Here is a 57,671-nt window from a genome sequence, read left to right on the forward strand (position 1 = left end):
ATTTTATCGATCATTATTATTTTCTTTCAAAGACGAAATCCGACAGCGGTCTGGACATGGCTTTTAGTCCTTTACTTTATTCCGATTGTCGGTTTTATCCTGTACCTTGTGGTGGGACAGGACTATAGAAAAAGTAAAATGTTCAAGATGAAAGAGATTGAAGATGAGATCAAGTACGCGGTGAGGCGCCAGGAGGAATCGATCTACCGGAGGAAGCTGAGACTGAAAACCCCGGAGATGGAGCGGTTCCAGAGCCTGATTCTTTATAACCTCAATGCGGCCGAAGCAGTGCTGACAGATAACAATGACATTCGGATTTACACGGACGGCAGGGAGAAATTCGATGCCCTGATCGCAGAAATGAATGGGGCGAAAAATTACATTCATCTGCAGTATTATATTATCCGGAATGACGAACTATGGCAGGAAATTGAAGAAGTACTGACAAGAAAAGTACAGGAAGGTGTTGAAGTCCGGGTGCTTTTTGACAGTATGGGCTGCCGGAAAATGAGGGAACGTTCCTGGAGACGTCTCGAAAAGGCCGGCGTCCAGGTGGCAGAGTTTTTCCCGGCATTTCTGGGTCAGCTGCAGCTGCGCGTCAATTACCGGAACCACAGAAAGATTGCGGTCATTGACGGCAGAGTCGGATTTGTAGGGGGATTTAATATCGGAAGAGAATATCTGGGGCTTGATACGAAGAAATTCGGATACTGGAGAGACACCCATCTTTGTATCGAAGGATCCGCAGTGACATCCCTTGCTGTCCGCTTTGTACTGGACTGGAACTACGCGGCCAAGGAAAATCTTTTCCTTCAGGACCGGCTTTTTGAAATTCCGGAATATGAGAGAGACGGAAGGTCTCTCGTACAGATTGTATCCAGCGGACCGGACTCCAAATACGACAGCGTCCGGGATAACTACTTAAAGATGATTCAGATGGCCGAAAAGTACATCTACATCCAGACCCCGTATTTCATACCGGACCAGCCGATTCTGGACTCCTTAAAAATCGCGGCTAAATCCGGAGTTGATGTAAGGATTATGATCCCGTGTAAACCGGATCACCCGTTTGTCTACTGGGCAACTTACTCCTATCTGGGCGAAATGGCCGCCGCAGGAGCAAGATGCTACACATACCAGAACGGATTTCTCCACGCAAAGACCATGACTGTTGACGGCCTGGTCAGCTGCGTCGGGACCGCCAACATGGACATCCGCAGCTTTCAGCTCAACTTCGAAGTCAACGCCACCATCTACAGCGAAGGAACAGCAAAAAAACTGGAAGACGCATTCGAAAACGACCTCCTCGTCTGCAAAGAGGTGACAGAAGAAACCTACAGACAACGCGGCCTGTCCATCCGCATCCGGGAACAGATCTCCAGACTGTTCTCACCACTTCTGTAGAACTTACGTATTTTTGGGGACGTGTTCCGATGCACAGGTACACGACGTAAATGACAAAAAAATCCCCGAAACCCGCATAAAATAAGGCAAAACTTGAATTATCAGATTTTTTTCATCGGGGACGGGTTCCGGTGCACAGGTACACGTCCCCGATGATGCGAAAGGAGTGGAGGATATTGAAGGAGTTTCTTGAGAATGTGAGAGGTTTGATGCCGCTTGTGCATAATATTACGAACTATGTGACGGTGAATGATGTGGCGAATGTGCTGCTGGCGTGTGGTGGAAGTCCGATCATGTCGGATGAGCCGGAGGATGTGGAGGATATTACTTCAATCTGCGGTGGTCTGAATATTAATATTGGTACGCTGCACAAGACGAGTATTGACGGGATGGTCCGTGCGGGGAAGCGGGCGAATGCGTTATCCCACCCGGTGCTTCTGGATCCGGTGGGGGCGGGAGCGAGTGTGTTCAGGACGAATACGGCGTTGAAGCTGATGGAGGAACTGAAGCTCACTGTGATTCGTGGAAACATCTCGGAGATCAAGACGCTTTATCTTGGGAGCGGAACGACAAAGGGGGTAGACGCGGATATTGCGGATGCCGTGACGGAGGAGAATCTGGAGGAGAGTATCGTTTTTGTCAAATCGTTTGCGAAGAAAGAGGGATGTATCATAGCTGTGACCGGAGCGATTGATCTGGTCACCGATGGAGACAGGTGTTACGTGATTCGCAATGGTCGTCCGGAAATGGGCAAAATCACCGGAACCGGATGCCAGCTTTCGGGTATGATGACGGCATATCTGACAGCGAATCCGGAGCATCCGCTTGATGCGGCGGCAGCGGCAGTCTGTGTGATGGGACTTGCCGGAGAGACGGCGTGGAAGCGGATGGAGGAGGGGGATGGAAATGCCACCTACCGGAACCGGATTATCGATGCTATCTACAATATGACCGGGGAGGACCTGGAGAAAGGAGCTGTTTATGAAGTGCGATAGAAAAGATTTTGTTCTTTATGCGGTGACAGACCGGAGCTGGCTGAATGGTAAGACGCTGACAGAGCAGGTGAGAGAAGCGCTGGAAGGGGGAGCAACCTTTATCCAGTTAAGAGAGAAAAATCTGGATGAGGAGACATTTCTTGAGGAAGCAAAAGAAATTCAGAAATTGTGCCGGGAATATCAGGTGCCGTTTGTCATCAATGATAATGTGAAGATTGCAGAGGAGATTGGTGCGGACGGGGTTCATGTCGGTCAAAAAGACATGGAAGCGGAAGATGTGAGAAAGCGGCTTGGGCCGGACAAGATTATTGGTGTTTCTGCCCAGACTGTGGAGCAGGCAAAAAAAGCGGAGCAGCACGGCGCGGATTACCTTGGAGTGGGAGCCGTGTTCCCGACGGGCTCCAAGGCGGATGCCACGGAGGTAAGCCATGAAGTATTAAAGGAAATCTGCAGGGCGGTCCGGATTCCGGTCATTGCCATCGGAGGTATCAGCAGAAAAAATGTGATGGAGCTGAAAGGCAGCGGTATCTGCGGTGTGGCTGTGATCAGCGCGATTTTTGCAAGCAGGGATATCAGGACAGCGGCGGCAGCATTAAAAGAGAGTGTGGAAGAGATGATTAAAGAATGATCAAGGGAGTTATTTTTGATGTGGACGGAGTCCTGCTTGATTCGATGCCGGTCTGGGAAGAGATCGGCGAACTTTATCTGAAAAGCCAGGGACGGGAAGGGAAACCGGGGCTTCGGGAAATTTTGTTTCCGATGAGTCTTGAGCAGGCAGCAGACTATCTGATCCGGGAGTATGATCTTCCGAAGACGGCCGTCCGGGTGGTAGAGGAAGTCAACGGGATGATCCGGACATTTTATGCGGAGAAGGCAGAATTAAAGCCGGGAGTCCGGCGGTATCTGGAACAATTCCGGAAAGCGGGGATTCCGATGGCTGTTGCAACTTCGAGCGGAAGAGAAAATGTGGAAGCTGCATTTCGAAGACTTTCGGTGCTGGATCTGTTTCGGGATATTTTGACTTGTTCGGAAGTGGGACAGGGGAAAAATCATCCGAAGATCTATCTGGAGGCAGCAGAAAAAATTGGTACAAGACCGGAAGAAACGTGGGTATTTGAGGATACCTGCCATGCACTTCTGACCGCGAAGAGGGCAGGCTTCCGGACGGTGGCGGTTTATGACCGGGCAAGCAGAAAAGATCTGGACACCTTAAAATCCGAGGCGGATATATTTCTGACGGAGTACGGGGATGTGGAATTGTTTTTGCAGCAGGCATCTGCTCGGTAATCAGGCGGGAATGAGGCGAAAAAAGAAAGGACGTGTGGAAGATGAGAACAGCATTGACAATTGCGGGAAGTGACTCCAGTGGAGGTGCGGGGATTCAGGCGGATATCAAAACCATGACTGCAAACGGTGTATTCGCCATGAGTGCGGTGACTGCGTTGACTGCACAGAATACGACCGGGGTGAAAGATATCATGGAGGTTTCTCCTGCGTTTTTAAAGGAGCAGCTGGACTGTGTTTTTACTGATATCCGGCCGGACGCGGTAAAGATCGGCATGATTTCGTCTTCGGAACTGATCCGGGCTATTGCAGACAAACTAAAGGAATACAGGGCTGAAAATATTGTGGTGGATCCGGTGATGGTAGCGACAAGCGGGGCAAGACTGATCAGCGAAGATGCAGTAGAAACCTTAAAGGAATGTCTTCTCCCGGAGGCGGACATCTTGACACCAAACATTCCGGAGGCGGAGGTTCTTTCCGGGATGCGGATCTGCACAGAAGAGGATATGATCTGTGCCGGACAGAAGATCAGTGAAACGTACCATCTGGCTGTACTGGTCAAGGGAGGCCATCAGTTAAATGATGCCAATGACCTGCTATGTCAGGGCGGTGTCTGTCGCTGGTTTTACGGAAAGCGGATCGACAACCCGAACACCCATGGAACCGGGTGCACATTGTCAAGCGCTATTGCCTCCAATCTGGCAAAGGGCTTTTCCATGGAGGAATCGGTGGAACGGGCAAAAACTTACATATCCGGAGCGCTGGGAGCCATGCTGGATCTGGGAAAGGGCAGCGGACCGATGAACCATGCCTTTGACATTCACGGAATGTTTGTCCGGGAAGCAGGAAAAGAGGCTGAATAGAAGCGGGAAAAGGACGGCTTGTCAAGAGAACAGAAGTATGATATAACTGGAAAGAGATGATAATAAAGGAGACAGGAGTATGAATAATAAAAGGAAACAGGCTCTGGCTGCAGGAGTATGTATGATTGCGGCTGTATCCCTGCTGGCCGGATGCGGACCGAAGGAAATCGAAAATGATTATGTCAAAATTAATGGATATACAGACCTGGAAGTCAGCGAGATCACAGAGACGGAAGTGACCGACGAAACCGTGGATTCCCAGATCGAACAGATCCGGCAGAATTATGCGACCTATACGGAGATTACAGACCGGGCTGCTCAGGAGGGAGATATGGTTACGATCGATTATTCCGGAGCGATTGACGGAGTTGCCTTTGACGGAGGCACGGCATCCGGACAGCAGCTCGAACTTGGAGCGGGCGGATATATTGATGGATTTGAGGATGGAATTGTAGGTCATACAACAGGGGAAACCTTTGATGTCAATACGACATTCCCGGACCCGTACGAGAATAACCCTGATCTGGCCGGAAAAGATGCGGTATTTACAATCACACTGACAAAGACCGAAGAAGTTTCCCTTCCGGAGTTGAATGATGAGTTTGTCACCATGGTGAAGGGCGAAGACACAACAGTGGATGATTATAAGAAAGAAATCAGGGATATCCTGGAAAGTCAGGCCGAGGTACAGGATCAGACACAGAGACAGACGGAGATTGTTGACGCTCTGATGGAGAATGTAGAGCTGAAAGAATATCCGGAGGATAAAGTAGAAGAATATACCAGCCTTATGAAAGAGCAGTACCAGCAGATCGCAACTTCTTTAAATATGGAGTATGCGGATTTTCTGGAACAGTACATGGGGATGGACGAGGAAGCATTTAATGAAGAGATAGATACACAGGTCAAAGAGTATGTCAAACAGCAGGAAGTGCTGGATCTGATTGCCGGGGAGGAGAACATTACCGTATCCGACGACGAGATTGATGAGTGGGTAGAACAGAATGCGCAGGCACAGCAGATGACAGCGGATGAGCTGAAAGAGCAGTATTCGGAAGATGAACTGAAAGAACAGGCATTAAATGAAAAAGTGATTTCCTGGCTTTGGGATGAAGCAAAAGTGACATCGGAAAGCTCTGATAATGAATAGGAATCCATAAACGCAGAGGCGTATCAGTTATTGGGAGACAGGACTGATACGCCGTTTATATTACGCAGAAAAGAACGAAAATCGAAAGAATCTGTTGCGTAAAGCGGGGAAACATAAGATAATATGAGATAAGGGGATATCTTTATATCTCTTGATTGGGGGATACAACATGAGACGCTGCTTTTATGACAGACAGACGGGAGCGGTCTTTTATGACCTGCAGAGAGGAAAGAGGGAAACAATTGAGGTGGCCATTCTTTCCGGAGGGAAAGTGCGGGTAAAAGCACCGTACCGGATGCCGGAAACAGCCATCCGCAGATTTTTAAAAGAAAAGGCTCCATGGGTCAAAGAGCAGCTGGAAAAGATCGAAAAGAGCCGTAGAGAATGGATGGAAAAACGGTTTCAGGACGGCAGCGTCTTTTATTATCTGGGAGAGCCGTTGAAGCTTTCGATAAAGAAATCAGAAGGTGAGACTGTATGGCAGAGAGACGGACAGCTGCTGATAGATCAGACAGCAGCAACACCTCAGAAGCGGAAAGAGCAGTTGGAAAAATGGTACCGGATCCGGGCAAAAGAAAATATTGAAAGCCGGGTGAAGGTGTTTGCCGCAAAGATCGGGGAGAGCCCGAATAAAGTGACTATCAAGGCACAGAAAACAAGATGGGGCAGCTGCAGCAGCCTTGGAAATTTGAATTTCAACTGGAGGTTGATCATGATGCCGCAGAAGATTATTGACTATGTGGTGGTTCATGAGCTGTGTCACTTGAAGGAGATGAACCATTCCTCGGCTTTCTGGAACCGGGTGGAGGAAATAATGCCGGATTACCGGAACCGCAGGAAATGGCTGAAAAACAATGCATGGAAAGTTGAGTGGGAGCAGATATGAAAGAAAGTTTGAAGTTGGCAGTGGAGAAGGCAAAGAGAGGCGAGAGCGAGGGATTCGGCACGATCTACAGAGAAACCTGTGCGGATGTCTATTTTCGTGCCAGACTGATGATGGGAAACCGCGGCGAAGCCAGAGAACTGGTCCGCCAGATCTACCTTGTCGTGTTCCGGACTATCAGCACGCTCCAGGATCCGGCGAAGATGGAAAAGTGGCTTTATACCGTTCTCTATAAACTCGGGGAGAGAGAATGCCAGAAAAAGAAAGGAATGATTCTGGAGAAAGAAAAGACAGCGCCTTCCTGGGAGGGACAGCGCGCTCCGGAGACGACAGCGGAGCGGCAGCAGATCGTCCGGATTCTGAAATCCAGCTACAAGAAAATAGGAACAGCCGGGAGGCTGGTCTGCCTGGCATACTACTATGAGGGATGGAGCATGGAAGAACTGTCCCGTCTGTGGAAGTGTCCGGCCGAGAAACTGGAGGGAATTCTGGAATATGCAAGGATTGAGCTGGGACTGATGTGTACCCAGGCAGGATATCTGCACGTGGACATTTCTTCGGATATGATGGTCCTGATGTTTGAACTTCTGCGGGAAGACGCGGAAGAAGAAATCCGCCAGGCAAGACTTGGGAAGCTTTATGAAGAGCTGGAAGGAGAGCTTGATATCGAAGATCAGGATGAGCCGGACGAAGAAAAGTCTTTTTTCAGGAAATGGTTCGCCATGATTATCCTTGCAGCAGCGGTGATTATCGGACTTGCCGCAGTTGGAGGGAACTATCTCGGGCAGCTTGTCACCCGCAATGAGACGGAGAAAAACGAAGAGACTGACCAGAACGAAGAAGAGGAAAAGAATACCTGGAGCCTGGCAGACTATAAAGGAAACTGGTGTGACGAGGCGAATGCGGGCTCTGAAGTGATGTCGACGGACGGAATCTGCGAGGTGGAAATCAAAAGTGCCGCAGACCAGAGAGTTGTATTTGATATCCGGAAAACTTACGGAAGCGACGAGGATTATGTATTCCGGGGAGCGAATGACGTGACCGGCGTTGTTTCTGATAAAACGGCCTCTTTTACCTTTTCGGACGAATATAACAACCGGATGGAAGGAACCATCGAATTCCAGGATGAGGCTCTGAAGGTTGTCGTAAAGAGGGCCTCGGGCGGACAGTCAGAAGGGCTGACAGCGGCAATGGACTGCACGATGAAGCGGGATCAGTACGCTGACAGCAGGACAAGACCTCAGGAAGAAGAGGAAGATGAGGATTATATTTTCCCGGAAAGTGACAGCCGGCTTCTGACAGAAGAAGACTTCGAGGGAAAGACAAAAGCAGAACTGCGTCTTGGACGAAACGAGATTTTTGCAAGACATGGAAGAATCTTCGAAACCGAAGATCTTGACGAATGGTTCTCATCCAAAGACTGGTATGAACCGCTCTACACAGCGGATGAATTTTCCCGGAATGTACGGTTGAATTCTTATGAAAGACAGAATGCGAACCTGATTCTGGCGGAAGAGAGAAGAGCCGTGGATTAGACGGGAACGTAGGACAGGACTCCTGCATATGTATGTAAAAAAAGACATATGCAGGAGCTTTTATGGCTGTTTCGATTATGCTGGATGCAGGGCACGGCGGAAGAGATCCGGGTGCTGTTTACAAGGGAAGACAGGAGAAAGATGACGCACTTCAGATGGTACTGGCGGTGGGAGAGATTCTGGAAAACCGGGGAATTGATGTTCAGTACACACGGACAACAGACATCTACGAGACACCGTATCAGAAGGCGATGAAAGCAAATGAGGCCGGAGTGGATTATTTTATTTCGATCCACCGGAATTCCTACCCGGTGGACAATGCGGTGTCCGGGGTGGAAAGTCTCGTATATGATCTTTCAGGAATCAAATATGAGATGGCCGAGGATATCAATGACCAGCTGGAGACAATCGGTTTCCGGAATCTGGGAGTGAAGGCAAGACCGAATCTGGTCGTCCTGAAACGGACGAAGATGCCGGCCGTTCTTGTGGAACTGGGATTTATCAATTCCGACACGGATAATCAGATTTTTGATGAGAATTTTGACGCTATTGCTCTGGCAATCGCTGAGGGAATTCTTGATACACTGATGCAGCGCCCGGATATGGACCTGGACAGTGAACCGGAGGAAATGCCGGGGGTGACGCCGGAAACAGAGACGGAGGAAACAGAAGAAGAGGCCCGCTACCACATTCAGGCCGGTGCATTCCGTAATCCGGACAATGCACAAAGGCTGAAGGACGAACTGATTGCAGATGAATTCCCGGCTTTTATCAGCCATGAGGGACCATATTATAAAGTGTTGACAGGAAATTTTGCTTCCGTCGACAAAGCAGCGGATACCGAGCAGGCACTGAAACGGGCCGGATATCAGACGGTGATTGTATCAGAATAAAGACAGATACCGGCACGAAAAAGAAAAGGAGAAATACAGATGGCAGACAGACTGGAATTTCAGGGAAAACTTGGATGGATTCTGGAAGAGGCAAAGCGGCAGGATAACAGGATCCGGAAAGAAGAAATCGAGAAATATTTTGAAGATGACCATTTAAGCGACGAACAGATGGAGCTGGTATACGACTACCTTTTGTCTCAGAAGGTAGCCGTATCAGGATACGAAAGAAAGCATGGGAGAATTCTGACAGAAGAGGAAAGGGAGAAATCCTATTCAGAGGAAGAAAAGCGCTATCTTCGCAATTATCAGATGGAGTTAAGAGAAGTGCAGGGAGAGCAAAAAGGACTTTCCGAATTTCTGGAAAAAGTACTGGGGATCGCGGAATCTGTCCATGACGGGAGCGTTTTTCTCGGGGATCTGGTACAGGAAGGAAATGTCAGCCTGATGCTGGCGCTTCAGGAGACAGAAGACGAAGAAAAGATTCTGGAAGCGGTACAGGAGGGGATCGAGGCATTTCAGGAAGAGCAGAAAGACGTCCATGTCAGAGACCGGAAGATGGTTGAGAAGGTGGACGAGCTGGAAAGACAGATCAAAAAGCTCAAAGAAGAGATGGGCAGAAAGATTACCCTGGAAGAACTTGCCCTTTATACGGACAGGAGCGAGGCGGAAATCCGCTCTGTTTTAAAGCTTGCGGGCGAGGAAGTGAAAGACGAAGAAGAAAACTGACAGATAAACAAAGCGCCGTGCCGGAGCAGATCCGGGAACGGCGCTTTGTTGTTTTCTGATTTATCAGTTTTCCTCTTTGTCCGGATGGATCCAGTGAGGAGGAAGATAGACATGGACACTCTCGATACGGTTTTTATCCAGCTTTTCCACTACCAGGCGGACGCCGTCCGCAGTCGTGACCTCGTCACCGGCAGCAGGAAGGCGGTCGAGATGCTCGATGATAAAGCCGCCAAGAGAATCGTAGTCATCAGATTCCAGATTCAGCCCAAGCTCATCGTTCAGGTCATCCAGGTTGGTAGAGCCCTCTACAATATACTCATGAGTTCCCAGTTCTTTTACGTCCTCTTCTTCATCCTCGTCATACTCGTCATGAATCTCCCCTACAATTTCCTCGAGGATATCTTCCAGTGTGATGAGGCCGGCCGTCTCGCCGTATTCGTCGAGAACGATCGCGATGTTGAATTTGGCCTCCCGCATTTCGACAAGGAGCTCGGAGATATTTTTATATTCATAAGTAAAGTATGCGTCCCGCAAAATATCACGGACATGAAATTCTTTTGTGTTGTCATATAAAAGAAGATCTTTCATATTAATAGTACCAACCACGTTGTCCGTTGTATTTTCGTAGATCGGAAGCCGTGTGAATTTATCCTCGCGGAAGATCTCGATCAGTTCATCGTAGGTGCTGTTGATATCGGCAAATGTCACATGGACTCTCGGGACCATGACATCTTTTGCCTTGGCGTCTCCAAGATCAAATACATTGTAGATCATTTCTTTTTCTTCGGATTCGATGACGCCGTCTTCGTGGCTGACATCTACGATGGTACGAAGTTCAGTCTCCGTCATGGTACGGCTCTGAGCATTCGCATCGATGTGAAGAAGAAAAAGTACTGCTTTGGAAAGCAGATTGATCAGGGCAACGAGCGGTGACATGATTCTGGTAAAAAATTTGACAATCGGTGCGTAAATCAAAGAGATCTTTTCAGGATACAGTGTCGCGGTCGTTTTTGGTGTAATCTCTCCGAAAAGCAGGATCAGGATGGTGATCGCTGCATTGGCGACGACAATTGCGGAGCCGCCGAATTGATAAGCAATACTCGTAGTAAGGGATGAGGCGGAAAGATTGACAACGTTGTTTCCGATCAGGATGGCAGTCAACATCTGAGGGGAATGCTCGGAAAGCCAGAGCACCATTTTTGCACGCTTGTTTCCCTCGTCTGCCAGAGAACGCATACGGATCTTGTTAGCCGTAGTAAGAGATGTCTCCGCGGAAGAAAAGAATGCGGAAAACGCCAGTAAACATATGAGAATTACAATTTGTATGACTGTACTCGAGTCCAAGAAAAGTTCACTCCTTTTGATAAATAATACTGATTTCTATACTATCGTATTTTTTCTGAATTTGCAAGAGTTCATTGAATTTGAACAGCCTTTGATGTATGATAAGACAATGAAATGGAAACAGACTATGATGGAAAGAACATTTTGGAGAATAGGCAGATGAATATGAACAGAGAATTTTATGAGAAACTGTGTGGATGTACGGCACCGGAACGGGTAAAAGAGCAGGAACCGATGGCAAGACATACGACTTTCAGGGTCGGCGGGCCGGCAGACTACTTTGTTTCACCATCAGACAGCGAAGAAATCAAAAAGCTGACAGAGCTTTGTAAAAAAGAGGGAGTACAGTATTATATCGTTGGAAACGGAAGTAATCTTCTGGTGAGCGATGACGGATACCGGGGTGTCATTATCGCGATCGGCAGGGAAATGTCGGGAATTGAAGTCCGGGGAGAGCAAATCCGGGCACAGGCAGGTGCCCTGATGAGCCAGATTGCGGCAGCGGCACTGGAGAATGAACTTGCCGGATTTGAGTTTGCATCCGGAATTCCCGGAACGATCGGAGGAGCTGCGGTCATGAACGCGGGAGCCTACGGCGGGGAGATGAAAGATGTTATTGTACAGGTGACGGCTCTTGACCGGGATGGAAATATGATTGTCCTTTCACAGGATGAACTGGAATTCGGATACCGGACAAGCGCCGTGATGAAGCGTGGCTGCATTGTGCTGGAGGCATGCATCCGTCTGGAAAAAGGAAGCAGGGAGGAGATCCTTATGAAAATGGAGGATTTCAAGCAGAGAAGGATCACCAAGCAGCCTCTGGAGTACCCGAGCGCAGGGAGCACATTTAAGCGCCCGGAAGGATATTTTGCCGGGAAACTGATTCAGGATGTGGGTCTTCGGGGATTTACGGTCGGAGGAGCGCAGGTATCGGAAAAGCACAGCGGTTTCGTGATCAATAAAGGCGGGGCTACGGCTGAGGATGTGAACCGTTTGATGCAGGAAGTATCGGACCGGGTATACCGGGCATTCGGTGTCAGGCTGGAGCCGGAAGTAAGAAGGATTGGGGAATTCAGGAACAGACGGGACGAAAGATAAGAGACACAAGAAAGAAAAGGCGGTATGAAATATGCGGATTGTAATTGTGACGGGCATTTCGGGAGCGGGCAAATCAACAGCGCTTAAGATGCTGGAAGATGTAGGATATTTCTGCGTGGATAATCTGCCGGTCCCGCTTCTGCCGAAATTTATGGAGATGCTGATCCTCCCGGGATCAGAATATACGAAGGTGGCGCTTGGAATTGATATCCGAAGCAGTCAGAAATTTGTACAGCTTCAGGAGACTTTGGAAAAGCTGAGAGAAAAGGGCGTAAAATTCGAAATCCTGTTTCTTGACGCTTCGGATCAGGCATTGATCAAACGGTATAAGGAGACGAGGCGGAGCCATCCGCTTGCCGGCGAGGGCAGGGTGGATAAAGGCATTGACGAAGAGAGAAGGCGGCTTGTGTTTCTGAAACAGCAGGCGGACTATATCATTGATACAAGCCAGATGCTTACAAGAGAGCTTCGCGCCGAAATCCATAAGATTTTTGTGGAGAACAAAAACTATAAAAATCTGTATGTGACGATCCTCTCCTTTGGATTCAAATATGGAATTCCCGGGGATGCGGATCTGGTGTTTGATGTACGGTTTCTTCCGAATCCGTACTATATTACGGAGCTGCGCCCGATGAGCGGAAATGATGCTCCGGTCAGGGACTATGTAATGAACAGCGAAACTGCAAGGATTTTTCTCGATAAACTGACGGACATGGTACAGTTTCTGATTCCGAACTATGTGGCGGAGGGAAAAAACCAGCTTGTCATTGCGATCGGGTGTACCGGAGGCAAACACAGGTCTGTTACGCTTGCCAACGCATTGTACTATGCCCTGGAACAGGAAGAAGGATACGGGCTGAAGATCGAGCACAGGGACATTGAAAAGGATGCCCGGGTGAAAGGAATATAAAGATGTCATTTTCAGGAAAGGTAAAGGAGGAACTGGCAGGACAGATAAGCAGCGCAAGACACTGCCAGATTGCAGAATGCGCGGCAATTCTGTGTTTTTCGGCCGGAGCATCTCTGGAAGAGGGGGAGCAGACATACTTAAGGCTCAGCACGGAAAATATTGCAGTTGCAAGAAAGTACTTTACATTATTGGAAAAAGCGTTTAATATAAAGGCTGAAATTTCTATCCGTAGAAATCAGGACAAAAAAAGTATTTTATATTTGATAACAGTAGGAGGCCGGAAACATACCGACAGAATCCAGCAGGCAGCAAAGCTTGTCAGGGAGCCAGAAAAACAGGCGGGATTTTCCGGAGTGAGCAGTCTCGTTTTCCAGAACGGGTGCTGCAAAAGGGCATTCCTTCGGGGAGCCTTTCTGACAGCGGGATCCATGAGTGACCCGCACAAATCTTATCATTTTGAAATTGTATGTGCGTCCGGGGAAAAGGCGACTCTTCTTCAGAAGATGATGCATGGCTTTGAGATGGACGCAAAAGTGGTGAAACGGAAGAAGTCGTTTGTCGTGTATTTAAAAGAAGGCACTCAGATCTCACTTGCACTGAATGTGATGGATGCGCCGGTTGCCCTCATGGAATTTGAGAACATCCGGATTCTGAAAGAGATGCGGAACTCGGTAAACCGTAAGGTGAACTGTGAAACCGCCAATATTCAGAAGACCGTGTCCGCTGCAGTCAAGCAGATGGAAGATATCGAATATATCAGAGATCATATGGGATTTGAAAAGCTTTCCGATGGATTGAGGGATATGGCCATGGCCCGTCTGCAGTATCCGGAAGCGACATTGAAAGAGCTTGGAGAGCTGATGCCGGAACCGGTTGGCAAGTCCGGAGTCAACCACAGGCTGCGCCGTCTAGGCGAAATTGCTGAGAAGTTAAGAAAAGCAAATGGAGTTCAAGGAGGTACAAAATGATTAAGAAACCATTGAAGATCAAATGTGACGACGGATTGGATGCAAGACCGATCGCTTTGCTTGTACAGGAGGCAAGTCAGTATGAAAGCCGTGTGTTCATTGAGATCGGCAGCAAGAAGATCAACGCGAAAAGCATTATGGGCATGATGAGCCTGAAATTAAGCGGGGGCGAAGATCTGACGGTGGTTGCAGAAGGCGTCGACGAAGAAGCAGCAGCAAATGGCATTGAGAAGTTCCTGGAACATGCAAGATAGTTCCGTGACATACATAGAAACAGGAGAGAATGAGAAGGGTGTTGCCGGTCAAGAAGGTTAACATCCTTTTCCTGTCGTTTCAGCAAACAGGCAAGAGGTTTTAGTAAAGGTGGCAGCAGGAGATGAAAAAGATTTTATTTATTTATAATCCCAATGCAGGAAAAGGGCTTTTGAAGCCGAAATTATCTGACATCGTGGATCTGTTCGTAAAAAGCGGATGTGAAGTTGTGATTTATCCGACACAGAGTTATCACGATGCATACAAAAAAGTCATGAAATTCAAAGAGGATTATGATATCGTCGTGTGCAGCGGCGGGGACGGAACACTGGATGAAGTTGTTACCGGAATGATGAAGCGGGGAAGCAGGATACCGGTCGGATACATTCCAACAGGTACGACCAACGATTTTGCGAACAGTCTTCATATTCCAAAAGATCTTTTGAGCGCGGCTGACGCAGCGGTCAACGGCAAGCCGTTTCATTGTGATATCGGCCAGTTCAACGATGATTATTTCGTGTATGTGGCGGCCTTCGGTCTGTTTACCGACGTCTCCTATCAGACGAAGCAGGAAATGAAGAACATGCTCGGACATCTGGCATACTTGTTGGAAGGTGCGAAACGGCTGTTTGATATTCCGTCCTATCATGTCAAGGTGACATACGATGAGACAGAGATCGAGGATGATTTTCTATTCTGTTCCGTGACAAATTCCAGATCCATGGGAGGGTTCCGCAATATGTTCGGCCACGAAGTGGAGTTTGACGACGGAGAATTTGAAGCAACCCTTATCAGATCACCGAAAAATCTTCTTGAGCTTCAGAGCATTGTCGCCGCTTTGATGAGCAAGGAGAAAAACTCCACCTATATTTATAATATCAAAGCAAAAACAATAACTTTTGAGTCCCTTGAAGAGATTCCATGGACGCTGGACGGAGAATTCGGAGGGGAATTTGACAGGGTACGGATCAAAAATAGACAGCAGGAACTGTGTATTATGGTTCCGGAAGAAAAGGCCGAGGAGCTGATTCATCATCCGTACGAAGAATTGTCTGAAAATAATGATGAAAATAACGAAAAAAAAGACTTGTATATTTCGGAAAAATAGTATACAATAAGCAAGTGAGGTAACACAGACGTGTTCTTCACTGGCACATGGCCCCCTGGTCAAGCGGTTAAGACGCCACCCTCTCACGGTGGAATCAGGGGTTCGATTCCCCTGGGGGTCATATCTTAGAGAAGTGGAGGAAAAATTATGTTGGTATCAGCAGCAGAAATGTTAAAAAAAGCAAAAGCAGGACATTATGCAGTAGGTCAGTTCAATATTAACAACCTGGAATGGACAAAAGCGATTCTGACAGCGGCAGAGGAGACAAAATCCCCGGTTATCCTGGGTGTGTCCGAAGGTGCCGGAAAATACATGACAGGCTTTAAAACAGTAGTTGGAATGGTTAACGGCATGCTGGAAGAGATGAAAATCACAGTTCCGGTTGCACTTCACTTAGACCACGGTACTTACGAAGGATGCCAGAAATGCATCGAAGCAGGTTTTTCTTCCATTATGTTTGACGGTTCTCACTACCCGATCGAGGAGAACGTAGCCAAGACAAAAGAACTTGCAGCCATCTGCAAGGAAAAAGGAATGTCTCTGGAAGCAGAGGTTGGTTCCATCGGCGGCGAAGAGGACGGTGTTGTCGGAGCCGGCGAATGTGCAGATCCGCAGGAATGCAAGATGATCGCTGATCTCGGCGTTGACATGCTTGCAGCCGGAATCGGAAACATTCACGGAGTATATCCGGAAAACTGGCAGGGACTGAGCTTTGAAACTCTTGATGCAATCCAGGAACTTACAGGCGATATGCCGCTGGTACTTCACGGAGGTACAGGTATTCCGGATGACATGATCAAAAAGGCAATCAGCCTTGGAGTGGCAAAGATCAATGTAAATACAGAATGCCAGCTTGTATTTGCAGAAGCTACACGCAAATACATCGAAGAAGGTAAAGACAAAGAAAAGAAAGGCTTTGACCCTCGTAAATTATTAAAACCGGGTACAGAAGCTATCGTTGAAAAAGTAAAAGAAAAAATGGAATTATTCGGCTCTGTTGGAAAAGCTGAATAATCGAAACAAGAGAATAAAAGGCATTCCACTTGTATGGAGTGCCTTTTTCTGTATAAAGAATATGGAGGAGAAAGCATGGAGGACAACAAAAAGGTGATCAATGTAGCAGAGATTTTCGGGGAAAATGTATTTAACGATACCGTAATGCAGGAGCGTCTGCCGAAGAAGATTTACAAAGAGCTGAGACGGACGATCGAAGAGGGAAAAGAACTGGATATTGCTACAGCGGATGTGATTGCCCATGAGATGAAAGAATGGGCAATAGAAAAAGGAGCCACACATTATACGCACTGGTTTCAGCCTCTTACCGGGGTCACGGCGGAAAAGCACGATTCCTTTATTTCTGCACCGATGGCGAATGGAAAGGTGCTGATGAGCTTTTCGGGAAAAGAACTGATCAAAGGGGAACCGGATGCATCTTCTTTCCCGTCAGGAGGACTTCGGGCTACATTTGAAGCCCGCGGATATACTGCATGGGATCCTACGTCTCCTGCGTTTGTGAAGAAAGACGAAAATGGATGCATTCTCTATGTTCCAACTGCGTTCTGCTCCTATACCGGAGAAGCGCTGGATCAGAAGACACCGCTTCTTAGATCGATGGAAGCGATTAATAAACAGGCACTGCGTTTTCTGCGTCTGTTCGGAAATACGACGTCGAAGCGCGTAAAACCGTCGGTCGGCATTGAGCAGGAATATTTCCTTGTAGACCGGCAAAAATATCTGAAAAGAAAAGATCTTGTATTTACAGGCCGTACACTTTTTGGAGCAATGCCTCCGAAAGGACAGGAGCTGGATGACCATTATTTCGGAAGCATCCGCGCCAGGATCGCGGCATTTATGAAAGAAGTCAATGAGGAGCTCTGGAGACTGGGCGTGACTGCAAAGACACAGCACAATGAAGTTGCTCCGGCCCAGCACGAGCTGGCTCCGATTTATGTAGAGTGCAACGTGGCGGTTGACCACAACCAGCTGATTATGGAGACGTTGAAAAAGGTAGCGGAACGGCAGGGACTTCACTGCCTGCTTCACGAGAAGCCGTTCGCAGGAGTGAATGGATCAGGAAAGCATGACAACTGGTCTCTGACAACCGATGACGGGAAAAATCTTCTGGATCCGGGAAAAACACCTCATGAGAATATTCAGTTCCTTCTGATGCTTCTCTGTGTGCTCAGAGCGGTAGACAGACATGCGGACCTTTTAAGAGAGTCTGCGGCAGATCCGGGAAATGACCACAGACTTGGATCCAGCGAGGCGCCGCCGGCAATCATCTCCGTCTTCCTTGGAGAACAGCTGGAGGATGTGCTGGAACAGCTTGTTATTTCTGGAAATGCGACACACAGTATTAAAGGCGGAAAGCTCCAGACAGGCGTTAAAGCGCTTCCGGGTCTGAATAAGGACGCGACAGACAGGAACAGAACTTCACCGTTTGCCTTTACAGGTAACAAGTTTGAATTTCGTATGCTCGGCTCCAGAGATTCTGCGGCTGCGCCGAATATCGTATTAAATACGATTGTGGCAGAGGCTCTCTGCGATGCCTGCGACATTCTGGAACAGTCGGAGGACTTTGAACAGGCTGTACATGATCTGATCAAGGAATATGCGACGGAGCATCAGAAGATTGTGTTCAACGGCAACGGTTATTCAGAAGAATGGGTAAAAGAGGCGGAAAGAAGAGGGCTTCCGAATCTTCCGTCCATGGTGGACGCGATTCCGGCGCTTGTAGCAGATAAAAACGTGGAAATGTTTGAAAAATTCCATGTATTTACAAGAGCGGAACTGGATTCCCGTGCGGAAATCAAATATGAAGCCTATGCAAAAGCGGTGAATATTGAAGCCCGTACGATGATTGATATTGCAAGCAAACACATTATTCCAGCGGTAATCCGCGGAACAAAGACGTTGGCTGAGACTGTCAACGCAGTGGTACAGGCAGGTGTAGACGCTGAGGTGCAAAGAGATCTTCTGGTTGAAACAAGCAGCCTCTTAAAAGAGGCAAAAGCAGCACTCACCACACTGGAGCAGGTGACACAGGAGGCATCCACCAAAGAAGAAGGGAAGGTACAGGCAGAATACTTCCACGAACAGGTAGTTCCGGCCATGGAAGCACTCAGAATTCCGGTTGACAGACTGGAAATGATTGTGGATAAGGAAATCTGGCCGATGCCGTCTTACGGGGATTTGATTTTTGAGGTATAAGAGATGAATCGAAGCGAATTTTTGAATAAACTGCGCGAAGCTCTCGAAAACGATCTGAATGCGCAGGCGGTTCAGGAGAATATCGAATACTATGATTCTTATATAAGAAGCGAGATAAAAAACGGCAGAACGGAGCAGGAGATACTGGATATGCTCGGCGATCCGTGGGTGATTGCCCGCACGATCATTAATTCCGCTGAAAATGAACGGGACTACTACGGCGGCACCTCCGGTGCCTACGGTTCCGGGCAGAGTATGTATACAGAAGAAGAGGAAGAAAAGGAGATCCGTCATCCGATTCTTCACCTGATGGGGATTGACACATGGTGGAAGCGACTCTTGTTTTTTGCCGGCCTCATCATTGTCTTTCTGATTATCGTATCGATTGTGACCGGCTTGATTGCTGCTGTGCTGCCATTTGCACTGCCGCTTTTGATTCTTATTCTCGTTCTCCGCATCATGGGAGGGCGATAACAAAAGAAAAGGAGGTACTGTCTGTGCGGCAGTACCTCCTTATTTCAGAAACTTAAAATAAAAGACCGATGGGGGAGCCACCGGTCTTTTGAGGGGAGTATAAATAATTAATAAGGGGTGTAGAAAGCCTGCTTTCTACAAAAGTTAGTATAATATAAGATAAAGAAAAAAGCAAGCAAAATGTTAAAAAATACTAAAGAATCGGAAGAAAATCTTATTTTTCCTGTCCACTTTTTGGAAAAACGCAAGTGTATAAACTAGTTTAAACCGAGCATACTAAAAGCGTACCATAATTCAATAAGGAGGACATGGAAATGGCAAAAAACTACAAAAACACAAATAATATGAACAAAAACAACAGCGAGAACAATTCTTACAGCTCTTCTTACGGAAATATGCACACTCAGAACAGCAAACAGACAGACCGTACGAAAAACGCTGCAAAAAACAAAAACACAAATAAGACAACAGACTGTCATACCAAGGACTACAGCGATTACAACAACAGCAACAGCAACTATTAGGAATATGGTCTCAGGAAACAGAATTTCCCCGCTTTCATCACTAAGAAAGCGGGGAGGTTTTTTTGTGGGGAGTCCGGAACGGCAGCATCTGGTAAAAAAAAGACTTTATTGACAAGCGGGCGGACAGCACGTAAGATATAGTAAGAAGAAAATCGGAAATGGAGAAGCAATATGCAGATAGAATACGTTGTACCGTGCCACTTCGGCCTGGAGGCGGTACTCAAAAGAGAGATCCGGGATCTCGGTTATGAGATTTCACAGGTGGAGGACGGAAGGGTGTCCTTTTACGGGGATGAGCTGGCATTGTGCCGGGCAAATCTGTTCCTGCGTTCCGCAGAGCGGGTCCTTCTGAAGGCGGGCGAATTTTCGGCGGGTACATTTGAAGAGCTCTTTCAGGGGACGAAGCAGATCCCGTGGGAGCAGTACATACCGGAGAACGGAAAATTCTGGGTCGCAAAGGCAGCATCGGTCAAAAGCCGGCTGTTCAGTCCGTCTGATATCCAATCTATCATGAAGAAAGCGATGGTGGAGCGGATGAAGGAACATTATCATAAGAACTGGTTCCCGGAAGATGGAAGTGAATATCCGGTGCGTGTCTTTATCAAGAAAGATGTTGTGACAGTGGGGATTGATACGACGGGAGAATCTCTGCACAAGAGGGGATATCGTCCGCAGAGCGGAAAGGCTCCGATTTCAGAGACACTGGCGGCGGCATTGATTCTGCTTACTCCCTGGAAGAGAGACCGGATTCTGGTAGATCCGTTCTGCGGAAGCGGGACTTTCGTGATTGAGGCAGCCATGATGGCGGCAGACATTGCGCCGGGAATGAACCGGGAGTTTACTGCGGAGAACTGGGGCAATCTGATCCCGAAAAAGCATTGGTATGAGGCGTCTACGGAGGCGCAGGACAGGATCAGACAGGATGTGACCGCAGACATCCAGGGATATGACATTGATGCGGAAGTCATCCGTACCGCCCGGAAAAACGCGGTAAACGCAGGGGTAGACCATCTGATCCACTTCCAGCAGAGGGCGGTCAGGGATTTGAGACATCCAAAGCCGTACGGATTTATTATTACCAATCCGCCTTATGGAGAACGTCTGGAGGAAAAGGAGACACTCCCGCAGATCTATCAGGATTTTGGAGAGAGCTTCCGCGGGCTGAAAGACTGGTCGGCCTATATGATCACAAGCTATGAGGACACAGAGCGGTGGTTTGGAAGAAAGGCGGATAAGAACCGCAAGATTTACAATGGAATGATCAAGACCTATTTTTACCAGTTTATGGGGCCGAAGCCGCCAAGAAGGAAAAAAGAGGAGCAGGGTGTATAAAAACAGGAGAAAGAAGGAAGAGTAAGATGAGCAGAATTGTATTTGCCACAGGCAATGCCGATAAGATGGTGGAGATCAGGGAGATTTTAAAAGACCTTGGCATGGAGATACTTTCCATGAAAGAGGCAGGGGTGAACCCGGAAATCGTTGAGGATGGATCTACATTTGAGGAGAACGCGCTGATTAAGGCGAGAGCAGTTCATGCGCTTCTGCCGGACGATATTGTGATGGCGGACGATTCAGGGCTTGAAATCGACTATCTGAACAAGGAGCCGGGCATCTATTCTGCCAGATACATGGGGGAAGATACTTCCTATGATATCAAGAATGGTGAACTCCTAAGACGTATGGAGGGTGTGCCGGATGAAAAGAGGACCGCACGGTTTGTATGTGCGATTGCAACAGTCTTTCCGGATGGAGAGGAGAAGACAACACTTGGTATAATCGAGGGCAGAGTCGGCTATGAAATCAAAGGTGAACACGGATTCGGCTATGATCCGATCTTTTACCTGCCTGAGTACGGATGCACTACGGCAGAGCTTCCGCCGGAAAAGAAAAATGAAATCAGCCACAGGGGAAGAGGGCTCCGGCAGATGAAGAAGATGATAGAGGAGAGATAGTGGATGAAAAAAAAGAAAATCCTGGTAGTAAGTGATACTCATAAAATACATACGAATTTCGAGAAGGTTCTGGAACAGGAGAAACCGGTAGACTTTCTCTTTCATGCAGGTGATGTTGAAGGAAGAGAGTGGGAAATTCAGTATGGAAGCGGATGCCCGGCCTACGTGGTAGCCGGAAACAATGACTTCTTTGGTGAGCTTCCGCCGGAAGTGGAAATACAGATGGAGACGCACAAGATTTTTATGACACATGGACATCATTATTTTGTATCCATGACTCTGGATCATCTCAGAAGAGAGGCAAGAGCAAGAGGAGCGGACATTGTTATTTTCGGCCATACACACAAGCCTTGTCTGAAGTTTGAAAAAGACATGATTATCATGAATCCGGGCAGCCTTACCTACCCTCGGCAGGAGAACCGGCTGCCGAGTTATATTGTTCTGGAGATGGCAGAAGACGGCACTGTGACGGGTGAAATCAGATATGTAGAAAAAAATGAAAAAAGTTGTTGACAAATATCAGGAGTTCATATATAATAATTTTTGTCGTCAGGAAAAAACAGATGAGACGAAAAAACGGGGTGTGGCTCAGCTTGGCTAGAGCGCCTGGTTTGGGACCAGGAGGCCGCAGGTTCGAATCCTGTCACCCCGATTCCTGGTAGAGACAGGAATCAATATTGCGATCTGCGGGTGTAGTTCAATGGTAGAACACCAGCCTTCCAAGCTGGATACGTGGGTTCGATTCCCATCACCCGCTTTCTTAAAGCAGGATATGCTTTAAGAACTATACAATGTGTCTGTAGCTCAGCTGGATAGAGCAACGGCCTTCTAAGCCGTAGGTCCTGGGTTCGAATCCCCGCAGGCACGTTTCATGGTGGATATAGCGCAGTTGGTTAGCGCGCCAGATTGTGGCTCTGGAGGCCCAGGGTTCGAATCCCTGTATCCACCCTAGTCCCAATATGGGCTGTTGGGCTATCGCCAAGCGGTAAGGCACAGGACTTTGACTCCTGCACTCGTTGGTTCGAATCCAACTAGCCCAGGTTTGAATTATATTATACGGGCGTGTAGCTCAGTCGGTAGAGCACTTGACTTTTAATCAAGTTGTCCGGGGTTCGAATCCCCGCACGCTCACTTTAGACAAGCAGTACTGCTTGTCTATTCTTTTATCTGAGGCCTTGCAAAATAAGGCCGGATTAATGTACGCGGATGTGGCGGAACTGGCAGACGCGCCAGACTTAGGATCTGGTGTCCATGACGTGCAGGTTCGATTCCTGTCATCCGCAGTCGCAAAAGCCCGAAATAGCGGGCTTTTTTATTTTGTGTTCTATAGTATTTCATATATTTTTCCCTTTGTTTAATTTAGTCATTTTCCAATTATTAGTGTGGTTCTTTTCTACCAGATTAGAATTCGTATGCGATGTGTCATAGAAGTTTTTTACTGTGTTTTCTGTTTTTCAGCTATTTCATTGCAGCTTTATGACAGGGTGATTAAAAACTAGTAAAGTATAGTAAAGATATAATCAAGTTTCAGCATTAATTGCTATTCAGAGGAAAGAATTTCTACATTTATTTCTTATGTATCATTTGAATAATAGCATCTTGTATAATTACATTAACGGTTAACCGGAAAATAAGCAGGAGGTAAGAGGAATATGGAAAACAGAGAATTTGTGACACAATGGGTAATTGATGCGGTAAAGAATGAATATCCGGAAGATATAGCACTGGTTGTTTCTCATACGACACTAAGAATAGATGATCAGGTAAAGGCAGTCAGCTATTTTGTCCCGATTACAGAAAGAGGATATCGTTTTGGGCGTACCTTTATTCTGGAAGGGGTAGGGTTTGATATCTGGGGAATTGACTGGGCGAGATTGGAAAAATTTGCTGAGTTGGAAGAATATAATATAACTTGTCTTGCAGATGGAGAAATTCTGTATGCCAGAACAGAAGAAGATGCTGAACGTTTTAGACAATTAAAAAGACGTCAGGCAGAAAATCTTTCAAATCCGGAGAAAATGAGGCAGTGTGCTTTGAGTTCTTATGAAAAAGCAAAGAATATTTTTGCGGAAATGATGTTTGCTGCGATAAGCGATGCGAAAATGTGCGCAGGTTATGTATTGGATTATCTGGCTCAGGCTATAGCTTTTTCTAATCATCAATATTTTAGAAAATCTCAGACCGATCAGATCGAAGAACTTACCGATATGAAAAAAGTCCCAAAGAGATTTCTTGAGTTATATCGCAATGTAATTGATGAGTCTGATGTGGAAGTTCAAAGAAAGTTGTGCCATGAGGCAGTGTGCGTTGTACGGGAGTTTCTGGAAAAGGAAAGTAATGTCGATAAAGATAGTTTAAATTACAATACGGACTTTCAGATGCTGGCTGACTGGTATGCGGAATTATCCTATACATGGCTGCGTATTCGATATTATTCCAGAAGGAATGATCCGGTTAAGACCTATATGTGGGGAATTTTGCTTCAGCAAGAGTTGAACATTGTATGTGATGATTTTGGAATAAAGAGAATGGGGCTTATGGAACATTATAATGTGAATCGATTAAATGAATTTGCTGACTATGCAGATCATCTGGAAGAGAAAATGCGAACTATTATTACAGAAGGGGGAGGAAAAATACACGAGTATAAGAGCATGGAGGAATTTCTTCATGAGATATAGAAATGCTCGGGATATTATTCCGGATCATTTACTTGAAGAACTGCAAAAATATGTGTCGGGAGAAACAGTGTATATTCCCCGTTCGCAGGAAAAGAAAAGATGGGGAGCGGTATCAGGGGCCCGTACCTATTATCAGGAACGGAATGAAAGAATCCGGGATAAATTTCATAATGGAGATAGTATAGATTCGCTTGCGGATGAATTTAAATTATCTACCGATTCCATCAGAAAAATCGTATACAAAAGATGTGATGATCATTCCGGGGTATAAAGGGGAAAAGTGACATTAAATCAGTGGATTATAAAACAGACGTAGGAGATACAGTAGTATGGCCACGTCTGTTTTTTTACATGGATTTTACGTTGGATTTACGCAAGAGAAGCACAGTTTTACATGAATTTAATGTAGATTTGACACGGATTACAGGGGCAATATGTTATTCTTTTTTTGTTGTAAAGTTTATATACTCAAACAGAAACTATAAATTGATTTTTCAGGAAAAGGGGTATATGATGAAAAGAGAAAAGCGCAGTAGAAAACAGATAAAAAACGATATGGTGGTTCGTTATTATTGCATGGAGACAAAAGTGGATGGGAATGCGAAGAAGGTATTTCACAGCGTTCCATACAGGAACTGCCGATAAGGAAAAGTGTACTGCAGAAAAGGAATGAAGGAGCGTATAGAATATATGGGAAGCGAATATATGAATCGAGAGCTTTCGTGGCTGAAATTTAATGAAAGGGTACTGGAAGAGGCGGAGGATAAGTCCGTACCGCTCTGTGAGCGTTTCACTTTCGTATCGATTTATCAGACGAATCTGGACGAGTTTTTTATGGTCCGGGTTGGTTCCCTGTACGACCAGACGCTGCTGCCTCAGGATATCAGGGACAATAAGACACAGATGTCTTCACAGGAGCAGATTGACGCGATACTTGAAGAGGTCAGAAAGCTGAATAAAAGGAAAGAAAAGGTATATCAGAAGCTGATTGAAAAAGTTGCAAAGGAAGGCGTTCGTCTGTACCGCATGGATCAGATTGAAGATGAGAAGAAGATGGAAAGATTCTTCCAGTCCGAGATTCTTCCGCTGATTTCCCCGACCGTGGTCGGCAGGAGACAGCCGTTCCCGTTTTTGAAAAATAATGAAATTTATGCGGTTGTTTCTCTGACGACAAAGAGCAGCAAGAAGGTCCGTCTTGGAATTGTACCGTGTGCAAGCAATATTTTCCAGAGGATGATTGAGATTCCGGGAGAAAAGGGATCTTATGTTCTTGGTGAAGATCTGATTCTTCACTTTGTATCCAAGGTATTTCCGGGATACAAGATTCAGGGTAAAGCGCTGATCCGTGTGACGAGAAATGCCGATATTGATGCGGATGCACTTTATGATGAGGATCTGGACTACCGGGAATTTATGGCGGATCTGATGAAGCAGAGAAGAAAGCTTGCTCCGATCCGGCTTGAGATGTCCGGAGATCTGGATATCGGAAGCATGCTGATGCTGGATAATTATCTGGGACTGGAGGAGAAGTATGTGTTCCATTCCGAAGTCCCGCTGGATTTCTCTTTTGTATTCCATATTCAGGATATGCTGAGAAAAAATGAAAGTCTGTTTTACGAAAAACGTACTCCGCAGAAGTCGCCGATGTTTCAGGATGGAAGAAGCATTATTGAGCAGATTAAAGAGGGAGATAAGCTCCTTTCCTATCCATATGAGTCAATCAGGCCGTTTTTGCGTCTCCTGACCGAGGCTGCGGAGGATGAGAACGTGGTTTCCATCAAGATGACACTGTACCGTCTTGCAAAGCAGAGTAAGGTGATTGAGGCGCTCATTGAGGCTGCGGAGAATGGAAAAGAAGTTGTTGTGCTTGTGGAGCTCCGCGCCCGCTTTGATGAGGAAAATAATATCGAGTGGTCCCGCCGTCTGGAGAATGCCGGATGCCAGGTTATTTACGGCCTGGACGGCTATAAGGTACATTCCAAGCTTTGCCTGATCACAAGAAAGACAGATAAGCAGTTTGAGTGCATTACACAGATCGGAACCGGAAACTATAATGAAAAGACGTCCAGACTGTATACAGACCTTTCCCTGATGACGGCAAATACCGATATCGGTATTGAGGCGGCAAAGGTATTCCGCGCCCTTGCAAAAGGGGAAGTGGTGGAAGACATGCAGCATCTGCTTGTGGCGCCGCACTGTCTGCAGAACCGGGTACTGGATATGATGGACGAGGAGATCGAACACGCAAAGAAGGGGGAACCGGCATACATCGGCATCAAGATGAACTCCCTGACAGACAAGAAGATCATCGACAAGCTGATTGAGGCTTCCTGCGCGGGCGTGAAGATCGAGATGATTATCCGTGGAATCTGCTGCCTGGTGGCAGGTGTGAAAGGAAAGACCGAGAACATTCGTATTATCAGCATTGTAGGACGTTTCCTGGAACATTCCCGGATTTATATGTTCGGTACGAAGGAACGGAGAAAATATTACATAGCATCTGCGGACTTTATGACAAGAAATACAGTCAAACGTGTGGAAGTCGCATCTCCGGTTTATGATCCGGCCATTCAGGAAAAGCTGGAATACATTTTTGACACGATGAATCGTGACAATCAGAAAGCGCGTGAGATGCATGAGGACGGTATGTACTATAGAGTGCATAATGACGAAGAGCCTTTGAATTCTCAGGAACGTCTGTACGAAGATGCATACAATAGATAGCAGTTTATGGAAGCTGTACGGACAAAGCCCGGAAAAGCCGGTGAAGCGTTTCTTTCTTCTTGACATGGACGGAAAAATTATGGATAATTTTATCGAAATGACAGGATGAGAAAGGAAGGGAGAGGCGTGATGCTGACAGAAGAGCTTCTGAAGGATGCCCTGCAATATGGGAAAGCATTTACCAAACTGGGCATGACAGCGCAGTATATTCCGCAGCTGCGGGATGTGAATAAATATTATCTTGGGGTCTGTACAATGGATCTGGACGGCAATGTGCTGGAAGCGGGAGATACGAGAATTCCGTTTACGATCCAGAGTATTTCCAAGCTGGTATCGCTGATTCTTGCGATCCGGGACTGTGGAGCGGATCATCTTTTCCATGAGAAGGTTGGTGTGGAGCCGACCGGAGACCCGTTCAATTCCATTGTAAAGCTGGAGACAAAGACCCGCCCGTTTAATCCGTTTATTAATGCGGGAGCCATTACTGTGGCAAGCTGTATCAAGGGAAAGGATGCAGATGAGAAATTTGAGCGTTTTCTGGAGTTTACGAGGAAACTCTGCAACAACGAGGAAATCAGCCTGAATCAGGCCGTTTACGAGTCTGAGAGAGAGACTGGAGACCGGAACCGGGCTCTGGCGTATTATCTGAAGGCATCCGGGATTCTGGAAGGTGATGTGGAGGAGTGTCTGGACTTTTATTTCCGGATGTGCTCGGTCAATGTGACCGCTCACGATATTGCGTACATGAGTCTGGTGCTTGCCAATCATGGTGTGGATCCGCTGGATCAGGAAGAGCTGATCGAGCCGCAGTATGCGAAGGCGATCCGCGCGCTGATGCTGACATGCGGGATGTATGACGGCTCCGGCGAATTTGCCATGACAGTCGGATTTCCGGCAAAGAGTGGTGTCGGTGGAGGAATTGCAGTTCCTCTTGTAGACCGGATGGGAATCGGCGTATTCGGCCCTGCCCTGGATGAAAAGGGAAACAGTGCCGGAGGCATTAAGATCCTGGAATACTTGTCCAACAAGATGGGGATCTCGCTGTTTTAGACAATCGAAGAAGTGAAAGAAAGAGTGAGAGCGTGATGTGTGAAAAGCATGACGCTCTTTTGTGTAAAACGCACAAAGATTCGCAAAACATGCAATAAGCAATAGGAAAAAATGAAAATATGATATAATTAAAACAATAGAAAGACTATTTTCTTTTGAAGGGAGGGAAAAGTATGAGGAGCAAAAGGAAATGGAGACTGATCTGGGCTCTCATGTTAATGATGGCAGTTCTTCTGGCTGGATGTCAGTCTGAGGATAAGACGACGAAAGAGAAAGAGCCGGATCCAAAGAAGACCGAAGTAAAGGAAGAGGAAGTCAGCGCGGAAGCAAAAGCAGTGATTGAGGCCATGATGACAGGCCCAAATGCAGATCTTCTGTTCACGCCGTCCGCAGTGGGAGAAGGAGTAGACATTACACAGGCGCAGGAGAATACGGGAGAAACAGCAGGAGAGAATGCCTCTGTCATGGAAAACTGGGAAGACAAGATCGGGGACTATTTTACGGAAAACGGCATGCAGGATTTTCTCACTTCAGGCCCGGCTATGAAATTCCTTCTGATGGCAGAGGAAGAGGGAACCAAGCTCCAGGTAAAGGAGATAACGCTGGAAGACAGAAGTGAATATACAGAGACTGTCCATGTCCAGTATATGCAGGGCGGCAGAGAGGAAGAAGCGGGATTTACATTTACCCGCGATTCAGACGGGAAAATCACTCAGGTGACGGAAGATGAAAAGTTGGCGGCAACGCAGATGCGGATTTATGAACCAAGAGAAATCAGCCGGGAAGACTTTCTTTCTGCCTATGCAAAGCAGGAGAGTATTCCTGTGGAAGAAGCACCGGCCGAGGTAGAAAACCAGCGTAAGTTTTTACTGGCATACTACGGAATAAAGGCAGAAGACTGTAATATTGTATATGAAGAACGGACGAAAGATAAGAATGTCGGAGATGACCTGATTCTGACAGCTACGATTTACACAGAAATGCTGGTGGATAAAGAGAGCGGCGAGTATGTATCGTATGGTATGCCGGCATCCACAGAAACACAGCTTCGAGGTGATATTGAAATATTAGGAGGAGAAGATAATTTGACATCATCGGCATGGATGATACAAAATGGGGCAGTTGAAGTTAATGTCAATGATACTGTATATTTCCAGACAGATGGAACAAGAGAATTTACGAAGAAGGATATAGAAAAGACAGCAGAGAACAGTTATCGGTACACCATTAACGATACAATTGTATTCACCTATCCTTTATAATTAAGAAATAAAAAAACGGGGATGCATGAAGCATCCCCGAAATTTTTGTAATTAGATGGTATCACCACGTTTGATATAACCAGGGTTCTCAGGTGTTCCAATCAGATTGGAAACGTGGCGGATACTGGAATTTTTGTCTACGACATAATTTTCTACCGTAATATCCTTACCGATGGATGCGCCAGGAAGGATCACGCTGTTTCTTACAACGGCGCCTTTCTTCACTACGCAGCCACGTCCGATTACGGAATTCTCAACGGTTCCTTCGATCAGACAGCCGTTTGAAACAACAGAATTTTTCACAGAAGCTGTCTCGAAGTACTGTGTCGGGCAGGAATCGTTTGTTCTTGTATAAATCGGCCAGTTCTTTTCAAAGAGATTCTGTGCCGCTTTGAAATCGATCAGATTGATATTTGCATTGTAGTAACTCTTGAAGTCTGTAATAGAAGCAAAAAATCCATGATGGGAAACTCCGCGTACATCCAGTTCGCCGCACTCAAAATTAACGATCTGAGACAAGGTGTAAATGGAGGAGAGCTTTTTCGCTTTTGCAATCAGTTCAAGGAAAAGCTCTTTCTTCATAACATAGGTATCCATGAAGATGTTGCGGTTTTTTGCGTTTCCGTTGTTCGGCTCGATAGAGAGCACACCTTTTTGTTTGTTCAGATTCAGAATATCGCATTTTAAAAACTCGTCTTTTGCGGTATCTACTGTGTGATAGAGCAATGTAATATCGGCTCCGGAATCAATGTGATTCTGAAGCAGAGTGTCGAAATTCTGGGAATAAACCATGTAGCTTGGCGCAAGGATCACATATGGATACGGAGCGTTTTCGATACATTCCAGATTTTCACGATATGCTGCGATATCTGTGTTGTAAACATCATTTTCACCGTTGTATTCAGAGAACAGTGTGAGAAGTTTGCCTCTCTTGGAGTTCAGGTTGTAGTGACGGCCTGTTCCAAGATGTTCTACCAGTGAACGAGGTTTTCTTCTGATATATACATGAATGTGGTCAATTCCGCTGTTTGTCATGTTTGAAATCGGAAAATCAATGACGCGGTATCTTCCAAGGAAGGAGAATGCTCCGATCGGACGGTATACAGTCATTCCGTCAACCCCGATATGATTTCCGGCAAAATTTACAATTCCAAATGCTCTGCTCATATTATTCAGCCCCCTTTACGTTTTTCGCCACTAATTCGATGTGTTCGCTGTCAGCACTTCCGACAACAGCATCTTTTCCGATTTTAACACCGTCTGCTACAAGAGAGCGGACAACAGTCGCACCTTCTGCGACTTCTGCATCCGGCATGAGAACACTGTCGATCACTTTGGCACCGGCACCGATACGTGCACCTGTAAACAGAACAGAGTTTTTAACTGTTCCGTCGATTATACAACCCTGTGTAATGAATGCACGCTGAATATCTGCATCAGGACCTACATAATGAGGGAGAGTGGTTGCGTCTTCGGTATAGATCTTCCAGGAAGAATCGTTCAGATCAAGTTCATTGTGAGCGTCAAGAAGATCCATATTTGCTTCCCAAAGAGAATCGATAGTTCCGACATCTTTCCAGTAGCCCTTGAATTTATAAGCGTACAGACGCTTCTCGTCAGCAAGAAGCTGAGGAATAATATCCTTTCCGAAATCGTGGTTGGAATCCGGATCTTTCGCATCGGCGATCAGCATTTTGCGTAGAAGCTTCCAGTTAAAGATATAGATTCCCATGGAAGCAAGCGTGCTCTTCGGATGCTCCGGTTTCTCTTCAAATTCGTAGATACGTCCGGTCTCGTCTGTATTCATAATACCGAAACGGCTGGCTTCTTTTAATGGAACTTCGATTACGGCGATGGTCGCGTCGGCATTGCATTCTTTGTGGTAAGCCAGCATCTTTGCATAGTTCATCTTGTAGATGTGGTCTCCGGAAAGGATCAGGAGATACTCCGGAGAAAAGGTGTCGATAAAATCGATGTTCTGTGAAATCGCATCAGCGGTTCCCCTGTAAACATCCAGGTTCGCATCGGCTTTTTCACGAGGCGGCAGTACATAAACACCGCTGTTTTTTGCATCAAGTCCCCAGCGGCGGCCTGCTGCAACATAGCTGTTCAGAAGAATGGATTCGTACTGAGTTAAAACCCCTACAGTATCAATGCCGCTGTTTGCACAGTTGCTTAAAGGGAAATCGATGATACGGTATTTTCCACCGTATGAAACGGCAGGTTTTGCTACTTTTGTGGTAAGCTCATGCAGACGGGTACCTCTCCCACCAGCTAAAATCATTGCTAACATACTGTTTTGCTTCATTGTGAGTCCTCCCTTTTCTTTTGCTCTGCAACTATTATACAATTTTATTGGAATTCTTTCCATAATTTTGTGCAAATAAATGGAAAAAATATAAAAGAGTTATGAAAAAATACTGTCCAAAAGGCTGTCCACTCCGATTGTTTGTGCAGGTTTCCTTGTGGAAGGAAAATAGAGGAGATATAATGACTATGAATGGACTTCGAGAGTTTTACTGGAAAGCAGAAAATGAGGAGGCAGAAAACCGTGAGAAAAAGAAAATTATGGGCAAGAAGAGCGGGGGCTCTTCTGACAGCGGCAGCAATTACCGCATCGTTGTGCGTTCCAAATGTTCTGGCAGAAGAACCGCAGCAGACTGCACAGGAACAGACCGCACAGAGCACAGAGACGCAGACGGCGGAAGTGCAGAGCATGGAGACACAGCCGGAAGCTGAGACAAGCACAGAAGCAAAAACGGAAGCAGACCCGGTTGCGGAGACAAAACCGGATGCCGAGCCGGGAACTAAGGCACAGCCGGAAGAAATGCAGAACACGGAGACGCAGACGGACAGTGCAGAAGCACAGCAGACAAAGGAAAGTGCGGAAGTACAGAAAGAAGAAGCTGAGGCAGAGCCGGAGACTGCGGAAAAAGAAACAGAAGCGGATGCGGCAAAAGCGGCAGCAGCTGCTGATGAGACAACAGAGACGACAGAGGAAGCAAAAGACGGACAGTACGACACGACAAAACCGGTAATCGAAAAGGTAGAATTTCCGCAGCAGGGACAGACACTGACGACGAAAGATACGTTGAAGTTTTATGTATATGCGTATGATGCAGACAGTGAAATTGCATATGTGTCAGCAAATGCATATTTTCAGTACGGCGATAATTCAGGAAGTTCTTCAGGGCTTAGTTTCACCTATGATGAGGAAAAACAGTGTTATGTAGGAGAGTTAAGTCTTGAGGATGTCAATGCGGACAGTGGAAACATTATTTCCATAAGGGTAGTGGACAATGCCGGAAATTACGTGGAGATGGACAGCTATTCCGATACGGGTGAGCCATTGTACGCCTTTTCTTTCCAGAAGGATGAGGTGGACTATGCAGTGAAAAATTTCGTTCTGGATCAGCAGGGACAGACATTAAAAGATGGAGACACTGTTTCCGTTTCGTTTGATGTTGAACCTTCGATGGAAAGTGATCCGGGCAATATCTGCGTCAGATTCAAAAATGAAACGGCAGGCTACGGGACAATTCTTCTTTGGACTTCTCTGAATACACAAACCGGAAAATATGAGGGAAGTACTCAGATTTACAATCCGTCGGCAGGCAAATGGGTTCTGGATCAGGTCGGAATGTCAAGAGTCGGAGAGATGGCAGCTTTCCAGCTGGAAAATCCGGAGAATTTCTGGTTCAATACAGAAAAGATAGAGGAAGTCGTCAATGACAAAGAGTCGCCGGTGATCACATCCATTAATCTGGACAAAAACGGAGAAGTGGTAGAAAGCGGAGATACAGTTACGATTACTGTTAAGGCGGAGGATAACGTTGGACTGGATGAGTTCAGCGGTTATGCATATATGTCGCCAGATCAGGATATTGATGGTGGAAGCCAGTATGTCAGCCTTAACTATGATAAGACGTCCGATTCCTGGATTGGTACGTTTGAAATTGATGAAAATACATATCCATGTGAATGGTATTTGAATTCGGTATTCATTTCCGATCTGGCAGGCAACTTGACCAATATCGGAGATTATCGACCGGATTTTTACAGTACACAGCCATATTATGTACAGGTAGTCAACAAAGAGACATTTGTAAATAAGACTTACGACGGACGCATCACATTTTTGGTATTAAATGAGGATGGCGACTGGGAAAGTATAAGCGAAGTTGAAAAAGAAAATCTGGAAAAACGTGCGACCTTCAAAGAGTCCGGAATTGAGATTCCGGCAGCGAACCATTCATACCAGAGTGCGAAGCAGACAGGATGGATAGACGCTTACGGAAATCAGGTAGATGAAAATACGACTGTGACAAGCAATATTTCTTATATGACTGTTTATGCTAAATATGACAAGAGTCCGGTTCGAATTTCAAAAGAATATCTTGATTCGGAAGGGGAGACGGTATACAGTGGCGATGAGTTACTTTTGCTCCCGGACGGCAGCACATACGGTGATCTGAAAAAATATGTGGAGACAATCCCTGCCCCTTCTGACAGCTATACAAAGTTGAAGTTCCAGGGATGGATGCTCAATGTATCAAAGAACGATGATGAGATACTTGGACCGTCGGAATCCGTGATGCTGACGGCGGATTATGATCAAAATACATATACGATCTGGTTCCGGTACCTGAATAACAAGGGTGAATGGACAGACGTAAGCAAGCTCTTTATCTATGAGGACGGAGCGACATACGGCGATCTCTACAAAGAGGGATACGCATATATGCCGGCGGATGCATCTGAAGACCTCAAGATGGAAAACTGGGAAATTTCCAAACAGATCTTAGACAGTTATCCGGAGGATCAGGAACTTCCGGTAGACGGCGTACTTGGACGTTCACTTACCGTTACGGCAGATTATGGAGATAAAGCGGTTGCGGTTGTCTATGTAAACTATTACAGTGAAGATGGAAGAGCTGTGACAGATCACTATACGGATATAGTGGACAAGGGAACGAAGAAACAGGTACTTTTTGACAAATATGTACCAAAGACGCCGGAAACTTATCCGGGACTGAAATTCACAGGATGGGATCTGGAATTTCCGGATACAACAATAGAGTCCAGCGGTACATCGCTGAATGCTTATGCGGAATATTCAAATTATATCATTCGCTTTATCATCGATGACAGATATGCAGAAGGCGACTGGTCATATTCATATTATGGTGAAAAAGAGTTTGACTTCATTCAATGCATTGTTGCAGAGGAAGGAGATGTGATTACACTTCCGACAGAGTTTGAAGGCTATGAAAATGTAAAATGGCTCAATGCATGGCCGGAAGACGGAAAAGTTACGGTAGAAGAGGATATCACATTCCGCGGATATGGAGAAAAGACAGCAACAGATCCATCCGACCCGGAAAAACCGGTAGATCCGGAAGAGCCGACTGATCCGGAAAAACCAGTAGATCCGGAAGAGCCATCTAATCCGGAAGAGCCTTCCAAACCGGAGGAACCGTCGAATCCGGGTACAGAAATTCCGGCAGATACCGTGGATTCTGTTATGCAAGAAATCAAAGGAGCTTCCACTGGTTCAACAGTACAGGTAGATATGGGTAATGCGACTGTTCTTTCCAAGAAAATTCTGGAAGCCGCAAAGGGTCAAGATGTGAATATCCAGCTCAACATGGGATCCTATACATGGACAATCAACGGAAAAGACATTAAAGCTTCTGATCTGAAAGACATTGACATGAAGGTAACCATGAATACTGATGCAATTCCAAGCAGTGTCGTAAAGAAACTTGCAGGAGACAATCCGACCATGCAGCTTTCACTGGCGCATGAGGGAGACTTCGGATTCCAGGCAAAACTGACACTCAATGTAGGAAGCCAGTATGCAGGAAAATTCGGAAATCTTTACTACTATGACAGTGATGGAAAACTGGTTTACATTAACAGTGGAAAAGTAGCAGAAAGCGGAAATGTATCTCTGACATTCAGTCATGCATCCGACTATGTGGTTGTACTTGCTGACCAGCAGTACATCAGCAATGGTGACGGACAGACCGGAGCATCCAATACCTCCGGAAATGAAGGAACCAATCAGGGACAGTCAGGAGCAGATGTTGTCAAAACAGGAGACAGCGCTCCGACTGTAACACTTCTGATTGTGATGGGTGCAGCTGTTGTAGTCATCGCAGGTGCAGTGATCGTGAAAAAAAGAGGATCTGCAAAATAATATAAGGTAAATTGAATTGACCGCCGCAAGGAGAAGGGAAAACCCCCAATCCTGCGGCGGTCTTTTACGGTCTGAAATAACAAATCGAGCAGGACAACGCATAAAATAAAAGAAAAACCGATAAAGTGTCATATAGCCATGTGAACCGGGAGGAAGAAAAATGGAATTACACTTGCTTGAGCTTTTGTCGGAATACGGATATTTCGGAATGTTCCTGCTGATTATGATCGAAAACCTTTTTCCACCGATTCCGTCCGAAGCAGTGCTGTCGTTTGGCGGATTTCTGACGGAACATACAGAACTGAATCTACAGGGGATGCTCATCGCAGCGACGGCAGGATCACTGGCAGGGGCGGTGATTCTGTACTGGGCAGGGAGGATCATACCACTGGACCGGCTGGATCATGTTCTGTCAAACAGATTGATCAGGAAAGCAGGCTTCAAAGAAGGAGACATCAAAAAGACACTGAAATGGTTTGACAGGCACGAAAACAAAGCGGTCCTCCTTGGAAGATGCGTACCTGTCATACGAAGCCTCATCTCCATACCGGCAGGCATGACCAGAATGCCCTTTGCTCAATTTCTGTGCTACACAGCCATCGGAAGCGGAATCTGGAATCTGCTTCTTCTCGGTCTCGGGAAAAAGGCCGGAAGCTCCTGGTACAAAATCACACAGATCTTTGATCAATATCAGGCAGCTATCATCACACTGATTGCGGCTGCAGCCATCTACTTTATTGCATCCAAATTAAGCACAACAAAGAAAAAAGACTGATTTTTTTCATTGGGGACAGGTTCCGGTGCATCGGAACACGTCCCCAATGTTACGTTCCCGATATTGACATTGGTGAATGATGAGCATACAATAGTTGTATATACAAGTATTTGGAGGTGTGGGATGTGCTGAGGAGAATTTTTTCTTATATGGGGAAGTATAAGAAGTATGCTCTGCTGGCGATTTTGTGCGTGACGGCGGAATCGTTGTTTGAACTCATTGTGCCGCTGATTATGGCGGACCTGATTGATGTCGGTGTGGTGAACGGGGACAGGCATTATATTTATATGAAGGGATTTCAGATGGTTATCTGCGCGTTGCTTGCATTGTTTCTGGGGATCGGAAGTTCGCGGTTTTCGGCTCTTGCCGGCCAGGGGCTTGGAGCGGAGCTGAGGAAAGCGGAATATGAGAGCCTTCAGGGATTTTCGTTTGCGAATATTGATCATTTCAGGGTGTCGTCGATCGTGACGAGGCTGACAAGTGATGTGACCAATATCCAGAATTCGGTATCTACGGGACTTCGGCCTTTCTGCCGTGGGCCTGTAATGCTTGTAGCTGCAACGGCGGTCGCATTTTCCATCAATGGGAAGCTTGCACTTGTGTTTCTTGTAGCGCTTCCGATTCTGGCGGTGCTTCTGTTTTCTATTGTGAGTCATGTTCAGCCGTTGTATACGAAGATGCAGACGGCTATTGATCTGGTAAACCGGATTATTCAGGAGAACCTGACGGCGATTCGGGTGGTGAAAGCGTACGTCAAAGGGGAATACGAGACGGAGAAGTTTGATGAGGTAAACAGGAATCTGAAAACCCAGTCGGAAAAAGCGTTCCGTCTGGCGGCGCTGAATATGCCGGCCATGCAGATTGTGATGTACGGCACGATTCTGAGCCTCATCTGGTTTGGTGGCAGGATGATTCAGGTCGGCGGAATGCAGGTCGGGGAGCTGACAGGTTTTCTAAGCTATGTTATGCAGATTTTGAATTCTCTGATGATGATTTCCAATGTGTTTCTGATGATGACCCGTTCCATGGCATCGGGAAGCCGTATTCTGGAGATCATTGATGAAAAAGTGGATATTACCGACCGGGAAGCGGAAGACCACGAGGTAGAGCGCGGCGAGGTTGAGTTTGACCATGTCTACTTTCAATATAGAAAGGACGCACCGGAATATATTCTGTCGGATGTGTCTTTGAAAATCCCGGCAGGCAGTACGTTTGGAATTATCGGTCAGACCGGTTCAGCGAAATCAACGCTGATTCAGTTGATTCCTCGTCTTTATGATGCGACAAAAGGGGAGGTCCGGATCGATGGAATTCCGGTGAAAAAATACAAGGTGGAGCATCTGCGGGACGCAATTGCCGTGGTGCTTCAGAAGAATACGCTTTTTTCCGGCACCTTGATAGAAAACCTGCGGTGGGGCAAGGAAGACGCCACGATGGAAGAGATTGAACAGGCCTGCCGTATTGCCTGTGCGGATGAGTTTATCGACCGGCTTGCAGACGGTTATGAGACGGAAATGGGGCAGGGCGGTGTCAATGTGTCAGGCGGACAGAAGCAGCGGCTTTGTATCGCACGGGCGATTCTGAAGCGGCCGAAAGTACTGATACTGGATGATTCAACGAGTGCTGTGGACACGGCAACCGAGGCGAAAATCCGGACGATGTTAAAAGAGGAACTTCCGGAGATGACGAAGATCATCATCGCCCAGAGGATTTCCTCTGTGCGTCATGCAGACCAGATCCTGATTCTGGATGACGGGAAGGTGTCGGATATCGGTACTCACGAAGAACTTCTGGAAAGAAATGAAATCTATCAGGAAATTTATGAATCTCAAAAGGAAGGAGCGGAGCTTTAATGGCAAGATATCTGGGATATAAAAGACCAAAAGATCTGAAGCGGACAATGGGGCATTTGATGCACTATCTTGGCGGACACAAGTGGATGTTCCTTCTGGTGGCGGTGCTTGTGCTGATCAGTACCGGAGCCAATATTCTGGGGACGTATCTGCTGAAACCGGTTATCAATGAATTTATTCTTCCGGGGGATGTGAAAGGGCTTCTGGCGGCGGTAGCGGGTATGGCCGTCCTTTACCTGTGCGGTGTGGCGGCAACATTTGGCTACAACCAGCTGATGGTCATCACGGCACAGAAGGTCATCAAGGAAATCCGGCAGGATCTTTTTGCCCACGTGCAGAAGCTTCCACTGAAATATTATGATGCCCATACTCACGGAGAGCTGATGAGCCGGTTCACCAATGACGTAGACACAGTGCAGGAGGCGATGAACAGCAGCTTCGCCATGCTGATTCAGAGTTTCCTTATGCTGGCGGGAACGATTACCATGATGCTGGTATTAAGTGTACGGCTGACGCTGATTGTCGTGGTTTTTCTGCTTTTGATGGCTGCCTTTATCAAGTTTAACGGCAGCAGAAGCCGGAAATACTTTACAAGGCAGCAGGAGGAGATCGGAAAGATCAATGGATTTGTAGAAGAGATGGCGGCGGGCCAGAAAGTGGAGAAAGTGTTCAACCACGAGAAGGCTGATTTCAAGAAGTTCTGTGAGATGAATGAAAATCTCCGGAGGGAATCGACGAATGCCCTGACTTTTGCCGGAATGATGGTGCCGACAATTGTAAGCCTTTCCTTCGTGAATTATGCGGTTTCGGCCTGTGTGGGCGGGCTCTTTGCCCTGTCCGGACTATTGGATATCGGCAGCCTTTCTTCCTATCTCGTCTATGTGCGCCAGAGCGCCATGCCGATGAACCAGTTTACACAGCAGGTGAATTTCCTGCTGGCGGCCCTTTCCGGTGCGGAGCGGATTTTCCAGATGATGGAGGAAGAACCGGAGATTGATGAAGGAACCATCACCCTCTGCAATGTAAGAAGAGAAGGGGATGTTCTGGTGGAATGTGAAGAGAAGACGGGAGAATACGCATGGCGGGAAGAGAAGGAAGATCAGGTGGTGCTCACACCGCTGAAAGGCGATGTGCGTTTTGACAATGTCGTATTTTCCTATGTGCCGAATAAACGGATTCTGAATGGAATTTCGCTCTATGCAAAACCGGGACAGAAGATTGCCTTTGTGGGATCGACCGGAGCGGGAAAGACGACGATTGTCAATCTGATCAACCGGTTTTATGAGATCGAGAGCGGAATGATCACGTATGACGGGATTGACATCCGCAAGATCCGGAAAGATGACCTGCGAAGATCTCTTGCAATGGTCATTCAGGATACCCACCTGTTTACTGGAACGATCGCAGACAATATCAGGTATGGAGATCAGGAAATCACGGATGAGGAAGTCCGGGACGCGGCAAGGATCGCCAATGCGGATTCTTTTATCCGGAAGCTCCCGAAAGGATATGACACGATGCTTTACGGGGACGGCAGCAACCTTTCCCAGGGCCAGAGGCAGCTCCTTTCCATTGCGCGTGCAGCGGCCGTCAAGCCGCCGGTTCTTGTACTGGATGAGGCAACCAGTTCCATCGATACGAGAACCGAGCGTCTGATTGAAAAGGGAATGGATGCCATCATGGAAGGGCGGACCGTGTTCGTCATCGCCCACCGCCTTTCTACGGTACGCAATTCCAAGGCGATTATGGTACTGGAAAAAGGAGAGATCATTGAGCGGGGAAATCACGAGGAACTTCTGGAACAGAAAGGCCGTTATTATCAGCTTTATACAGGACAGTTTGAACTGGAGTAGATGGAAAATGGAAAAAAGTAAGATCAGAGAACTATGGTTTCAGATAAATGCTGCCAGGAGGGCAGCGCTTCGGCCGTATTTTCAGGAAATCGGCCTGAAAGTAGGGCAGGGACAGCCAAGAATTTTGAATTCTCTCAGAAAATATGGTACTATGACACAAAGAGAACTTGCAGACCGGTGTTTTGTGGATGTCACGACGATTTCCAGAACGGTGGACCGGCTTGTAAAAGCGGGGCTTCTGAGAAAGGAGATCGATCCGTCCTGCCGCAGATCCTGTCTGATCAGTCTGACCGAAGAGGGCAGGGAAAAGGCGGAGCAGGTGAAGGAGATTTTTGAAAAAGGGGATGAGATCTGGTGGGAAGCGTTTGACGAGGAAGAGCTGGAAACTTTTTACCGTCAGCTTCAGAAGATGGAAGAAAGTCTGAAAGGAGAACAGACAAAATGAAAACGCTTTATACAAGATGGGGAAAAGACCTGGATACGGAGCATGTTCTTTCAGAGTATCCAAGACCTCTGATGCGCCGAAAAAGCTATATTAACCTGAACGGATACTGGGATTACCGGATCTGCCGGGAATCCGGGAAGCGTCCGCCTGCCTCCTTCGAAGGAAAGATTCTTGTCCCGTTTTCGCCGGAGAGTGTTCTGTCCGGTGTGAAGCGGAGACTCCGCCCGGAGGAAACACTCTGGTATCACCGGACGTTTGAAAATCCGGCGCAGTCGGGGGAACGGATTCTGCTGCATTTTGGTGCGGTCGATCAGATGTGTGTCGTGTATATAAATGGAAGGCGCGCCGGCTGTCATAAAGGAGGATATCTTCCCTTTACCGTTGATGTTACGCGGTATCTGAAAGAAGGGGAGAATGACCTCTGCGTCCGGGTACGCGATATATCGGACCAGAGCTGGCATGCGAAGGGCAAGCAGAAAATTCAAAAAGGCGGTATGTTCTATACGGCTCAGAGCGGAATCTGGCAGACAGTATGGATGGAGGCAGTGCCGCATAATTATATTGAAGAGATCAAGTGCCGGCCGTTTTATGACACCGGGGAAGTGGAGATTACCGTATTTGCCAATGTGGCAAAGAAGGCAAGGATTATTCTGGAGGGAAGAGTCTGTGAGGCCGGAACGAATGAACCTGTCCGGATCCGGTTAAGGGAAAAGCGGAGCTGGACACCGTGGGATCCATATCTGTATGAGTTTGAAGTACGGATGGGAAAAGACAAGGTGAAAAGCTACTTTGCGATGCGTTGCATCACGGTGGAAAAGGATCCGAAAGGCATTCCAAGGATCTGCCTGAACCACGAGATTCTGTTCCAGAGAGGACTTCTGGATCAGGGGTACTGGCCGGACGGGCTTTATACAGCGCCGTCCGATGAGGCGATGATTTTTGATATCAGTCAGGCGAAAAATCTCGGCTATAACATGCTCAGGAAGCACTGCAAAATCGAGCCACAGCGCTGGTACTATCACTGCGACCGTCTGGGAATGCTGGTGTGGCAGGATATGGTTAACGGAGGAGAAGCGTACCATCACTGGTATGTGACTTACGGGGCGACTGCCATGAGTATCTGGCACATTACGGTCACGGACAAGGTAAGACGGCTTCTGTCCAGAAAGAGTGAAAAAGGCCGGGCAGAGTTTGAACATGAGATGAGACAGACAGTACGCACACTCTATGGGCATCCGTCCATCGTCCTTTGGACGCTGTTTAACGAAGGATGGGGACAGTTTGATACAAAAAGGCTTACAAAGGAATTGAAACGTCTGGATCCGACCCGTCTGGTAGATGCGGCCAGCGGCTGGTTCGACCAGAGATGCGGGGATGTGCGGAGTACCCACAACTATTTCTTCCGGCTGAAAGTGAAGACGGAGAAAGAGCGGGCTTCCATTCTGTCGGAATTTGGAGGATTTTCCATGAGAGAAAAAGGGCACAGTGCGTGCCCGGCAATATACGGATACCGGATTTTCCCGGGGAAGAAGAGCCTGTGCCATGCCTATGAAAAAATCTGGAAAGAAGTCAGAAATCTGGAGCGAAAAGGGCTGTGCGCGGCTGTCTACACGCAGCTGTCGGATATTGAAGAAGAAGTAAACGGGCTGTGGACCTATGACAGGGAAGTATTAAAAATCAAGGATTAGAAGGAGGAACGGACCGATGAGAATCATCAACTTTGGATCGCTGAATCTGGATTATACCTACACGGTGGACCATATTGTGGAGCCGGGGGAGACACTGGATACAGCGGAGCGAAAGATTTTCTGCGGCGGTAAAGGGCTGAATCAGTCGATTGCCCTTGCAAGGGCAGGACTGGAAGTCCACCATGCCGGAATGATCGGAGAAGACGGAGAGATGCTGGTGGATCTTTGCAGGAAGGAAAATATTCATACGCATTATATATGGAAAGTTCCGGGACCATCGGGACATACGATCATTCAGGTGGATGAGAGCGGACAGAACTGCATTCTTCTGTATGGAGGAGCAAACCGGAAATTTACCAAAAATTATATCGATGAAGTGCTGGCGGATTTCAGCGAGGAGGATATCGTACTTGTGCAGAACGAGATCAATCTCGTAGATTATGTCATCGAAGCGGCCAGCAGAAAGAAGATGCGGATCATCCTGAATCCGTCCCCGTACAATGAGCAGCTTAAATCCTGTGATCTTGGCAAAGTAAACCTCTTCCTTGTCAATGAGATTGAAGGCGCGCAGATGACAGGAAAAGAAGAGCTGGGGGAAATTCTGGATACTTTGTCCGAACTATATCCGAAGGCCGGGATTGTGATGACGCTTGGCGGAGACGGATGTGTGTATCAGGATGCATCGAGGCGGTTTTTCCAGGACAGCTTCCATGTACCGGTGACCGATACGACCGGAGCAGGAGATACATTTACCGGATATTTTATCGCCGGACTGGTATCCGGGATGGATGTAAGAGAATGCCTGATCGTGGCCTCCAGAGCGGCGGCCATTGCGGTCACAAGACCTGGAGCGGCTGCGTCGATCCCGACAAAACAGGAGGTCAGGGAAATTGATCTGGATTTTGAAAGACCACAGAAACATGAGACAGAAGAGTAGAAGAAAAGAGCTTTGCAACGCCCGGAGAAAGGGCCGCGCAAAGCTCTTTTTGTGCAATAGAAACAGTTCCTGAAGATCAGTCCTTGTCAAGTTTGGAAAGCACATCCGGGATCGGTACATCGATTTTACGGTCACGGTAATAGTATTCCCGGTCGTGTTCTCCTACTTCACGCAGTACCCGGCATGGATTTCCTACAGCTACTACTCCGGCCGGGATGTCCTTTGTGACAATGCTGCCGGCTCCGATAACTGTATTGTCCCCGATGGTCACACCCGGAAGGATGACACATCCTGCGCCGATCCATACATTCTTTCCGATATGTACGTCCATGTTGTACTGCATCTCCAGATACCGGAGATTCGGTTCCACCGGATGACCTGCGGTCGCGATGGTGACATTCGGTCCGATCATGGTCTTGCTGCCGACATAAATATGTCCGTCGTCAACCAGAGTCAGATTGAAGTTTGCGTAGACATGATCTCCAAAATGGGTATGATATCCACCCCAGTTGGAACGAAGCGGAGGCTCGATATAGCATCCCTCGCCCAATTCGGCAAACATATCCTTAAGCATTCTGGCTCTCAGTTCCTGATCATGAGGTCTTGTCTGATTATAATCATACAGCTTTTCCAGACAGTCAAACTGTTTTTTCATAATTTCAGGGTCGGACGGAAGGTAAAGACGTCCTTCCTCCATTCTTTTTGCGGACTCCTGAGAGTCCATCTGTAAATCCTCTGCATATTCCATGCTGTGTTTCCTCCTCCTTTTTTCCGCTGCTATCCTCTACTATAGTATATTCCGGTGCCGGTGGCAAGGACGGTGTTTCTTTTTTTCATCACAGTTTTGGCACAGAATAGACACAATTTCCTGATAAGGTATTGCATAGACTAAAACAGAGGAGGGAAGCACATTGATCGAAGTCAACGGATTAGTGAAAAAATACGGCAGCCATACTGCTGTGGATCATCTGAACTTTCGAATAGAGAAGGGACATATCTATGGGCTGCTTGGGCCAAACGGAGCCGGAAAGTCCACAACCATGAATATCATGACCGGATATCTCGGAGCAACCGAAGGGGAAGTTCTGATCAACGGCCATGATATTTTAAAAGAGCCGGAACTGGCGAAAAAATCTGTCGGATATCTCCCGGAGATGCCGCCGCTTTATATGGACATGAAAGTGCAGGAGTATCTGATGTTCGCGGCGGAGCTGAAAAAGGTAAAAAAGACGGACAGAAAGGCTGAAGTCAAAAAAATAATGAAGATGGTCAGGATTTATGATGTGAGAGAAAGGCTGATTAAGAATTTGTCCAAAGGATACCGCCAGAGAGTGGGTCTGGCGCAGGCAGTGCTTGGATTCCCTGAGACAATTATTCTGGATGAGCCGACAGTCGGCCTGGATCCGAAACAGATCATCGAAATCAGAGAGTTAATCAGGGAGCTTGCAAAAGATCATACGGTCATTTTAAGCTCCCATATTCTTGCGGAGATCCGGGAAGTGTGCGATTACATCATCATTATTTCCCAGGGGAAACTGGTGGCAAGTGATACGCCGGAAAATCTGGAAAAGAAATTTTCAGGGAATGCGCCGACCGAGATCGAGACAAGACTGCTTCCGGAAAAAATCGAAGAGATTCTCTCACGGATTCCGGGAATTCAGAAAGTCAGCTATCTGTCGTCCGATCCTGGAATCACCAGGGCGGTCATTGAGACAAAAGAGGATGTTGACATCCGGGAGGAAATTTTCCGTGCCTTTGCAAGAGAAGACAGCGCGTTGATCTCCATGTACAGAAAACAAAACACACTGGAGGACATCTTCCTTCAGCTGACCCAGGAAGGAGGGCGTCCACATGCTGGCAATCTATAAGCGTGAGTTTAAATCGTATTTTTACTCCATGACGGGGAGTATTTTCATCGCCTTTCTGACCTTTATGACAGGCATCTACTTCATGGCATACAATTTAAACAGCGGATATCCGTATTTTTCCTATTCGCTGGAAGGGGTCATGTTTATTTTTCTTGTGGCGGTTCCGATTCTTACGATGCGAAGCTTTTCCGAGGAAAGGAGAAGCCGGACCGACCAGCTGCTGTTGACCTCCCCGGTAAGCGTGGGCAAGATGGTAATGGGAAAATATTTTGCCATGGTGACGGTATTTCTGATTCCTTGCGTACTGTTCTGTGCGTATCCGCTGATTATCAGTACACAGGGGACGGCATATTTTAAGAATGATTATACATCGATTCTTGTATTCTTCCTTCTTGGATGTGTATATATTGCCATCGGAAGTTTTATCTCCGCCATGACGGAGAGCCAGATTATTGCGGCCATCGGAACATTTGGTGTCCTGATGGTGATTTATCTGTGGGATGGACTGTTAAGCTTCCTTCCGTCTTCCGCATTTGGAGGGATGGCAGGAATCTGGATGATGCTGACCCTCTGCGTTTTGTTTGTTTACAATATGACCAAAAACGGTCTGCTGAGTGTCGGGATTGAAGGAATCGGTACGATTGTTCTTATTGTGATCTATGTTGTAGACTCTTCTTTATATGAAGGAATTCTTTCCACAATCTTTGAAAAGTTTGCGCTTGTTTCGACGTTTACGAGTGTCGCGGAAAATAATCTTCTGGACATCGGCGGGGTTGTGATGTATCTGACTCTGATCGGGGTGTTTTTATTCCTGACCGTTCAGTCAATACAGAAAAGAAGATTCAGTTAGGAGGGTAAGACATGAAGAAATTGCTGAAAAAATTCCGAAGTCTTCAGACCCGCTATGGATTTTACAGTGTGGGTATGATTGCGGTTGTCATCGTGATCGCAGTTGTCATCAATCTGATTGTCGGGCAGCTCCCTGAGAAATTCAGACAGGTTGATGTCAGCAATAAAAACATTTACGGAATTTCCAAGACATCCAGAAATCTTTTGAAAGATCTGGAATACGATATCAAGTTTACGGTATATGCAGACAAATCATCTACAGACGAGAGAATCAAAACATTCCTGGAACGATATACCGCACTGACTGACAAGATCAGTGTAGAATGGATCAATCCGGTGGATCATCCGCAGGCTCTTCAGGAGAATGAAGATGCACAGTCCAATTCCATTGTCGTTTCCTGTGAGGAGACCGGAAAATCCGCTACAGTTCTGTTTACGGATATTATTGTGCAGGACTACAGCTCCTACTATACGACAGGGTCTGCATCTGATTCGGAGTTTGATGCGGACGGTCAGCTGACAAGTGCGATCAATCAGATTACAACGGATGTGTCGAAGAAAATCTACTATACAACCGGACACGGCGAGACGACATTATCCACTTCTCTGAGCGATGAACTGGAGAAATCCAGTGTGACAACGGAAGAACTGAATCTTCTGATGGTAGAAGAGATCCCTTCAGACTGCGACCTGATCCTGATCGATGCGCCGACGAGCGATATTTCCGAGCAGGAGGAAACGATGCTTCTGAATTATATGTCAGAAGGAGGAAAGGTCATTTATGTGATGGGTGATGCTTCCACGGAGACGCCGAATCTGAACGCGTTTATGGAACAGTACGGAATGACAAAAACGGACGGCTACATTGCGGATATGCAGCGGTGCTACCAGGGTAATTACTATTATATCTTCCCGGAAATCTCAGCATCGGGAGATCTGGGAGACGGTCTGGAAAGCGATATGGTACTGCTTGTAAATTCAGCCGGATTTACCGTACAGGAAGATTTAAGAGATACGCTTTCTGTGACACAGGTGATGACGACATCCTCAGAAGGATACGCAGTGACGGAAGAGGCACAGACACAGGGAGAATATACTCTCGCAGCTGTCGCGGAGGAAGATGACGCGAAGCTGACCGTGATTGCTTCGGAAAGCATGATCAATTCCCAGATTACGGAGTATTTTTCCAATCTGGATAATTCGAGACTCTTCCTCAATCTCGTTATGAACAATTTTGACGATGTTGAAAATCTTTCCATCAAGGCGAAGAGCCTGTCTGTAGAGTTGAACACCGTGCAGCATGCAGGTTCTATCAGTACAGCGTTGATCTTTGGTGTGCCGGCGGTTGTTCTGATCGGAGGATTTGTGATCTGGATGAAACGTAGAAAAGCATAGGGAGTGGACAGATGAAACAGAAAAAAGGACTTATCATACTTCTGGCAGTACTTCTTGTACTTTGTATTGTTTACTTTGCACTTAGAAGCTACAATCAGAGTCAGAAGGAAGCAGAACAGGCCAAAGCCGAAGCGGAGAAGATCCAGGTGGTGGACATTGAAAATCCGGTGGAGATCACCTACTCTTCCGAAGACGGAAGCAGCGTATCTCTTGTAAAAGAAGACGATACCTGGCATCTGAAAGATGATACGGAGACGGCTCTTGTGCAGGATACCATTGAGAATATCGCGGATACAGTATCCGATGTACAGGCTGAGCGGCAGATTGAGAATCCGGATTCTCTGGAAAGCTATGGACTGGATTCCCCTGCTTATACCATTACCGTGACAGGAGAAGATGGCACAACAGAAACCATTTATATCGGAGACGGAGCAGACTCCGATTATTACATGACAACAGGGGACAAGGAAAATGTGTATACGGTATCCTCTTTCCTTCCGAATGTACTGGAGATGAACACGGATAATCTGAAAGAAGAAGAGGAGACAGAATCTACAGAGGATGATGCTTCTGCAGACGACAGCTCTTCGGATGACAGTACATCCGGAGAGGAAAGCACAGATACAGAGAGCGGTTCGACCGACGAATAGAAGACCGACCTTTGTCTAAGGTGAACAGCGGGCAGCAGCAGACTGCCCGCTATTAATTTTCGTCCAGTACTTGACATAATCAAGTAGTGGGTATAGTATAATAACAGGAGGAGTGATGGAATGAATCCACAGTTTAAAAAAGGAGTTCTGGAACTGATTGTTTTGGAATCAGTCCGGAACCGTGACATGTACGGATACGAACTGGTGACAGAAGTATCCAAGGTCATTGACGTAAATGAAGGGACCATTTACCCGCTCCTGAAACGATTGACAAACGAACATTATTTTGAAACCTATCTGCGTGAGTCCACAGAAGGACCGCCCAGAAAGTATTATCATTTGACTGCGGCAGGGATTCTCCACCGTGATCAGCTTGAGGCAGAATGGAATGAGTTTCAGGAACGGGTGTGCCGTTTCCTAAAGGAGGGAAAGCATGAATAAAGAAGGGTTTTTAAAAGAATTAAGAGATCATTTAAGAGTGCTGGATGAAAGGGAACAGGAAGATATTATTGATGAGTATGCGCAGCACATTGATCTGAAGATGAAAAGCGGGCTCAGCGAAGAAGAGGCGATCAGCGATTTTGGTAATATCGCAGAGCTGGCAGCCGAAATTCTGGAGGCATATCACGTGGATCCGAAATTTGAAGAAAAGACAAAGGGGATCGTGATCCGTACTCCGGACATGGAAAAAGTTTCTGAGGGGAGCAGAAAACTGGCGGGAAAGGCGGCTGCGTTTTTCGGGAAAATTCTGGAAAAGATCCGGAAAATGAAAGATACAATAGCCGGAAAATGGAGAGCTTTTTCCGGAAAATCCAAACAGAGGACGGAAGGCAGCGAAGAGAAAGAAGGCAGACAGGAGAAAAAGAGCCTGTGGAGGAAAAGTACGGAGATTCCGGTCTGGAGTACGTCCAGGCGTCTGCTTCACAATTGCTGCGTTCTGATCTGGAATCTGAGCTGGATACTTGTTACCTGCTTTCTGATGGGAATGGCGGCTGTCAGTCTGTTTGCTTTTGGAGCCCTGCTGACTCTGGTGTTTTCCGGATATCCGCTTCTTGGGGCGGAGATTTTCTGCTTTGGAGCAGCAGCTTCAGGGGCATCCCTCGGACTTCTGACATTCGGACTTCGAAAAAAGTACAGAAAAAAACCGGAGGGTGAGAGGAAGGCAGAACAGACAGGGGAGGTGTTATAGGTGAAGCAGTATCGGAAATTACTTGCCGGAATATTTGCGGGCGGGGTACTGATCAGCGGAATCGGTGCAGGAATCGGATGCGTGGAATTCTTTTCTCTGGACTATGCAGGGGAGAGAACTGTCGGGGAGACGGAGATGACAGTGATGGAAGGAGAGATGAGCTTTACGCCGCCATCTGACGGAGGTACAGTGGATGTATATATGGATTACGGACAGCCGTATCTGAATCTTGTCTGGGATGACTCCGTACCGGAAAACACACTGCACTACAGTATTGAGTACAACAAAAAGCGGGTTGCGCCGGAAGCGTGGCAGGAGGATGCCGAAACACTCGGATTTTATTTCCCGTATATCAATTATGATGAAGTGCGGGATGTGATGGAGTTCAGGGACATCATTCTGGATGATCTGAAAGAACATAAGATTGGAAGCTACAGGCAGAAGGATATTGAGTCCATCGATCTGTACCTGAACCCGAAAGACCGGGAGGAAATTGAAATATGGTAAAACAAGGCCGGAAAGAGTTTTTCCGGTCTTTACTTTTTGAATTTTTTCTCTGGAAGCAGGTTCATGGGAAAGAAAATGTAAAATTCAGGTAAAATCTACGTAAAATCATGTTAATTTTTCGTATAACCTATTGCGTATTTTCGCGGTTTCTAGTAAATATATAAATGGAATGTTAAAAATAAGTTAGCATTTTGTAAAATTGAGAGGAAAATTCAACTTTTATGGAGGAAAAGAGAAATGAAGTTGACAGACTTTTTTGGCCTGCTTGGAGGACTCGCTTTGTTCCTTTACGGAATGCAGATGATGAGTTCCGGGCTTGAGGCAGCCGCCGGAAACAAGATGAAACGAATCCTGGAAAGGCTGACAGCCAACCGCTTTCTGGGCGTCCTGGTAGGAGCGGGAGTGACAGCCGTGATCCAGTCGTCATCGGCAACCACGGTTATGGTAGTAGGATTTGTAAATTCGGGCATGATGACACTGAGACAGGCTGTATGGATCATCATGGGTGCAAATATCGGTACGACAATTACAGGACAGCTGATTGCGCTTGATATTGGGGCGATTGCTCCGCTGATCGCTTTTCTTGGAGTGGCTTTGATTCTTTTCATTAAAAGTCCGAAGGTACATAATTACGGTCTGATTGTAGCAGGACTTGGTGTACTCTTCCTTGGTATGGAGATGATGAGCTCATCCATGATGCCGCTTCGTGATTCGGAGGCTTTTGTAAGCCTTATGACAAAATTCTCAAATCCGGTGCTTGGTATTCTGGCCGGAGCGGTGTTTACGGCGATTATTCAGTCTTCTTCCGCGTCTGTTGGTATTCTGCAGGCATTGGCATCAAACGGTCTGATCGGACTTCCGAGCGCGGTGTTTGTTCTTTTTGGACAGAATATCGGTACCTGTATTACGGCGGTGCTTGCATCCATAGGGACAAGCCGGAACGCAAAGCGTACGACGATCATCCATCTGACATTTAACATCATCGGAACGATCATTTTTACAACTGTCTGTATTCTGACGCCGCTTACGTCTCTGGTGGAAAGCTGGACGCCGACCAATGTGGCGGGGCAGATTGCCAACATGCATACGTTGTTTAATATTGTCACCACCATTCTTCTGATCCCGTTTGGAAACTATCTGGCATCCTTTGCCGAGAAGGTTCTTCCGGATAAGAAAGAAGAGAAAGTGGAAGGGATGCATCTGGAATACATCCGCCCGGTTGATACGAAGAGGGAAAACCATATCGGTACTTCCGCAATCGCTTTGACAGGAGTTCAGAAAGAAGTAGAACGGATGCTTCAGATGACAAAGGAAAACGTGCACTTGAGTTTTGATGCGGTGCTGGATGGTTCCACCGCCCTCCTTGCGCAGGTAGATGAAAAAGAAGAGTACATCGACTTCCTCAATAAAGAGATCTGCAAATATATTTCCAAGACGATTGTCAATGAGACAAACCAGAAAGATGCCAGATACATGAGTGCTCTGTTCAAAGTATGCGGTAATCTGGAGAGAATTGGAGACCATGCGACAAATCTGTGTGAGTACACACAGATGATGGAAGAAAAGGGCATTGTATTTTCCAGTACCGAGATGGAGGAGATCCGCCAGATGAAGAAAGCAAGTCTTGATGCGCTTGAGATTTTAAGCGATGTCAAGAAGGGAGACACAGAGATCGTGAAGAGGATCGAAGAGGCGGAACAGAGGATAGACGACATGACAGAAAGCTTCCGCCAGGGGCAGATCGACCGGATGCAGCAGGGAAAACAGGATGAAGAGGTCAGTATTCTGTATTCCGAGATGCTTACGGATTTTGAACGGATCGGAGATCATATTCTGAATATCGGACAGGAAATGGGACTTGGAAAAGTCGGAGCGTAAAAAGGTTCATAAAACTTTTATTCATAATTGACAAAAACAAGGTTGGATGCTATACTGACCTTGTATAAAAGGATTGTTACTGGTAAAGCAGGCTATACCGATTGTACACATTTGAGTTAAAATGTGGGAGCGGTATAGCCTATTTTTTGTGCATTTTATGTAGGAGGGCGGATCGTAAGAATGCAGGTTGATAAAGTGATTAACAACAATCTGATCAGATCCCATGATGAAAAAGGACAGGAAGTCCTTGTAATGGGGTGCGGAATCGGCTTTAAGAAAAAGTCGGGAGAGTATATTGATGACGGAAAAGTGGAAAAAGTTTATGTGCTTCGGAAGGAGGAAAGACAGCACATGGAGGAACTGTTTTCTTCCATGCCCCTTGAATGTATCCAGGCAACCAACGAGATTGTGGAGTATGCGACGATTTCCCTTGGAAAGCAGCTCAGTAATTATCTGTATCTGAATCTCTGTGACCACATCCATTTCGCGATTCAGCGGTCGAAAGGCGGAAATCCGATTCAGAATGCCCTGCTTACGGAGATTAAACGGTTTTACAACCACGAATATCAGATCGGGATGGAATCGTTGAACATCATTAAGCGGAAAACAGGAGTATTTCTTCCGGAGGATGAGGCGGGCTTTATCGCCATGCATCTGGTCAATGCGTCGATGGACTTTCACGATATGGGCCACACGCAGGAGATGATGAAGATTATCCGGCTCTGGAAGGAATTGATTTCTACCATCATTATAAAGAAGATATCGCCATGTTCGCGGAAATGGGATTTAAGACATTCCGTATGAGCATCGGATGGTCCAGAATTTTCCCAAAGGGAGATGAAGCGGAGGCGAACGAGGCGGGCCTTGCCTTTTACGAGGACGTATTCCGGGAATGTAAGAAATACGGAATAGAGCCTCTTGTGACGATCACCCATTTTGACTGTCCGATGCATCTGATCCGGGAGTACGGCGGATGGAAGAACAGACGGCTGATCGAGCTTTACAAAAAGCTTGTGACCGTGCTCTTTACCCGGTACAAGGGTCTCGTTAAATACTGGATCACCTTCAATGAAATCAATATGATTCTCCATCTTCCTTTTATGGGAGCGGGACTTCAGTTTGAGGAAGGGGAAGATCAGGAACAGGCGAAGTATATCAGCGCCCATCATGAACTGGTGGCTAGTGCCTGGGCGACAAAGATTGCACATGAGATTGATCCGGAAAACAAGGTGGGCTGTATGATGGCGGCAGGAAACTATTACCCGTACAGCTGCAGGCCGGAAGATGTCTGGGCGGCTCTCGGAAAAGACAGGGAAAACATGCTCTTTATCGATGTGCAGGCCAGAGGATATTATCCGAACTACGCAAAGAAGCTCTTTGAGAAGAAGAACATTGACCTTGGCATGACAGCGGAAGATGAAGAGATTCTGCGGGAACATACCGTGGACTTCATCAGTTTCAGCTATTATTCTTCCAGGTGCATTACAACACAGGAAAACGTAGGCGAGACCATCGGAAATGCCTTCAAAGGGACAAAGAATCCGTATCTTCCATCCTCTCAGTGGGGCTGGCAGATCGACCCTCTTGGACTGCGTACGACGATGAATACACTTTACGACCGCTACCAGAAACCACTTTTTATCGTAGAAAACGGACTCGGCGCGAAGGATGAGCTGATTCCGGACGGCAAAGGGTCCTGGACGGTGGATGACGACTATCGGATCGAGTATCTGAAGGCCCACATCGAGGCATTCAAGGCGGCCGTGGAAGAAGACGGCGTGGAACTGCTTGGCTATACGACCTGGGGCTGTATCGATCTGGTCAGCGCATCAACCGGGGAGATGAGCAAGCGCTACGGCTTCATCTATGTAGACCGGAAAGATGATGGAAGCGGCACTCTTGCACGTTACCGAAAAAAGAGCTTTTACTGGTATAAACAGGTGATTGAGTCCAATGGAGAAAATCTGGAGCCGCTGAAAGCGTAAAAGAAAGTAAACAACATAGAACGAAACAACACCGGCCCGGAGACGGCAGTGCGGATATGCCCTGCGTCTTCGGGTCTTTTTTCCTGGAACGGGCGATGAGGGGAGAAGCGACCTGATTCCGCTGAGGGATTCTAATTTTATACGAATTCAGAAGCAGGCGAATAATTGAGTGTACCTTTCGACATAATTATGCTATAATCATGTTAAAGGAAGAAAGGAGCTGATATTATGCCAGTTATTATGCCAATTAAAGATCTCCGCAATACAAGTGAGATATCGGATATTGCTCATAAGATACAGGAACCGATTTTTATTACCAAAAACGGATACAGTGATCTGGTCGTAATGAGCAGTGAATTATATGATAAATTTGCAAAAAGCAACCGGATCGATCAGGCAATCTATGAATCCGAAAAAGAAATGGAAGAAGGCGGCGCTTCTATTGATCTCGATGAAGCATTTGAGAAACTGAATAGAAAATATTATGGATAAATATAAAGTCAGATTAAACCAACAGGCATTTCGAGAAATTGATGATATTTTTTCCTACATTGCTTTGGAAAAGTTATCACCGGAAAATGCGAAAGGACAGACAGACCGAATTTGGGCGGCATTAAAGAAATTAGAAACTTTCCCGCAGTCGCATCAAGAACGGAGCGAAGGAAGATACGCCGGAAAAGGATACCGGCAATTACTGATAGATAATTATATTGCCATCTTCAAAATTGATGAATCAAGTAAAACCGTCTATGTTGTGACCGTACAGTATCAGGGACGGAATGTATAAGGAAGAGCCAGAGTAATGAAAAGACTCTGGCTCTACTTCTGTATATAAACTTTTGTAAAGAATATAAAAAAGAGATAGCTGACAACCAACTATCTCTTCTTTGTTATCAATGCGGATAGCAGGACTTGAACCTGTACCCCCTCGCGAGGACTAGAACCTGAATCTAGCGCGTCTGCCTATTCCGCCATATCCGCCTGACAAAAGATACTATATCATATAATTGTTCTTTTTGCAAATACTTTTTGAAAAAATTTAAAAATTTTTTTGGTAGGCGGTTTTCTACTGCATTTTGGGCATCCTGGATGCCGCTGCCGGTTATTTTTTCCTGTTCCGCACAAGAAAGAGATGCTGCCAGAACAGATGCAGAAGAAACGCGCCGAAAACAATAACGGCAAGATAGCAGAGGATCCGGACCGGATTTGGAAATCCGCGGGTCAGATCCGAAATGATGACCTGGGACATCTGATAGTACGGACTAATATAGAACATATCGATGTCGTGCGTCCGTCCGATTGTAAGATTGATGACCGTGGCAGCACTACAGAGAACCGCAAACAGGATGACAGAGGAGGAAAAGCCATGCCACGTATGATCGCTGATGGCGGAAAGACCGCAGAAGATCCCCACGGCAATCAGGAGCAGATGCCACAGATAGGAATGGCACGTGAGCGCAGGAAGCGGGTAGTGCATTCCGCTCGTATCGAGAAAGGCTCCGATTCCGCTAAGAAGAGAAAAGTCCATTAAAAAGGTAAGAAAGATCCGACGGAGGCGGGAAGCATGGACAACAGGAAGAAGCAAAAGCAGATACATCGGAACGGAGCAGAGCTGAAATGGAAAGTACCACCAGTTGTAGCTTCCGCCGCCGAGAACGAAAGTCAGAGTCCACTGTTTCCAGATCTCGCTTGCCGCCATCACAAGCCCTGTATAAAAAAGAAAGCGTTCCGAACGGTCCAAAGACCGGAGACCTCTCATACAACATTCCTCCTCCCGTTTTCGTATGAATTCATACTGAAATAGTATAAGAATATTTTACCACAATATACAAAAAGAAGAGCAGGTGAAAAAATGGTTGACAGAAAAGATATAAGTATTATAATGAGGGTGCCTGATCAAAGAAGGATACGATAAAATAAAACAGGATCATCTGAGGATACGCGGCCGCAGCTGCGGGATCAGAGAAGATGTCGGGTGCGCCCGGTTATTTGTAAGAGATAACCGGGCGCACTTTTTTTATTTAACAGGAATCTTCGTTCCCTGTTAAATAAAAACGCTCCGCGGGATGCGCACTCGCGCAAAGCAGAAATTTGTTGCTAAAGCGACCGCGCTCGGCGCGAGAGTTCCGCAGGCGGAACTCTTTATTCTAACAGGAAAGTAAGGACGAAATCATATGGAACAGTTACATAAAATCAAATTGCTGGAAGACCGTCTTAACCGGCTGGAATCAAACGACAGGGACAATTTTTACATCTGCCGCAAGATCAAACGCAGAATTGCAAGACTTCGAGAGGAAATAAAAGGGGAAGGCGCTTAAAAGCAGCGGTTCTTTGATCAGGCACAGTCAGAAAAAAGCGGGCTGTCCGCAAAGGGAAAACAGAGGGCAGACAGGGGAGTAATGTAAAAACAGGGTTGACAATCCAGTGTCCGTGTAATATAGTTTGATTATCAAAGTATTTTAAGTTCAAAATAAAAGTTTGGAGAAAACATATGATAGGAAAAATATGCGGAACGGGATCTTATATCCCGCCTAAAATTTTGAGCAATAATGACCTGTCTGAGATGGTTGAGACGAATGACGAGTGGATCCGTGAACGGACCGGTGTGAGAAACCGCCACATCGCAGAGCATGAGACCGCCTCTTTCATGGCGGCGGAGGCGGCAAAGAGGGCACTGGAAAACGCCGGGATCTCTCCGGAGGAGATCGATCTGATTCTTGTCGCTTCTTCTTCGCCGGACGTAATCTTCCCGAGCGTAGCCTGTGAGGTGCAAAAAGAGATCCAGGCGGTGAATGCGGCGGGATATGACATGCAGGCAGCCTGCACGGGATTTGTCTTCGCATACCAGAGCGCGCAGGCCTACATTGCGGCAGGATTTTACAAGACGATTCTGGCTATTGGAACTGAGACGCTGTCTTCTATGGTGGACTGGACTGACCGGGGCACCTGCATCCTGTTTGGTGACGGCGCAGGCGCGGCAGTGATCCGGGCAGCGGAAGGAACAGTATATCTTCCGGCAGCACATTCCGATGGATGCAGGGGAGACGCACTTGTCTGCAGGAGCAGATTTTCATCGGAGTTTGTGGAAGCGTTTAAGAAGACCGGAGAGACACCGAAGGATACTTACATCAGTATGGACGGAAGAGGCGTATTCCAGTTTGCAGTCAAGAGTGTTCCGCAGATTGTGACGGAGGTGCTTGACAAGGCAGGGCTTGGAACGGAGGATATCGACTGGTTCATCCTTCATCAGGCCAACAAAAGGATTGTGGAATCTGTTGCAAAACGCCTGAAGACAGACATCGGGAAATTTCCGATGAATCTGCAGGAGTACGGCAACACCTCATCCGCGAGCATTCCGATTCTCCTCGATGAGATGAACCGGGACGGACGGCTTGAAAAAGGGCAGAAAATCGTGATTGCAGGATTTGGAGCAGGACTCTCCTGGGGAGCATCCATTCTGGAATGGTAATACAGGTAATTACCGGCAAAGGCCGGATTACAATAGAAAACATGAAAAAAGAAAATGAAAAGTAAAAGGAGACTACCACTATGTTAGAAAAAGTAAAAGAAATCGTAGCAGAAAATCTTGGAGCAGACATCAATACACTGACAGAGGAGACATCTTTCAAAGATGATCTTGGAGCAGATTCTCTGGACCTGTTTGAAATGGTAATGGCACTGGAAGAAGAATACGGAAAAGAGATTCCTACAGAAGATCTGGAGCAGCTTACAACGATCGGTGAAGTAGTAGATTACTTAAGCAAATAATAACGCATCTTTACTGCCATCCGGTCAGGTGCCTTTTTGGCGAAGGCCGGGTGGCAGAAACATATTGCTGGAAAACAGATAAGGAAGGGATATTGGGATGAAGACAGAAATTACAGAGATCCTGGGTATTGAATATCCGATCATTCAGGGCGGAATGGCCTGGGTGGCAGAACATAAACTTGCAGCGGCTGTATCCAATGCAGGCGGACTTGGACTGATCGGTGCGGCAAGCGCTCCGGCAGACTGGGTAAGAGATCAGGTGAGAAAAGCAAAAGAGCTGACTGACAAACCGTTTGGAGTGAACATCATGCTGATGAGCCCGTATGCCGATGACGTGGCAAAAGTCATCGTGGAAGAGGGCGTCAAAGTCGTGACAACCGGTGCCGGAAGCCCGGAAAAATACATGAAAATGTGGAAGGAAGCAGGCGTAAAGGTCATCCCGGTTGTAGCAAGCGTGGCTCTGGCAAAGAGAATGGAGCGCTGCGGAGCAGATGCCATCGTGGCAGAGGGAACAGAAGCAGGCGGACACATCGGTGAAA

The 57,671-nt window shown here is 46.8% G+C and carries 55 protein-coding genes, 9 tRNA genes and 1 pseudogene (2 of these 65 only partly in view); 59 read left to right on the forward strand and 6 right to left on the reverse strand.

What is annotated here, in order from left to right; all coding sequences use genetic code 11:
- From cls to B5E64_RS03390, 10 genes are all read left to right on the forward strand, one after another.
- A protein-coding gene (gene cls / locus B5E64_RS03345; RefSeq protein WP_087167119.1) for a cardiolipin synthase crosses the window boundary here: on the forward strand, positions 1 to 1,404 show its 3' portion. It extends 72 nt beyond the left edge of the window; the window shows 1,404 of its 1,476 coding nt (coding positions 73-1,476); its start codon lies off the left edge, out of view; the stop codon is at positions 1,402 to 1,404.
- A gap of 173 nt (positions 1,405 to 1,577) precedes the next feature.
- The gene (gene thiM / locus B5E64_RS03350; protein WP_087167252.1) at positions 1,578 to 2,399 is read left to right on the forward strand and encodes a hydroxyethylthiazole kinase; all 822 of its coding nucleotides are present in this window, start codon (positions 1,578 to 1,580) and stop codon (positions 2,397 to 2,399) included.
- Positions 2,386 to 3,027, forward strand: coding sequence for a thiamine phosphate synthase (gene thiE, locus B5E64_RS03355; protein WP_087167120.1), 642 nt, complete (start codon positions 2,386 to 2,388; stop codon positions 3,025 to 3,027). Before thiM ends, thiE begins: the two co-directional genes overlap by 14 nt.
- Entirely contained in the window at positions 3,024 to 3,686 is a 663-nt protein-coding gene (locus B5E64_RS03360; protein ID WP_087167121.1) for an HAD family phosphatase, read from the forward strand. Before thiE ends, B5E64_RS03360 begins: the two co-directional genes overlap by 4 nt.
- A 41-nt stretch (positions 3,687 to 3,727) precedes the next feature.
- Positions 3,728 to 4,546 carry a bifunctional hydroxymethylpyrimidine kinase/phosphomethylpyrimidine kinase gene (gene thiD / locus B5E64_RS03365; RefSeq protein WP_087167122.1) on the forward strand — a complete coding sequence of 273 codons (819 nt, stop codon included), beginning with the start codon at positions 3,728 to 3,730 and terminating at the stop codon, positions 4,544 to 4,546.
- A gap of 79 nt (positions 4,547 to 4,625) precedes the next feature.
- On the forward strand, positions 4,626 to 5,696 hold the full coding sequence (gene tig, locus B5E64_RS03370; RefSeq protein WP_087167123.1) for a trigger factor: 1,071 nt from the start codon (positions 4,626 to 4,628) through the stop codon (positions 5,694 to 5,696).
- A gap of 169 nt (positions 5,697 to 5,865) precedes the next feature.
- Positions 5,866 to 6,582 carry a SprT family zinc-dependent metalloprotease gene (locus B5E64_RS03375; protein WP_087167124.1) on the forward strand — a complete coding sequence of 239 codons (717 nt, stop codon included), beginning with the start codon at positions 5,866 to 5,868 and terminating at the stop codon, positions 6,580 to 6,582.
- Positions 6,579 to 8,114 (forward strand): YARHG domain-containing protein, encoded by a 1,536-nt coding sequence (locus tag B5E64_RS03380; protein WP_087167125.1) that lies wholly within the window; start codon positions 6,579 to 6,581, stop codon positions 8,112 to 8,114. Before B5E64_RS03375 ends, B5E64_RS03380 begins: the two co-directional genes overlap by 4 nt.
- A gap of 62 nt (positions 8,115 to 8,176) precedes the next feature.
- The gene (locus tag B5E64_RS03385) at positions 8,177 to 9,007 is read left to right on the forward strand and encodes an N-acetylmuramoyl-L-alanine amidase (RefSeq protein ID WP_087167126.1); all 831 of its coding nucleotides are present in this window, start codon (positions 8,177 to 8,179) and stop codon (positions 9,005 to 9,007) included.
- A gap of 39 nt (positions 9,008 to 9,046) precedes the next feature.
- A complete protein-coding gene (locus B5E64_RS03390) occupies positions 9,047 to 9,733 on the forward strand; it encodes an RNA polymerase sigma factor region1.1 domain-containing protein (RefSeq protein ID WP_087167127.1) in 687 nt (228 codons plus the stop codon).
- A gap of 63 nt (positions 9,734 to 9,796) precedes the next feature.
- Here B5E64_RS03390 and B5E64_RS03395 read toward each other — a convergent pair whose 3' ends face one another.
- A complete protein-coding gene (locus B5E64_RS03395; RefSeq protein WP_087167128.1) occupies positions 9,797 to 11,077 on the reverse strand; it encodes a hemolysin family protein in 1,281 nt (426 codons plus the stop codon).
- A gap of 159 nt (positions 11,078 to 11,236) precedes the next feature.
- Here B5E64_RS03395 and murB point away from each other — a divergent pair, with 159 nt between their 5' ends.
- From murB to B5E64_RS03530, 26 genes are all read left to right on the forward strand, one after another.
- Positions 11,237 to 12,175: a UDP-N-acetylmuramate dehydrogenase gene (murB, locus tag B5E64_RS03405; RefSeq protein WP_343284040.1), complete on the forward strand. Its 939-nt coding sequence runs from the start codon at positions 11,237 to 11,239 to the stop codon at positions 12,173 to 12,175.
- A 31-nt stretch (positions 12,176 to 12,206) separates the two neighbouring features.
- Complete coding sequence (gene rapZ, locus B5E64_RS03410) at positions 12,207 to 13,085, forward strand: RNase adapter RapZ (RefSeq protein ID WP_087167130.1); 879 nt, start codon at positions 12,207 to 12,209, stop codon at positions 13,083 to 13,085.
- Between the two features lie 2 nt (positions 13,086 to 13,087).
- Complete coding sequence (gene whiA, locus B5E64_RS03415; RefSeq protein ID WP_087167131.1) at positions 13,088 to 14,053, forward strand: DNA-binding protein WhiA; 966 nt, start codon at positions 13,088 to 13,090, stop codon at positions 14,051 to 14,053.
- Positions 14,050 to 14,307 (forward strand): HPr family phosphocarrier protein, encoded by a 258-nt coding sequence (locus tag B5E64_RS03420; RefSeq protein WP_087167132.1) that lies wholly within the window; start codon positions 14,050 to 14,052, stop codon positions 14,305 to 14,307. Before whiA ends, B5E64_RS03420 begins: the two co-directional genes overlap by 4 nt.
- 122 nt (positions 14,308 to 14,429) lie before the next feature.
- Positions 14,430 to 15,413: a diacylglycerol kinase family protein gene (locus B5E64_RS03425; RefSeq protein WP_087167133.1), complete on the forward strand. Its 984-nt coding sequence runs from the start codon at positions 14,430 to 14,432 to the stop codon at positions 15,411 to 15,413.
- A 49-nt stretch (positions 15,414 to 15,462) separates the two neighbouring features.
- Positions 15,463 to 15,534 (forward strand) — tRNA-Glu (locus B5E64_RS03430).
- Positions 15,535 to 15,560: 26 nt separating this feature from the next.
- On the forward strand, positions 15,561 to 16,427 hold the full coding sequence (gene fba / locus B5E64_RS03435; protein ID WP_087167134.1) for a class II fructose-1,6-bisphosphate aldolase: 867 nt from the start codon (positions 15,561 to 15,563) through the stop codon (positions 16,425 to 16,427).
- A gap of 75 nt (positions 16,428 to 16,502) precedes the next feature.
- The gene (locus B5E64_RS03440) at positions 16,503 to 18,623 is read left to right on the forward strand and encodes a glutamine synthetase III (RefSeq protein WP_087167254.1); all 2,121 of its coding nucleotides are present in this window, start codon (positions 16,503 to 16,505) and stop codon (positions 18,621 to 18,623) included.
- Positions 18,624 to 18,626: 3 nt separating this feature from the next.
- Complete coding sequence (locus B5E64_RS03445; protein ID WP_087167135.1) at positions 18,627 to 19,097, forward strand: DUF1700 domain-containing protein; 471 nt, start codon at positions 18,627 to 18,629, stop codon at positions 19,095 to 19,097.
- Between the two features lie 314 nt (positions 19,098 to 19,411).
- On the forward strand, positions 19,412 to 19,621 hold the full coding sequence (locus tag B5E64_RS03450; RefSeq protein ID WP_087167136.1) for a hypothetical protein: 210 nt from the start codon (positions 19,412 to 19,414) through the stop codon (positions 19,619 to 19,621).
- Between the two features lie 171 nt (positions 19,622 to 19,792).
- Positions 19,793 to 20,953, forward strand: a complete 1,161-nt coding sequence (locus B5E64_RS03455) for a class I SAM-dependent RNA methyltransferase (protein WP_087167137.1) — start codon at positions 19,793 to 19,795, stop codon at positions 20,951 to 20,953.
- Positions 20,954 to 20,979: 26 nt separating this feature from the next.
- Positions 20,980 to 21,573 carry an RdgB/HAM1 family non-canonical purine NTP pyrophosphatase gene (gene rdgB / locus B5E64_RS03460; protein WP_087167138.1) on the forward strand — a complete coding sequence of 198 codons (594 nt, stop codon included), beginning with the start codon at positions 20,980 to 20,982 and terminating at the stop codon, positions 21,571 to 21,573.
- 3 nt (positions 21,574 to 21,576) lie between these two features.
- Positions 21,577 to 22,086 carry a metallophosphoesterase gene (locus B5E64_RS03465; RefSeq protein WP_087167139.1) on the forward strand — a complete coding sequence of 170 codons (510 nt, stop codon included), beginning with the start codon at positions 21,577 to 21,579 and terminating at the stop codon, positions 22,084 to 22,086.
- Between the two features lie 64 nt (positions 22,087 to 22,150).
- Positions 22,151 to 22,225 (forward strand) — tRNA-Pro (locus tag B5E64_RS03470).
- A gap of 34 nt (positions 22,226 to 22,259) precedes the next feature.
- A tRNA-Gly gene (locus tag B5E64_RS03475) sits at positions 22,260 to 22,330 on the forward strand.
- Positions 22,331 to 22,366: 36 nt separating this feature from the next.
- A tRNA-Arg gene (locus tag B5E64_RS03480) sits at positions 22,367 to 22,440 on the forward strand.
- Positions 22,441 to 22,447: 7 nt separating this feature from the next.
- Positions 22,448 to 22,521: transfer RNA gene (locus B5E64_RS03485), tRNA-His, on the forward strand.
- Between the two features lie 20 nt (positions 22,522 to 22,541).
- Positions 22,542 to 22,613, forward strand: a tRNA-Gln gene (locus B5E64_RS03490).
- 18 nt (positions 22,614 to 22,631) lie between these two features.
- Positions 22,632 to 22,704, forward strand: a tRNA-Lys gene (locus B5E64_RS03495).
- Between the two features lie 71 nt (positions 22,705 to 22,775).
- Positions 22,776 to 22,856: transfer RNA gene (locus B5E64_RS03500), tRNA-Leu, on the forward strand.
- Positions 22,857 to 23,225: 369 nt separating this feature from the next.
- The gene (locus tag B5E64_RS03505) at positions 23,226 to 24,254 is read left to right on the forward strand and encodes a hypothetical protein (protein ID WP_087167140.1); all 1,029 of its coding nucleotides are present in this window, start codon (positions 23,226 to 23,228) and stop codon (positions 24,252 to 24,254) included.
- Positions 24,244 to 24,525, forward strand: coding sequence for a CD3324 family protein (locus B5E64_RS03510; RefSeq protein WP_087167141.1), 282 nt, complete (start codon positions 24,244 to 24,246; stop codon positions 24,523 to 24,525). The genes B5E64_RS03505 and B5E64_RS03510 overlap by 11 nt, the downstream gene beginning before the upstream one ends.
- Positions 24,526 to 24,923: 398 nt before the next feature.
- Complete coding sequence (ppk1, locus tag B5E64_RS03520) at positions 24,924 to 26,978, forward strand: polyphosphate kinase 1 (RefSeq protein ID WP_343284041.1); 2,055 nt, start codon at positions 24,924 to 24,926, stop codon at positions 26,976 to 26,978.
- Complete coding sequence (locus B5E64_RS18615) at positions 26,962 to 27,087, forward strand: hypothetical protein (RefSeq protein WP_275532782.1); 126 nt, start codon at positions 26,962 to 26,964, stop codon at positions 27,085 to 27,087. The genes ppk1 and B5E64_RS18615 overlap by 17 nt, the downstream gene beginning before the upstream one ends.
- On the forward strand, positions 27,084 to 28,028 hold the full coding sequence (gene glsA, locus B5E64_RS03525) for a glutaminase A (protein ID WP_242959079.1): 945 nt from the start codon (positions 27,084 to 27,086) through the stop codon (positions 28,026 to 28,028). The genes B5E64_RS18615 and glsA overlap by 4 nt, the downstream gene beginning before the upstream one ends.
- 173 nt (positions 28,029 to 28,201) lie before the next feature.
- Complete coding sequence (locus B5E64_RS03530; RefSeq protein ID WP_087167145.1) at positions 28,202 to 29,290, forward strand: hypothetical protein; 1,089 nt, start codon at positions 28,202 to 28,204, stop codon at positions 29,288 to 29,290.
- A gap of 51 nt (positions 29,291 to 29,341) precedes the next feature.
- Here the strand turns inward: B5E64_RS03530 and glgD are convergent, their stop codons facing one another.
- Together glgD and B5E64_RS03540 are read right to left on the reverse strand one after the other, a co-directional pair.
- A complete protein-coding gene (gene glgD, locus B5E64_RS03535) occupies positions 29,342 to 30,457 on the reverse strand; it encodes a glucose-1-phosphate adenylyltransferase subunit GlgD (protein ID WP_087167146.1) in 1,116 nt (371 codons plus the stop codon).
- 1 nt (position 30,458) lies between these two features.
- Positions 30,459 to 31,598: a glucose-1-phosphate adenylyltransferase gene (locus tag B5E64_RS03540; protein ID WP_087167147.1), complete on the reverse strand. Its 1,140-nt coding sequence runs from the start codon at positions 31,596 to 31,598 to the stop codon at positions 30,459 to 30,461.
- Between the two features lie 243 nt (positions 31,599 to 31,841).
- Here B5E64_RS03540 and B5E64_RS18325 point away from each other — a divergent pair, with 243 nt between their 5' ends.
- The 7 genes from B5E64_RS18325 (at position 31,842) to B5E64_RS03580 (ending at position 43,043) form a co-directional block, all read left to right on the forward strand.
- Complete coding sequence (locus B5E64_RS18325) at positions 31,842 to 35,492, forward strand: hypothetical protein (protein ID WP_242960072.1); 3,651 nt, start codon at positions 31,842 to 31,844, stop codon at positions 35,490 to 35,492.
- A 160-nt stretch (positions 35,493 to 35,652) separates the two neighbouring features.
- Positions 35,653 to 36,267 carry a DedA family protein gene (locus B5E64_RS03555; protein ID WP_087167149.1) on the forward strand — a complete coding sequence of 205 codons (615 nt, stop codon included), beginning with the start codon at positions 35,653 to 35,655 and terminating at the stop codon, positions 36,265 to 36,267.
- 128 nt (positions 36,268 to 36,395) lie between these two features.
- Positions 36,396 to 38,120, forward strand: a complete 1,725-nt coding sequence (locus tag B5E64_RS03560; protein WP_343284043.1) for an ABC transporter ATP-binding protein — start codon at positions 36,396 to 36,398, stop codon at positions 38,118 to 38,120.
- On the forward strand, positions 38,120 to 39,973 hold the full coding sequence (locus B5E64_RS03565) for an ABC transporter ATP-binding protein (RefSeq protein ID WP_087167151.1): 1,854 nt from the start codon (positions 38,120 to 38,122) through the stop codon (positions 39,971 to 39,973). The genes B5E64_RS03560 and B5E64_RS03565 overlap by 1 nt, the downstream gene beginning before the upstream one ends.
- A gap of 7 nt (positions 39,974 to 39,980) precedes the next feature.
- The gene (locus B5E64_RS03570; protein ID WP_242960073.1) at positions 39,981 to 40,418 is read left to right on the forward strand and encodes a MarR family transcriptional regulator; all 438 of its coding nucleotides are present in this window, start codon (positions 39,981 to 39,983) and stop codon (positions 40,416 to 40,418) included.
- Positions 40,415 to 42,106, forward strand: a complete 1,692-nt coding sequence (locus B5E64_RS03575; protein ID WP_087167153.1) for a sugar-binding domain-containing protein — start codon at positions 40,415 to 40,417, stop codon at positions 42,104 to 42,106. The genes B5E64_RS03570 and B5E64_RS03575 overlap by 4 nt, the downstream gene beginning before the upstream one ends.
- A 16-nt stretch (positions 42,107 to 42,122) precedes the next feature.
- Positions 42,123 to 43,043: a ribokinase gene (locus B5E64_RS03580; protein ID WP_087167154.1), complete on the forward strand. Its 921-nt coding sequence runs from the start codon at positions 42,123 to 42,125 to the stop codon at positions 43,041 to 43,043.
- Between the two features lie 76 nt (positions 43,044 to 43,119).
- Here B5E64_RS03580 and B5E64_RS03585 read toward each other — a convergent pair whose 3' ends face one another.
- A complete protein-coding gene (locus B5E64_RS03585; RefSeq protein ID WP_087167256.1) occupies positions 43,120 to 43,767 on the reverse strand; it encodes a sugar O-acetyltransferase in 648 nt (215 codons plus the stop codon).
- Positions 43,768 to 43,954: 187 nt separating this feature from the next.
- Between B5E64_RS03585 and B5E64_RS03590 the strand changes: the two genes are divergently transcribed.
- The 12 genes and pseudogenes from B5E64_RS03590 to B5E64_RS03645 all read left to right on the forward strand — a co-directional run bounded on the left by B5E64_RS03590 (position 43,955) and on the right by B5E64_RS03645 (position 54,151).
- The gene (locus B5E64_RS03590; protein ID WP_087167155.1) at positions 43,955 to 44,911 is read left to right on the forward strand and encodes an ABC transporter ATP-binding protein; all 957 of its coding nucleotides are present in this window, start codon (positions 43,955 to 43,957) and stop codon (positions 44,909 to 44,911) included.
- On the forward strand, positions 44,895 to 45,761 hold the full coding sequence (locus B5E64_RS03595; protein WP_087167156.1) for an ABC transporter permease: 867 nt from the start codon (positions 44,895 to 44,897) through the stop codon (positions 45,759 to 45,761). The genes B5E64_RS03590 and B5E64_RS03595 overlap by 17 nt, the downstream gene beginning before the upstream one ends.
- Before the next feature lie 11 nt (positions 45,762 to 45,772).
- Positions 45,773 to 47,155: a GldG family protein gene (locus B5E64_RS03600; RefSeq protein ID WP_087167157.1), complete on the forward strand. Its 1,383-nt coding sequence runs from the start codon at positions 45,773 to 45,775 to the stop codon at positions 47,153 to 47,155.
- An 11-nt stretch (positions 47,156 to 47,166) separates the two neighbouring features.
- On the forward strand, positions 47,167 to 47,805 hold the full coding sequence (locus tag B5E64_RS03605; RefSeq protein WP_087167158.1) for a DUF4340 domain-containing protein: 639 nt from the start codon (positions 47,167 to 47,169) through the stop codon (positions 47,803 to 47,805).
- Positions 47,806 to 47,925: 120 nt separating this feature from the next.
- Positions 47,926 to 48,246, forward strand: a complete 321-nt coding sequence (locus B5E64_RS03610; protein ID WP_087167159.1) for a PadR family transcriptional regulator — start codon at positions 47,926 to 47,928, stop codon at positions 48,244 to 48,246.
- On the forward strand, positions 48,239 to 48,994 hold the full coding sequence (locus B5E64_RS03615) for a DUF1700 domain-containing protein (protein ID WP_087167160.1): 756 nt from the start codon (positions 48,239 to 48,241) through the stop codon (positions 48,992 to 48,994). The genes B5E64_RS03610 and B5E64_RS03615 overlap by 8 nt, the downstream gene beginning before the upstream one ends.
- Positions 48,995 to 49,501 carry a hypothetical protein gene (locus B5E64_RS03620; RefSeq protein ID WP_087167161.1) on the forward strand — a complete coding sequence of 169 codons (507 nt, stop codon included), beginning with the start codon at positions 48,995 to 48,997 and terminating at the stop codon, positions 49,499 to 49,501. It begins immediately after the preceding gene.
- Between the two features lie 237 nt (positions 49,502 to 49,738).
- Entirely contained in the window at positions 49,739 to 51,379 is a 1,641-nt protein-coding gene (locus B5E64_RS03625; RefSeq protein ID WP_087167162.1) for a Na/Pi cotransporter family protein, read from the forward strand.
- A gap of 180 nt (positions 51,380 to 51,559) precedes the next feature.
- Positions 51,560 to 52,183: a PRD domain-containing protein gene (locus B5E64_RS03630; RefSeq protein WP_087167163.1), complete on the forward strand. Its 624-nt coding sequence runs from the start codon at positions 51,560 to 51,562 to the stop codon at positions 52,181 to 52,183.
- Positions 52,081 to 53,364, forward strand: a pseudogene (locus B5E64_RS03635) (6-phospho-beta-glucosidase); the annotation flags it as partial. The gene B5E64_RS03630 and the pseudogene B5E64_RS03635, both read left to right, overlap by 103 nt.
- A 228-nt stretch (positions 53,365 to 53,592) precedes the next feature.
- Positions 53,593 to 53,856 carry a type II toxin-antitoxin system prevent-host-death family antitoxin gene (locus B5E64_RS03640; RefSeq protein ID WP_087167165.1) on the forward strand — a complete coding sequence of 88 codons (264 nt, stop codon included), beginning with the start codon at positions 53,593 to 53,595 and terminating at the stop codon, positions 53,854 to 53,856.
- The gene (locus B5E64_RS03645; RefSeq protein ID WP_087167166.1) at positions 53,849 to 54,151 is read left to right on the forward strand and encodes a type II toxin-antitoxin system RelE/ParE family toxin; all 303 of its coding nucleotides are present in this window, start codon (positions 53,849 to 53,851) and stop codon (positions 54,149 to 54,151) included. The genes B5E64_RS03640 and B5E64_RS03645 overlap by 8 nt, the downstream gene beginning before the upstream one ends.
- A 110-nt stretch (positions 54,152 to 54,261) precedes the next feature.
- Here B5E64_RS03645 and B5E64_RS03650 read toward each other — a convergent pair.
- Together B5E64_RS03650 and B5E64_RS03655 are read right to left on the reverse strand one after the other, a co-directional pair.
- Positions 54,262 to 54,345 (reverse strand) — tRNA-Leu (locus B5E64_RS03650).
- A gap of 121 nt (positions 54,346 to 54,466) precedes the next feature.
- A complete protein-coding gene (locus tag B5E64_RS03655; protein WP_087167167.1) occupies positions 54,467 to 55,123 on the reverse strand; it encodes a YwaF family protein in 657 nt (218 codons plus the stop codon).
- 415 nt (positions 55,124 to 55,538) lie between these two features.
- Here B5E64_RS03655 and B5E64_RS18135 point away from each other — a divergent pair, with 415 nt between their 5' ends.
- The 4 genes from B5E64_RS18135 to fabK all read left to right on the forward strand — a co-directional run.
- Entirely contained in the window at positions 55,539 to 55,682 is a 144-nt protein-coding gene (locus B5E64_RS18135) for a hypothetical protein (protein ID WP_171027862.1), read from the forward strand.
- Between the two features lie 173 nt (positions 55,683 to 55,855).
- On the forward strand, positions 55,856 to 56,833 hold the full coding sequence (locus B5E64_RS03660) for a beta-ketoacyl-ACP synthase III (RefSeq protein ID WP_087167168.1): 978 nt from the start codon (positions 55,856 to 55,858) through the stop codon (positions 56,831 to 56,833).
- 80 nt (positions 56,834 to 56,913) lie between these two features.
- Positions 56,914 to 57,132, forward strand: a complete 219-nt coding sequence (acpP, locus tag B5E64_RS03665) for an acyl carrier protein (RefSeq protein ID WP_087167169.1) — start codon at positions 56,914 to 56,916, stop codon at positions 57,130 to 57,132.
- A gap of 97 nt (positions 57,133 to 57,229) precedes the next feature.
- Positions 57,230 to 57,671, forward strand: partial view of an enoyl-[acyl-carrier-protein] reductase FabK gene (fabK, locus tag B5E64_RS03670; RefSeq protein ID WP_087167170.1) — the 5' end (the start) only. 497 nt of this gene lie beyond the right edge of the window; 442 of the gene's 939 nt are visible here — the first part of the coding sequence; its start codon is at positions 57,230 to 57,232; the stop codon falls past the right edge of the window.

Origin of the sequence: Drancourtella sp. An12 (assembly GCF_002160935.1) — a bacterium.
Lineage (GTDB): Bacteria > Bacillota > Clostridia > Lachnospirales > Lachnospiraceae > Sellimonas > Sellimonas catena.

Coding starts and splice junctions, on each gene's coding strand:
- B5E64_RS03605 (WP_087167158.1), top strand. CDS start 47,167: ATGAAACAGAAAAAAGGACTTATCATACTTCTGGCAGTACTTCTTGTA.
- B5E64_RS03450 (WP_087167136.1), top strand. CDS start 19,412: ATGGCAAAAAACTACAAAAACACAAATAATATGAACAAAAACAACAGC.
- B5E64_RS03570 (WP_242960073.1), top strand. CDS start 39,981: ATGGAAAAAAGTAAGATCAGAGAACTATGGTTTCAGATAAATGCTGCC.
- B5E64_RS18615 (WP_275532782.1), top strand. CDS start 26,962: ATGCATACAATAGATAGCAGTTTATGGAAGCTGTACGGACAAAGCCCG.
- B5E64_RS03375 (WP_087167124.1), top strand. CDS start 5,866: ATGAGACGCTGCTTTTATGACAGACAGACGGGAGCGGTCTTTTATGAC.
- rapZ (WP_087167130.1), top strand. CDS start 12,207: ATGCGGATTGTAATTGTGACGGGCATTTCGGGAGCGGGCAAATCAACA.
- rdgB (WP_087167138.1), top strand. CDS start 20,980: ATGAGCAGAATTGTATTTGCCACAGGCAATGCCGATAAGATGGTGGAG.
- B5E64_RS03360 (WP_087167121.1), top strand. CDS start 3,024: ATGATCAAGGGAGTTATTTTTGATGTGGACGGAGTCCTGCTTGATTCG.
- B5E64_RS03505 (WP_087167140.1), top strand. CDS start 23,226: ATGGAAAACAGAGAATTTGTGACACAATGGGTAATTGATGCGGTAAAG.
- B5E64_RS03615 (WP_087167160.1), top strand. CDS start 48,239: ATGAATAAAGAAGGGTTTTTAAAAGAATTAAGAGATCATTTAAGAGTG.
- B5E64_RS03610 (WP_087167159.1), top strand. CDS start 47,926: ATGAATCCACAGTTTAAAAAAGGAGTTCTGGAACTGATTGTTTTGGAA.
- murB (WP_343284040.1), top strand. CDS start 11,237: ATGAATATGAACAGAGAATTTTATGAGAAACTGTGTGGATGTACGGCA.
- B5E64_RS03540 (WP_087167147.1), bottom strand. CDS start 31,598: ATGAAGCAAAACAGTATGTTAGCAATGATTTTAGCTGGTGGGAGAGGT.
- B5E64_RS03595 (WP_087167156.1), top strand. CDS start 44,895: ATGCTGGCAATCTATAAGCGTGAGTTTAAATCGTATTTTTACTCCATG.
- B5E64_RS03380 (WP_087167125.1), top strand. CDS start 6,579: ATGAAAGAAAGTTTGAAGTTGGCAGTGGAGAAGGCAAAGAGAGGCGAG.
- tig (WP_087167123.1), top strand. CDS start 4,626: ATGAATAATAAAAGGAAACAGGCTCTGGCTGCAGGAGTATGTATGATT.
- B5E64_RS03640 (WP_087167165.1), top strand. CDS start 53,593: ATGCCAGTTATTATGCCAATTAAAGATCTCCGCAATACAAGTGAGATA.
- B5E64_RS03655 (WP_087167167.1), bottom strand. CDS start 55,123: ATGAGAGGTCTCCGGTCTTTGGACCGTTCGGAACGCTTTCTTTTTTAT.
- B5E64_RS03455 (WP_087167137.1), top strand. CDS start 19,793: ATGCAGATAGAATACGTTGTACCGTGCCACTTCGGCCTGGAGGCGGTA.
- B5E64_RS03530 (WP_087167145.1), top strand. CDS start 28,202: ATGAGGAGCAAAAGGAAATGGAGACTGATCTGGGCTCTCATGTTAATG.
- B5E64_RS18135 (WP_171027862.1), top strand. CDS start 55,539: ATGGAACAGTTACATAAAATCAAATTGCTGGAAGACCGTCTTAACCGG.
- B5E64_RS03660 (WP_087167168.1), top strand. CDS start 55,856: ATGATAGGAAAAATATGCGGAACGGGATCTTATATCCCGCCTAAAATT.
- B5E64_RS03555 (WP_087167149.1), top strand. CDS start 35,653: ATGGAATTACACTTGCTTGAGCTTTTGTCGGAATACGGATATTTCGGA.
- B5E64_RS03630 (WP_087167163.1), top strand. CDS start 51,560: ATGCAGGTTGATAAAGTGATTAACAACAATCTGATCAGATCCCATGAT.
- B5E64_RS03425 (WP_087167133.1), top strand. CDS start 14,430: ATGAAAAAGATTTTATTTATTTATAATCCCAATGCAGGAAAAGGGCTT.
- B5E64_RS03580 (WP_087167154.1), top strand. CDS start 42,123: ATGAGAATCATCAACTTTGGATCGCTGAATCTGGATTATACCTACACG.
- B5E64_RS03625 (WP_087167162.1), top strand. CDS start 49,739: ATGAAGTTGACAGACTTTTTTGGCCTGCTTGGAGGACTCGCTTTGTTC.
- B5E64_RS03565 (WP_087167151.1), top strand. CDS start 38,120: ATGGCAAGATATCTGGGATATAAAAGACCAAAAGATCTGAAGCGGACA.
- B5E64_RS03510 (WP_087167141.1), top strand. CDS start 24,244: ATGAGATATAGAAATGCTCGGGATATTATTCCGGATCATTTACTTGAA.
- glgD (WP_087167146.1), bottom strand. CDS start 30,457: ATGAGCAGAGCATTTGGAATTGTAAATTTTGCCGGAAATCATATCGGG.
- B5E64_RS03645 (WP_087167166.1), top strand. CDS start 53,849: ATGGATAAATATAAAGTCAGATTAAACCAACAGGCATTTCGAGAAATT.
- thiE (WP_087167120.1), top strand. CDS start 2,386: ATGAAGTGCGATAGAAAAGATTTTGTTCTTTATGCGGTGACAGACCGG.
- B5E64_RS03440 (WP_087167254.1), top strand. CDS start 16,503: ATGGAGGACAACAAAAAGGTGATCAATGTAGCAGAGATTTTCGGGGAA.
- whiA (WP_087167131.1), top strand. CDS start 13,088: ATGTCATTTTCAGGAAAGGTAAAGGAGGAACTGGCAGGACAGATAAGC.
- B5E64_RS03600 (WP_087167157.1), top strand. CDS start 45,773: ATGAAGAAATTGCTGAAAAAATTCCGAAGTCTTCAGACCCGCTATGGA.
- B5E64_RS03465 (WP_087167139.1), top strand. CDS start 21,577: ATGAAAAAAAAGAAAATCCTGGTAGTAAGTGATACTCATAAAATACAT.
- B5E64_RS03385 (WP_087167126.1), top strand. CDS start 8,177: ATGGCTGTTTCGATTATGCTGGATGCAGGGCACGGCGGAAGAGATCCG.
- acpP (WP_087167169.1), top strand. CDS start 56,914: ATGTTAGAAAAAGTAAAAGAAATCGTAGCAGAAAATCTTGGAGCAGAC.
- B5E64_RS03585 (WP_087167256.1), bottom strand. CDS start 43,767: ATGGACTCTCAGGAGTCCGCAAAAAGAATGGAGGAAGGACGTCTTTAC.
- thiD (WP_087167122.1), top strand. CDS start 3,728: ATGAGAACAGCATTGACAATTGCGGGAAGTGACTCCAGTGGAGGTGCG.
- ppk1 (WP_343284041.1), top strand. CDS start 24,924: ATGAAGGAGCGTATAGAATATATGGGAAGCGAATATATGAATCGAGAG.
- B5E64_RS03575 (WP_087167153.1), top strand. CDS start 40,415: ATGAAAACGCTTTATACAAGATGGGGAAAAGACCTGGATACGGAGCAT.
- B5E64_RS03445 (WP_087167135.1), top strand. CDS start 18,627: ATGAATCGAAGCGAATTTTTGAATAAACTGCGCGAAGCTCTCGAAAAC.
- B5E64_RS03390 (WP_087167127.1), top strand. CDS start 9,047: ATGGCAGACAGACTGGAATTTCAGGGAAAACTTGGATGGATTCTGGAA.
- B5E64_RS03420 (WP_087167132.1), top strand. CDS start 14,050: ATGATTAAGAAACCATTGAAGATCAAATGTGACGACGGATTGGATGCA.
- glsA (WP_242959079.1), top strand. CDS start 27,084: ATGAGAAAGGAAGGGAGAGGCGTGATGCTGACAGAAGAGCTTCTGAAG.
- fba (WP_087167134.1), top strand. CDS start 15,561: ATGTTGGTATCAGCAGCAGAAATGTTAAAAAAAGCAAAAGCAGGACAT.